The organism is Flavobacterium sp. J49 (genome assembly GCF_011742145.1).
Lineage (GTDB): Bacteria > Bacteroidota > Bacteroidia > Flavobacteriales > Flavobacteriaceae > Flavobacterium.
In genome coordinates, this window is record NZ_JAAQQU010000099.1 from 115,343 (window position 1) to 173,013 (window position 57,671).

Consider the following 57,671-nt stretch of genomic DNA (forward strand, 5'->3'; position numbering starts at 1 on the left):
CAGGTAAAAAGGTTCGCTTTAGAATGCTTTTTAAGATTGGCAATCAATGACAATAAAGCAAAAGCACCCGTTACATAGAGTACTAAAATAAACTTCTCGGCTAATTCTTCGTGTTCGTGAATGATTTTCTTACCAACACTTGGCATGTCTTCTACTAATTCTTCTGCGCCTTCACCCGTAGACATGGCCACAAAGCCAAAAACAGCCGAAACCATCAGTAATACAAAAGCAGTGTTCTTTACCGAATTGTTTTTAAAAACAATCCCTGCAATTAAAATTCCCAATCCAAAAATCGTCCCAATGATAGGAAAATGGTTGACTAAAAGGTGTAAATGAGCGTCGTTCATAGTTTAAGTAATTTAGTTTGTATCAAAAATAGCATTAATAAACAGTGTTTGGTATGATAATTATCAGGTCTATAATTATTTAGGGAAACCCAAAATAACTTTGGTGCCTTTGTTTTCTTCGCTTTCGATTTGCAAGTCGATTTGCAACAGCAGTGATAATCTTTTTACGATGGATAATCCCAATCCGGTGCCTTTTATTTCGGGATGTTCGTTTGATTTTGAGCGATAGAATTGGTCGAATATCTTTTGCAAATCCTCTTCGGCTATGCCAATACCGTGGTCTGAAACTGAACACAGCAATTCGTTATCGGTTTCAATAATGTCAAAATTGATTGTATCATTAGGCTTCGAATACTTCACTGCATTGGTAAGAATGTTGTTTACAATAATACACAGCAAATAGGCATCAGTATTGACATAGTAATCCTTGTCAAAATGAGCGATGCATTTGAGTTTCTTTTCCCCAATGATGGTGGCGTTTCTGGAAATAACATCAAGAAAAATCGTATTGAGCGATACTTTTTCAATTTTGAGCGTTTGTTTTTGGTTCTCAAAACGTGCTAATAACAGCAGCTCATCAACTAAATGATTTAAGCGATTCACTTCGCTTACACAGAAATCAATTTTTTCCTTATACTCTTCAGGATTACGGGGTTTACGAACCAATACTTCTAAAGTACCTTTAATTACTGCCAATGGCGTTCTGAGTTCATGCGAGGCATCTGAAGTAAATTGTTTTTCGCGTTCTATGGCATTTTCTACCCTATCGAGCAGGTTGTTAATGGTTTGTGACAGGATATACAATTCATCACGGTTTTGAGGCAAAGGAATTCTCGATTTCAGGTTGTCTTTGGTAATGATATTAGAAGTTTCTATGATCGCACTTATCGGTTTAATGCTTCGGCCGGCAATGAATCGAGCGATGAGGAATAATATGATTAAGATGATGGGATAAGCCACTAACATGATGATAAACAAGTTATGCAATACCATAGCCGAATCTTCTAAGGACATGGCCACAATAAGATATCCTATTATTTTAGTGCCTTGGTAAAGCGGGACTTGAATTTGACGGACGGCGATGTTTTCAATTTTGGTATCAAACAATTCATTGACCGGTGCATTGGCTTTATAAGTGAGCTGCTTTTGTTTCAAATTGGGAGATTTTTCTACCATAGCACCCAATTCATCCACAAACTGAATAAAAGCCGGGCTGACTTCTACTTTATTGAACTGACTGGTTTTCCACTCTTCTTCTTCGATTAAGAGTACACAGTTTTCTATGACTTCGATTTCTTTTAAATGCTTGGCGACTTCAGTTTTGATTTCGTTATTGACTCTGATATAAACACTAAATCTAACGATAGAATAAATTACAAAGAACACCACCAAAATCAATAAGGCGGTGGTAATTATATAATTGGAAGCGATTCTGTTTTTAAAAGAAAACTGTTGCATTTTATAATTCGTCATTAGCAATATACCCTACGCCGCGTATGGTTTTGATATAGTCTTCGTCGACTTTTAGGTTGAGTTTTTTTCGGATAGCGTTCATGAACACATCGATTACGCCGGTATCGTATTCAAAATGAATGTCCCAAACGTCTTGAATGATTTGGGTTCTGGAACAAACCGTTCCTTTGTTTTTAACCAAATAATGCAATAAATCAAACTCTTTTTGGGTGAGTGACACTTCTTTTTTATCGACTGTTACCTGGTGTTTTTGCAAGTTGATTTCCACCGGACCTAAAGTTAAGATTTCATTTTCAGGTTGGTCGCGCAGCTGTACTTTGATGCGTTCTACTAGTTCGTCAAAGCTAAAGGGTTTTTTGATGTAATCATTGGCGCCTGCTTTGAGTCCTTCAACGGTTTCCTGCACGGTATCTTTGGCCGTGAGGAATATAATCGGCACTTTGGTGTTTTGGACTCTGATGGCTTTGCATATTTCAAGACCGGTCATTTTGGGCAACATCCAATCCAATAGCACTAAATCAAACTTGGTGTTTTGAAAAAGCTCTAGTCCTGCTTTTCCGTTGTTGGCCGCCGACACTTGGTAGCCTTCTTCTTCTAAGCCTTGTTTGAGGAACTGTACTATGCCGTCTTCATCCTCTACTATTAGAATGTGTTTCATGTCCTTGGGTTTGTAGTGCTAATGTACTGCTTTTTATGTTTTGGCGATAGTGAAGTTTTTGTTTTTAAGGGAAAATTAATTTGGAAACCGTTTGATTGATTACAAAGTGAAGCCCATAATTTCTATTGCTGTGTTTTTGCACTCTCCCTGCACTTTGATTGGGCTTTGATAGGGAGTAGTAGTTTTTTAAAAAGCTTTGACATGGCTTACCATAACTTATCTATGGCTTTACTATGGCTTTACTATGGCTTATCTATAACGTATACATGACGTTACTATGACGTTACTATGACGTAGTAGCTACATGAATATTAGTATTTATAAGAAAATTATGTTAATAACTTCACTATAATTCCCTATTGATGGGGATTGATTGGTGGTGTGGAATTTTGTAAGTTTGATATTAATCTACTGGTAAGAGTTATACTTATTGGAGAGTTACCAGTAATAGCCAAACACATCCTGCAAAAAATGAAACATTCGAAGCTGATATTAATATTATTTTATTGTTCATTTATTTCAGCTCAAAAAACTATTCCTAGTTTGAGGACAACAGATTCTGTTACAGAGATAAAAGTTGTTGCTCTAAAAGAATCGAAAGGGATAATTTTCCCTGCTGAATATGCAAAAAAACTTTTCATAGAAGATTCAACAGATACTGTTATAGGCTTCTTTACTCCAGACGAGAAAACAATTAAGCTTATAGACGAAGAACTACCAAAAAAATATTATTCAACAATTCAGAAGTTTAATAACCAGTGGGAAAAGGCAATGGATGATAAAGAGCGTTTTAAAGAACAAAAGTTAGCGCTAAAAAAGGAAGCGAATAATGTTAGTAAATATTATAAACAGTTTTTTGGGTACATTAATGACCGGAAAGAGAAAATCATAGTAATACAACTGTTAGATTTTAGTGAAGACCCATCAGAAGTAAAAAAACTAGTGACAAAAGAATTTATAATTGGATTTCATGGCTGGTTTGAAACAAATGTATCACGTTTGAGGTTTCATGTGGAATCCAAAAAATTCACTGTTAATGAAGATTTATAAGCTACTACTGGTAACAGCGGTTTCGCGCAATTGTTGGTTTTTATTTTTACGCGTTCACGAAAAACTTTTATCTTTAACAGAAAATAATTAGTTCGCTGGCTTCACAACTGCCGCGAAGCCGCGGAACGTTAGCTGCAAATTTTAATAAGTGCTAAAAAGTAAATACTTTAAAAATGAAAAAAACGATTTTTTTATTCATCTTTTTATTTTGTTTGACCAATTGTGCTCCGAAAAAAGATATTGCGCAAAATGCAAATTTTAAATATGTTGATGGCAATAAAAAAATAGAGTTTGAAATACTAACCGGTAACAATTATTTGAAAGTAAATGTTCCAACGTTAACTAAATTTAAGTTTCAGAATATTGAACCGAAAAATGTTACTCTCGCTGGTCGCACAATTCGTGCTTTAAGTTTTGAGAATAATGAAATAATTGTCGAAATGTCTCCTGAAAAAAAGGATTTGGAAAATGGCAATCTTGTAATCAGACTGACTTATAAGATTAATAAAGAATTTAAAAAGTTCGTACTAAATGTTCCTGTAAAGGAATGATACAAAAACCTGCAGCTAACAGCAGTTTGCAACAACTGCGCGCTTGGGTTTATTAAAAAATAATATCAAAAAAAGAAAAATGAACATAATATTAATCATTCTCTTTGTCTTTGCCATTCTCATTAAAATCTTTCCGCCTAAGAAGCCCAACTTTTATTATGGCTATCAATTAGGAAGTGCTAAAAAGAGTCCGGAACATTGGAAACTGGCCAACCAAAATGCCGCAAACTATTTGATTTTACTGTACTCTTTTTTACTGTTGTTATCAGCAATACTTCATTACTTGCAATACGACGCCGGTTTAATAGTTTTATCTATTTTGATTATCGGACAAATTTTTATTTACTATTCAATTGAAAGAAAGTTAAAAACACCATTATGAAAAAAACTCTTTTATTAGCCCTTGGCCTACTTAGTATTTCCTGTGTTGAAACTAAAAACGAATTTAAAGGATTAGGCGCTTTAAGTATTGGTACTGAATTCTCTTCATTGCCTATGGCGTCTTCTTTTACTAAGGTGATGGATGATGAATTCAACATCAATCGTTTTGAGCTTTCAAAGGAGATTGGTTCGGTTTCTGATTTGAATGTGACTACTGAAAACGGGAAAATATCCGAGGTAAAATTCTCGAGTAATGAAGCCACAAACACGGCCGAACTGGAAGAAATGTTTAAAACTTTGAGAGAAGAAAAAATAGACCAAAGCAAGTTAATCGGTGTTGAAGAAGGCATCGCAATAAAAACCTATCAAACAGAGGATAAGACCATTTTTGTATCGGTCATACAATACCCAAACAGACTGCTTAAAAACGGTCAACCCTATAGTGAGTACAGCTACATTCACAAAGATGCCGCAGCCAGAAATCACCAATTGACTTTGAAAAGTATGGGTAAAAAGTAATCCCTGTTTAAAACCAATTAAATTCAGCACATGGAAAACAAATCTAAAAAGAACGGTTCCATCTGTATGATCTTCGGCGGATTACTGGTATTCGGCAATTATATGCTAAAGTTTGAAGTCCAAAAAGACAATGCCAATCATATCATCATCATGGTATGTGCTGCAGTGATTGTCGCTATAGGAGTCGTATCGCTTACGAATATTGCCAAAAAGCAAAACCCTAACTCCTAACCCTTACTTGTCCATTACACCAATAAAGATAATGAGATACTTCTTTCGTCAGTATTACAAATACTCGTAGAAATCTTCTCATCCCTACAACGGAGGGAACATATAAATAAAATCCAACAAAATGAGATACTTCCTTCGTCAGTATGACAAATACACTCGGAAACCTTGTCATCCCGACAACGGAGGGAACACATAACAACTAAAGCAATAAAACTTAAGTAAAATGAACAACACAATGATTGAATATAATGAGGGTTATCATTCTTATTATGTCTACATCATTACCAATAAATACCGCTCAACCTATTACATTGGAATGACCAACAATCTTGGTGTGAGATTAAAACAGCACAAAGAGAATATTGAAAAAGGTATTAAAACCTTTGCTTCTAAATACAATATTGAGCATTTAGTCTATTATGAAAAATTTACTTGGGTGCAACAAGCTATTGCAAGAGAAAAAGAAATAAAAGGTTGGAGAAGAGATAAGAAACTCGAATTGATTAGAGTTTTCAATCCTCAATTTGAGTTTTTGAATGATCGGTTTAAAAATCAGTAATACTCTTATTTCGACAACGGAGGAAACGGAGCATATTTTCTCAATAAATATAATGAGATACTTCCTTCGTCAGTATGACAAATACTCGTAGAAATCTTGTCATGCCTGCAACGAATGGAACACATTACGCCAATAAATATAATGTGATACTTCCTTCGTCAGTATGACAAAGAGAACCAAAACCTCTGTGAAACAAAACCCCAATTCCTAACCCCTACACCCTACTTGTCCATTACAAACTTAAAGCCCATCGAAACGATATCGGCGCTTAAAGTATCACTGCGTTGGTAGTGGTTGAAACGGAAATCGATATTCTTTAAGCCAAACTTCCAGATGTGGGCTTTGGTAAAAATATCAAGGTAAGTAGCTCCTACTCCATACTGGCTGGCGTTGAACGTAGATAAATCATAATCTGATGTATAATACTTTTCAGTAGACACATGCGTTTCAAACGGGGCAAAATACTTCGATTCTGTTTGGGTGTAATAACGATACATTGGGTAAATGGAGAAGTGATCATTTAACTTAATCGGCACTTCTATATTGGCTGTATGCGCTTGAATGCCCCAATCATCGGTATAAAAACGGTAGTAAGTGCGCAGTTTAAATGTTTCGTTGATATAGTAATTTAATCGAGCGCCTATCGGCAGTTTGAAACGCGTATCCGGCAAACGCTCTATGTCATCGGCCAAGCGATAAACACCCAAATTTTCAGGTGTTTCATATACCGGTATGTATTGGCTTTGCCCAATATAATAATTGGACTTATCGGCAAAATAGATGCGGTGATAAGGCGTTGACAATAATCCTTGCTGTTGTAACACGTCAAAGAAAAGGGAAGCCTGTAGTTTTTTGGTCAATATTTGAGAAAAGGTAAACGACAACGAATAAGAATTTCGATTCACCGATTTGATATCTTCAAACTGAGAAGGCAAATAGCCGGTAGTTGACACTCCGTTTTGGTCATAAACCGTCACGCCACTGAAATAGCCGTTGTTTAAGAAACCATTGCCATAGCGGTCATATTCGTGCAACTCTGTTGGTAAGATTGGTCTCCATTGGTCGAGATAAACATTGGCTTTCAAACTTAACTCGGTGTTTTTTTCGTTGAACAATTGGGCAATACCGCCGCCAAAACCTATAGAAGTATAATCATATTCATTGGAAAACGACACATCGGCATTCCAAATAAAGTTTCTGCTGTCGGAGCTATGACTGTAATTGATGGTTATACTCGTCAACGCATCTTGAGCCGAAGCGCCCGAAGAAGCCAACCAAGGCGTACCATAAGGCGAACCGGCTTTGTCATCATCATCGTCATCGTCATCACCGCCCGAAGCACCACTCCCGTTAAAAGGATTGATGTTACTGGAAGAAGCCGAAGTATAAGCCGATAAACCGGCATCAACAGTTAGAATATCATCGGCATTCATGGGAATGCTTACCACGATATTCGAAGCCAAGTCGGTCAGTTTTTCCGAACCCATTCCGCCCGAAACAGCAGAGTGAACTCCGTCTTGTTTGTAATAACTGATTAAGAAATCAACTTCGGTAGCGTCGAGAACTCGTTTTTTAAAAACAGCGGTACTGTCTTTTTCCTGAGCAAAAGAAGAATAACCGCTTAATAAGGCAAATAGGAAAATGTATTTTTTCATTTTATTTTTTAATTACAACCACAACCTCCGCCTGTTTTACCACCATTGGCACCTGCAGCCGCTTCCCGGTAAACCTGAAAAGTTACTTCATAGCGCTCGGCAGTTTTGGCCGATAATTTCATTTCGGTGTCGTTGATATATTCTTTTTCATATTCTTTTACCACTGTGCAAGAAGACATGAAAACAATCATTGCTAATAATCCAAATACTTTAGTCATGTTGGTATTTTTTTATATCGATATTTTTTGAGGTCGTTATTTTACCTTCTTCATCCACCATAATGCAACCTACGCCGGGTAATTGGTTGACCAAGTTCATTCCGGCGTCTTTGCCCATTACGAATACACCTGTGGCTAAGGCATCGGCCAGTTCGGTGGTTTTGGCAAATACACTTACACTGATTAAACCCGTGGCCGGATAACCGGTACGAGTATCGATGATATGTGAATAGCGTTTGCCGTTGAAGGTGACATATTTTTCATAACTGCCAGAAGTTTCTACCGCAGTATCTTCGAGCGGGAATGTGGCAAATATTTTGTTTTTGTTCATGGGATTTTTAATTCCCACTTTCCATTGTTCTCCGTTAGGCTGTTTGCCCCAAGTACTGATATCACCAGAAACATTCACCAATCCGGCGACACAACCTTTAGAAAATAATAAGGCTTTGATTTTATCGGCGATATACCCTTGACCAATACCGCCCATACCAAGCTTCATCCCTTCGAGTTTTAAGAAAACAGTTTGTTTTTCTGTATCGATAACAATATTCTCATACCCTACTCTTTCTACCGATTTTTTGATGGCTTCCGGCGAAGGCATTTCTTTCATGCTGCCGTCAAATTTCCATATTTTATCCATAGAGGCATAACTAATGTCAAAAGCACCATCGGTAAGTTTTGAGATTTTTATGGAGCGCTCAATCAATTCGATTAATTCTGTGGGCACTTTAACCGCTTGCTTTCCGGCATTTTGATTGATTTGTGATAATGGTGTGGTGGGAATCCAATCGGAAATTAAATTCTCAATGCGTTTGACTTCGGCTATAGCCATGTCTTCATATTGATTGGCTTGCACTGTGTCTTTGGCCACCACCGTTATTTCAAACGGACTGCCCAGCAAACTCACTTTTCGTTTGTGAATCAGTTGGGCATTGGCACCCAAACCTACGGCAAGAAATACTATTAAGAGGAATCGATTCATGTTATTTAATCAGGGCTTGTAATTCGGCTATGTATTTTTCGGCGGTTTGGTTTTCATACCCTTTTCTGGCAATTACTTTTCCGGTTTTGTCTAAAACCACTACAAAAGGAAAGAATCCTTCCTTGTTGTATTTTTCGGCCAAAGCCAAATTGGCGTTTTTGAGTTCTTCGGGTAATACATTGGCTTTCTTTTTAGGAAAATCAGCACGCAATAACACTAAATTGCCCTCGGCATAAGTTTTAAACTCGGCTGATTGCCATACGTTTTTGTCTAATTTGATACAAGGTGCGCACCAATCGGAACCGGAAAACACTAATAAGATGTTTTTGTTTTCTTTGGCGGCAGTGGCTTTGGCTTCTTCGAAATTATTAGTCCAGTTTTGAGCAAAACCATTGGCCGTTAATAATACAAAAGCAATTAAAAAAAGGCGTTTCATGATTGATTTTTTATGTAAAGAAAGTTAGGATTCATTTACCCTACCTCAATGAGTAAAATTATCTTTTTATTGTTCTTTTTTAACAAGAACTTTTTTCTTAAGCTAATTTTAATTTAGGGTTTTTAGGTGTTGTCTTGTTATAAAACCAACTGTAATTAAATTCGTCAATCCTCTATGAATTATTTCAAAAAGCACTCTCCAATTATTAGCCTATTGTTCTTGTTTCTCATTACCAATGTTATCCTTCGTTTGGTTTTGCTTTTCCAAACCATCACCCAGTCGAGTTTTAGTTTTTCTGAAATCATTAAAATCTTTGGTTTTGGATTAATTTCCGACACCTTGGTGTTTGTAATAGGCAGTGCTTTTTTGTGGCTTTATTTGTTGTTTTTATCCAATAAAAAGTATGACCAACCTTGGGGCTATTTTATCTTTGGCGGATTGGTTTTGCTGCTGTTATATGTTTCCTTTTTTAATACAATACTTAATGAATACGGTGGTTCATTACCCGAAATTGCCATCAGCTTTATCGCTTTAAAAACCTTATTGTTCGGATTGTTATTGTTTTTACCTAAATACCGAAAACCATTAAGATTGATCCTATTCTCAATAGCCATTTTCATCTTTGTTTTGGTAATTGTTCAAAATGCCGTTAGTGAGTTTTTCTTTTGGAATGAATTTGGCGTGCGTTACAACTTTATCGCCGTTGATTATTTGGTTTACACCAATACTGTCATCGGTAATATCATGGAGTCTTATCCGGTGATTCCTTTATTTACGGTGGTTGGGTTAATGACTCTGGCAATTACTTATAGCATTGTAAAACGTTCCCAACCGTTTTTGCATCGCTTGCCTACTTTTAGAGATAAAATCCTCGGATTCGGGATTTATGCCTTGCTATTAATGCTGTCATTGTTTGCTGTTCCGATAATAGCCCAACAAGAAAACAACACCAATGTTTATGTCAATGAGTTGGAAGCTAACGGAATGTACAAATTCTACACGGCTTTTAGAAATAACGAATTGGCTTTTGATAAGTTTTACAAAACTATATCCAACGACGAAGCCTTTGCTTTGCTGCAAAAACAATTGGCCGGAATAAAAGACGAAAGCACATTGCGAACCGTGTCAAGTGATTCGACCGAACTTCACAAGAATGTGGTGCTGATTACCGTTGAAAGTCTGAGCGAAGATTTTATGACCGAATACGGCAATGAAAAACACCTTACGCCTTTCCTGGATACTTTGGCTGAAAAGAGTTTACAATTCACCAATCTTTATGCAGTAGGCAACAGAACCGTTCGTGGATTGGAAGCCGTTACGTTATGCTTGCCACCAAGTGCAGCGGAAAGCGTAGTAAAAAGAGCCGACAACAAAAACAAATATTCTACCGGAAACGTTTTCAAACAAAAGGGATATAGCGTAAAGTATTTGTATGGCGGCGATGCTTTCTTTGACAATATGGGAGACTTCTTTGGCGGAAACGGCTATGATATTATTGATAAAAACAGCTTTTTGCCCGAAGAGATTACGTTTGCCAATATTTGGGGCGTTTGTGATGAAGATATGTACCAAAAGGCAATCAAAGAGATGAATCGAGAAGCCCAACAAAACAAGCCTTTCTTTAACCACATCATGACGGTGAGCAACCATCGTCCGTTTACTTATCCTGAAGGAAAAATAGATATTTCGGGAATGGCTAAGTCGAGAGATGGCGGTGTGAAATATACTGATTATGCTTTGGCACAATTCTTCAAAATGGCCGAAAAACAATCTTGGTTTAAGAACACCGTGTTTGTCATCTTAGCAGATCATTGTGCCTCGAGCTCGGGAAAAACCGAATTGCCATTAGAAAAATACCGCATTCCTGCTATGGTCTATGCACCGGGATTTATAACACCCAAACATGTCAATACTTTGATGTCGCAAATTGATGTAATGCCAACATTGTTTGGTTTACTTCACTTTGATTACAACAGTAAATTTTACGGACAAGATGTATTTGATAAAAACTACCATCCAAGGGCTTTTGTGGCTACTTATCAAGATTTAGGCTTGATTAAAGACAATGTACTCACAGTGATTTCACCCGTTAAAAAAGTAAAACAATTTCAGTTAATCCCACAAATCAAGCCACGGATAAAACAGGAATTCCAAACACACTTTGAAGAAAAACCAATGACTGCTTTGAGAGAAGATTTGGTGAAGGAAACGATTGCGTACTATCAAAGTTCCGCCTATTTATTAAAGCATAAGAAACTAAACCAATAGGATAAAAAAAAGTCCCTCGAAAGAGAGACTTTTATATTATTTACAAGCTTCGAGCGCTTCTGCAAAGGACAGGATACTTTCGAGGTTGTTTTTGAATTCCTTTTTGTCAACCCTTTCTAAGAGTGACGGACAGCCTTTGGCCATTTCTTCAAAACGTTTTTTGGGTCCGAGCATCCAACCGGCAGAGGCATTTGACTTGCCTTCGGAATCATTTGCCATTTTAATAATTACCTCACCGTTGAAATATTGGTAAACACTGATTTTTTTGCCTACAAACATTTCTTTGGCAAACTTTTTAGTCGCTGAAGCCATGTTCATACCGCCATTATCAACCGATACACGGAAAGCTACTGTAGCGTATTCTTCTCCATTACTCAAAATCAAACGAGAAACCTCATTGGCTTTGAAATTTCTTTCAGAAAATTTACCTTGAAAATCTTTAACGGTTACGGTAACAGCTTCACTTAAATTCATCGATCTGCTTTTGTGCATGTAACCGGCAATCGTGTCTTTTTTAATGGTAAGCATGTAAGCCAAGATGTAGTTTTGATCGGTTTCTATGCTGTAAGGCGCATTGTTTACCGGCGCACTCGACGTATTGTTAGAATAAACCGGTTGCTTTTCTTCAAAGACAAAGTTTTTGGTTTCAACCGCAAAATGGCGATTGGTAATTTGATTGGCTTTGAAAAGAGTAAGCATTTCGTTGTTGGCTTTCAACATCGATTCTCCATCAAATTTATCATAATCATTGGCAATCAGTTTTTGACAATACTCATTTGATTTAGCGGGTTTGTCAAGTAAACTGTAGATTTTAGCCAAGTTAAAATAAGCACTGTATCTGATTTTACGGTGTGCTTTTTCATCTTGATTGTATTTGTTTGGTAATGATTCGAAGTAAGCAATAGCGTCTTTTACTTCGGTTTCAATATCGGCGGTTGGTTCGGCAAAGTTCATTCTTTCGAAAGCATTTTTCACAGTCAAATACGCGTTGTATTCCGCCAATTGTTCCGGGTGTTTTTTATTGGCCAAAATCCATAACTTATCCGTACCTGATTTAACCGGATAACCGAATTCATCGTTTAATTCGTTATTCATCGTATTGACCACCTCATTGGTGAAGTTGTTTCGGATCAAATTGTAAATCCCGTATTGAAAACTCTCCGCTTGTGAATAGCTCTCATATTCCTGACTCTTCGCAGTTTTTTGGGCGGTAAAGTTGATTATTTTGTTCACTTTTCCGTCATTGCTCACCACTTTGGCGTTTCCGTCTTGCGAATAAGAATATTCAACGGTGTAGTAGTATTTGTTGGTCACTCTACCATTTTTGTCTTTAGAAGAGCTGGTTCTTGAAGTGATGTCTTTTTTAGTAATTGCCGGATTTTGCAATACAACTTCAATACTTAAATAACCGTTCTTTTCTTTTTTCTCAAATCCCGAAATGGTAACTTGGTTTTCAATAAAGAATTTTGATTTGCTGTATTGCAGATTACGGTCAATATTAGTCACAAAAGAATACGTACGGTTCTTCTTTTCTAAAATGGGTTTGGCCGGCAAAGCCACATAAGAATAATTAATGTCAAACGGATCTAAGTCTGTGGATTGCGAAACCGCAGTTAAACCGCATAGCATAAAAAATGCTAAAAGTATTTTTTTCATGATTGTTTTAATTTTTGTCAAATATAGGCGAATTTTAATTCATTGAACCTGTTTGTTTAACGGAACTTGAATGGATATTTTAGACCCTTTGTTTTGACTTACATTTTTAATTCAATACTTTTACAGTAGTAATATTTAGCAATAGAACAAGAATCTAACTAAAAATTAAACCTATTGATTATGAGAATTTTTATGCCAATTGTTTTTGTAATACTTTTTATATTGTATGTTTTATATTTGGCCATCATCAAAAAAGAGCTTAAACAAAATTTGAGTAAAGTAGTTTATCCGGGCTTGTTTTTTATAGTGGTTTGGGCATTACTCTATTTTGTTTTCCTTTAGCAAACTTCAAATGTTCTTTTATAGAAACTGTTTTTGCAATACATTTATCACTCAAAAAAAACTTTACCATCATGACTAAGCGAATTTCCGTTTCCCTTCTTTTTTTATTTTTAACCACCACTTCTTTCGCCCAAAACGATTATGCCAAATTAGACAGTTTGTTTACGCTCTTGGAAAGCAATAACAAATTCATGGGAAGTGTTGCCATTAGTGAAGGCGGAAAAATACTTTACAGCAAATCTGTCGGAGTAACCGATATCTACACCAGAAAAAGAGCTACAGCCGCAACCAAGTACAGAATAGGCTCTATTTCCAAAATGTTTACCGCAGCCATGATTTTTAAAGCGGTGGAGGAAAAGAAATTATCATTGGAACAAACCATTGATTCTTATTTTCCATCGGTTCCCAATGCGAATAAAATAACCGTTTCTAACCTGTTAAACCACCGAAGCGGGATTTACAATATCACCAACAGCGGTGATTATTGGACCTATTACACCCAACCCAAAACCGAAGCTGAAATGGTAGCTATTATCGCCAAGACCAAAAGCGATTTTGAACCTGACAGCAAAGCCGACTACAGCAATTCTAATTATATTTTATTGAGTTATATTTTAGAAAAGGTTTACAAAAAAGCATACGGGGAAATCTTGACCGAAAAAATTACCAAACCGTTGAATTTAAAAAACACCTATTTGGGTAACCGAATCAGTTTAGGGAAAAATGAATGTTATTCGTTTTCGTATAAAGAAGAATGGGTAACCGAAAAAGAAACCGATCCCTCTATTCCCATTGGCGCCGGAGCGGTGGTTTCAAATCCTACCGACTTAACTTTATTCATCGAAAACTTATTTGCCGGAAAAATAATTTCTAAAAAAAGTTTAGAACAAATGACTGTCATCAAAGACAATTATGGCATGGGTATTTTTCAAGTGCCGTATGATAAAAGAAAAGGCTTTGGTCATACCGGAGGTATTGATGGTTTCAGTTCGGCACTTTATTACTTTCCCGACAGCAACGTTTCTGTGGCTTTGACCTCAAATGGCAGCAATTATGAAAACAATGATATCATGATCGCTTTGTTAAACACCTATTATGCTTTGCCTTTTGAACTGCCGGTCTTCAAAACTCTTTCGCTTACAGAAGAAGAATTGGATAAATACCTGGGAAATTATGCCAGTGAGGAATTGGCAATGACCATTAAAGTAACCCGAAAAGCAGATAAACTCTTCGCTCAAGCCACCGGACAAGGGGAATTCCCATTAGACGCGGTTAGTGCAGATACTTTTCAATTCTTAGTAGCCGGAATCAAAATAAAATTTGCTTTAGCCGACAAACAAATGACCTTACTCCAAGGTGGTAAAAGTTATCTTTTTAGAAAAATTTAAGTTGGCAACAATAGTCTGAACCGGAATTATAATTACATTTAATCTATGTTTAGACACCAAGGCAAAGCCCGGACTTTTTTGCACAACCTGCGACTGGCAGCTTTATTGTCGTTGGTTGCCGGTATTGTAAATATCACCGGTGTTTTGGCTTTAAAAACGCTTACCACAAACGTTACCGGACATTTTGCCTACTTTGCCGAAGAGATTATGCGCAAGGATTATTCAATTGCGATTACTTTTTTGGTCTTTACCTTATGCTTTTTATTGGGTTCGTTTACCGCAAATACTATCGTAGAAATTGTTTTGCAAAAGAAACCCAGATTGGCTCATGTGGTTCCCATTGCTTTAGAGATTGTAATACTTACGGGTGTGGCTTTGTTTTTTGGAACTTCAACTATCTATGAGGTTCACGGAAAAATCGAAGCTTTTCTGTTGCTTTTGGCCATGGGTATTCAAAATTCATTAGTAACCAAAGTATCGCAGTCGACCGTGAGAACAACTCATTTGACAGGTTTATTTACCGATTTGGGAATTGAACTGTCTCAATTGTTCTTTTACAAAAAACCCGAACAGCAGACCAAACTTAAAACCAACATTTACCTGAGATTATCCATCATTTCATTTTTCTTTATCGGTTGTGTTTTGGGTGGATTTGCTTATGGTTATCTCAAAATTAAAACCTTGCTGATCGCTTCATTTGTATTGATAATTGCCTTGTTTTACGATTATCTCCGACTGAAGTTTTTTACTATAACCCGAAAGACACACTAATTTTCTATGTTGCTATTTAACCGAACCTATTTTCTGCTCACTCTGCTTTTATTTGTTACCGAAGTCTGTATTGCTTTATTTGTTCACGATAACTTTGTTAGGCCTTATATAGGCGATGTTTTGGTCGTAATCCTGATTTACTGTTTTGTAAAATCGTTTCTGAAAGTATCCGTAACCAAAGCAGCCATTGCTGTTCTGCTGTTTGCTTTTACTGTTGAAACGCTGCAATATTTAGCCATTGTGGAAAAATTAGGATTGGAAAACAACAAAATAGCCAAAATCGTAATCGGTACTTCTTTTTCTTGGGAAGATATTTTGGCTTATATTATCGGTATTGTGATGGTGATGGTTTCCGAAAGATTTATTTCGAAGCAACAAACCCTATAATAGGCCGTTGTACTTGCGGATAAACCATTCGGCAGCGAGCGATAACGCTAATAAAACGAGTAACCAAACCCAGTCTACCAAAGGCGATTTCTTAGTGATGGTTTTCTGAATGGCTTTGTAGCTTTCGTCTTCCGACAATTGCTTGATTAATCCATCTATTTGACTTGCTAAATAAGCTTTCCCTTGGGTTTGGGTAGCCAATTGATTCAACTTATTCCAATCCGGATTGACGAATTGTTTCTCAATATCAAAATCTAACACTTCAAAACCACTGGAATAGGAAGAATTGGAGTTCAGTTCTTTAACAGTAAACTTATAATTCCCCGCTACTAGTCCATCCAGATTTACTTGGAAAGCATTCGTAGTTCTGAGTAAGTCGTAGTTTTTGACTTGTTTGGTTTTGGTATTGGTCACCGAAATCGTCAATCTTGCCCTTTCGTCTAGTTCGTAGTTTTTATTGAAATATTGTGCAGTAATTTCAATGCCTTCACCCGAATTGTAGAAGCGCTCGTGGTTAACGACCAAAGATTTTCGGGCATTGTTAGAAGCCAAATACTGTATGGTTTTGTCTAAGAAAATGTCAAAGTCAATAAAGTCTTTTTTGGCCAAAAAGTAATCGGCGCGCCATTTCCAAATATTTTCCCCGAATAAATAAGCCGAGCGTTTGCCTTGCTCTTCATTGAAAGTCAACAAAGGCTGATTGGTGGCGATATTGCGAATGGTGGATGATAATAAGGTGTTTGTATTTCCTTTGGCAGTAATGGTTCCGAATGGATTTTCCAACGGTGGAAATTGCTCGAAACCGATATTATCCAAAGCAAACAAATTAAATTGGCTGTCAAACGAAGCCAAATAATCTTCTTTTTGCGAACTCATTTTAAAGCTAAACTGGCTTTGATTTTGGTTCAAAAAATTGAAATCAGTGTCATTCCCTGTGATAATCCACGTATTGATTTTGGCATTGGCATTTTTTTCAAAAACCGCTTTGAAAGCCACAGTGGGTTGGTAAAAAATTAAAATATTATAGTTCTCTAAACTACTGACTTGGTTAGGTTTAAGAATGGTTACTTTTCGTTGGGCATTAGTTTCAATACTGCGTTTTATGGCACCCAAATCAGGATGCGACATGTCTGAAATTAAGGCGACTTCGGTCTTTTGATCGATAACTTCAACCGCAAAATTCTTGGTATTGTTATAAGTGTTTTTTTCCGTCTCTTTCGAAGAAATAGTGGCTTTCAAAATCTGCAATCCAACGCTGTTTGCCGGTAGTAAAACATTGAGTGTAGCTGACTTTTTGCTTGGTGAAAAAGCCACGGTTTGCTCATTTAAAACCGAGTTACCCTGAGTAATCTTAAATGAAGCATTGATGCTTTTGGTCCCCGAATAATTCAGGAAAACTTCCACAGGATATTGGTTTTTGTGGAAAGCGTATTTATTAACGTTCAGCTGTGTTACTCTCAAATCCAAATAAGTAGTCGTATCGCCTACCACTAGAGGATAGACTTTATTATTGGGATTAAATCCAAAAACATAATCTTCACCCGATGTTTGGTTTCCGTCAGAGATTAGAACCGTGGGAAACGTTTGGTTTTTATAGATGTTCTTCAGGTTTTTGGCCACAACATCAATATTCGATTGTGTGCCTTTAAAATCTATCGTATCCGATGGCAAAAAGTCTGCATCAAACTGATATGTCTGCACTTCAAACTTATCGTTTAAAGCACCATTATCTTTTAGTTTCTCAAACAATTCCAGCGCTTGCTTATCCGACTTCAAATCGGCCATCGAAGCCGAATTGTCAATCACTATAGGCAAAGGCGTTTTAACCGTTTCCACCGTTTTGCGCGTAATGATTGGATTTATCAACAATAGCAACAAGCCAAAGACTGAAAAGAAACGCAAAAAAGCCAAAAGCAACGTCACTTTCGACTTGCTTTTGGCCTTATATAAATATTGGTAAAATGACACAGCAAACGCTATTCCGAATGAAAGTAATATCAATAAAATAGTATTTGTCGTCATTTAAGTGTCTCGATTAGAATCCCTAATTCGTAATTCGTAATTGCTAATTAAGTAAGCATTCCTCCGCAAACATTCAATACTTGTCCGCTAACGTAAGCACTCATATCCGAAGCGAAGAATAAACAAGCATTCGCAACATCTTCCGGAGTTCCACCGCGTTTTAACGGAATAGAATCTCTCCAACCTTGTACTACATCATCGTTTAATTTGGCGGTCATTTCGGTTTCAATGAATCCCGGCGCAATCGCGTTGCAACGGATATTTCTCGACCCTAATTCTAAGGCTACCGATTTGGTAAATCCAATCATACCGGCTTTTGACGCGGCATAGTTGGCCTGACCTGCATTACCTTTAACACCAACGACAGAACTCATGTTTACAATAGAACCTTTGCGGTTTTTTAACATGATTTTCTGAACGGCTTTGGTCATATTGAAAACTGATTTCAAATTGATTTCGATTACTTTATCAAAATCCTCTTCGGTCATACGCATTAAAAGGTTGTCTTTGGTGATTCCGGCATTGTTGATTAATACGTCAACGTTTCCGAAATCGGCCATAACATCGTCTACTAATTTTTGCGCTTCGTTAAAATCGGCTGCGTTTGATTTGTATCCTTTGGCTTTGATGCCTAAAGCAGTTAATTCGTTTTCCAATGCCAAAGCACTTTCGGCAGAAGAACTATAAGTAAAAGCCACATTGGCTCCGTGTTGGGCAAAAACTTTAGCGATACCGCTTCCGATTCCTCTACTTGCGCCGGTGATGATGGCTACTTTTCCTTCTAGTAATTTCATATGCTTAATTATTTCGTTTAAAAATTCTGTTACAAATATAAACTAATAAAAATCTTTAAAAAACAAGTTGTAAAAAAACCCGAATAGTTTTTGATATTCGGGTTTGTATATTTCAAAATCCTATGTATTAATTCTTGACAAACTTACTATTGAAGATTCCTTTGTCAGAGACAATTTTTATGATATAAGTTCCTTTTGAAAGTCGGGAAATATCTATAGCTGAATCATTTGATACCGCTTTAATCTGTTGAACCGATTGTCCTAATAAATTATAAACTGTGACCTCTTTTACCAAAATATCGTTTTTAACTTTAAGATTTAAAACATCGTGAACCGGATTAGGGTACAAAGCAAAATAATCCGAAAAAGATAAACTAGGAGTATCTAAAACTACGGTAGAATAGAATTCGTCTATGATAAATGAATTGTTATTTGGCGTTTCATCAATTACTGAAGATGAAACTGTAGCTTCATAATGAAGCATATCGCCTTCATTTAAAGTGGTACCGAAATTCATATAAAATATTATTTCAATGGTTCTTGACTCAAAAGGTTTCAAATCTGAAAAATCCCAGTTCAATAGGTTTGTCGATGCAGCTGCTGTTGGAACAGAAGACAGATAATCTTGTTGGTTATCATTAAAAGTCAAACTAACATTTCCTGATTGTGTATTTGTACCAACGTTTTTATAGGTTAATAAATAATAATACTGATAGGCATTTGATGCTACATTTGTTCTTATCAATGTAACTTCCAAATCTGGATGCGAACCATTTGGAGTGACACAAAAGTTTTGGACTAATGGTGTTGTTGTGCTCGTAAGCGATAGTGTTTGGGAACTTGGTGACACCGAGAAATATGTTGTATTTGCCAATTGCGGCGTGATGGTTATTGTCGTAGACTGAGAAGCTGTATTGAATACTCCGCTGTTATTAGAATAAATATTTGCGGTGTTAGTACCATCTGAAAATGTAAACTGTAATCCAGGAAAAATAATATCTGTATTATCGCATCCGTCGGTCAATTCATCATATCTTGTTAATCCCGCAACACCATAGACCGGGTTTCCGGGAACAAAAGAACAAAAGGTGTTTGCAAAACAATTATTATAACCATATTCGGTAATTTTATTTTGTATATCCGACATTTGCATTTCATCGGCACAAACATACTGCAGATTTGGATTCGCCGAAAAATCAACCGATGATTCCACAAAATTATTCCTAAGCCCTAATTGGATTAAATTATTGTTGGAACAATTTAAATTGTAAAGATTGGTAACATTACTGGCATCCAGGTTTGTTAATAAATTATTTTGACAATAAAGGGAGTGAATATTGTTCGCATTGCCAAGTGTCAATTGGGTTAACTGATTATCAAAACATTGCAAAAGAGACATTGCAGTCATTCCTGTTACGTCTAAACTTGTTAATTGATTTCCCTGGCAGCTAAACCATTGCACTTGAGAAAGACCAGCAACATTCAATGAAGTAATATGATTGTAAGCCAGTGCTAAATTTGTAAGTTGTGTCAATGAAGTTAAATCAAGATTAGGGATATTGTTTCCGTAGATTTGGAGTTCGCTTAGGTTGGCAAAATTCTCAATACCAACAAGGCTGGTGATGTTGGCATTGTAAAGCCATAATTTGGTCACCATCTGGGCTTCTGAAACCTGAATCTCACCATCATTATTAGTATCTATTTTCACAAAAAGGTTGCCCGGTATAGATGCAGTACCACTGGCAATTTGCAAACCCGGTGCAGCTGCTAATAATCTTGCTTTAAAATTAGCATCAGGGAAGTTGATTATCTGTGCCTTGCAGAAACATGCAACCATAAAAAAAACGAAAGTGAAAGTAATTTTTTTCATTTGTATGGAATCTGAACATAAATGTAAGCAATTTCATTAATATAAAAAAATGTTTTCATTTTTTAAACCTTTTCCTTTTTATTAAGTCATAGCACTCAACTAACCAACCAAAACCAATTTTATGTTTAAAAAAATCGCCGCCGTTGTGGTCGTTGCCCTCTCCTATTCTTGTGGTAGCGACGAATCTTCCGAATATGTAGAAATTGACCCTTATGCCAATATAACCGCAACATTTGGAAGTAATATCAATCCTAATAACTTGGCCAATTACGCCAATCAAACCATTCCCAATTACATCACTAAAGACAATACCGCCGGAAATCTGATTACGAACAAAGGCGCTACTTTGGGTCGGGTTTTGTTTTATGACAAAAATTTGTCTTCTAACAATACCATCTCTTGTTCGAGTTGTCACCAACAGGCCAATGCTTTTGGTGATACCAGTATTGCCAGTACCGGTGTAAATGGTACGACAGGCCGACATTCCATGCGTTTAATCAATACCCGTTTTGCCAATGAAGTACGATTCTTTTGGGATGAACGCGCTCTAAACCTGGAAACCCAAACGACGATGCCTATCAAAGACCACGGCGAAATGGGTTTTAGCGGTACCAACGGAGACGAGGCCTTTAGTGGTTTGATTACCAAGCTTAGCAATATTGGTTATTACAAGGAGTTGTTCCAATTTGTTTATGGCAGCGAAGAAATTACCGAAAACAAAATCCAATTGGCTTTGGCGCAATTCATCAGAAGCATACAATCATTTGACAGCAAGTATGATATTGGCAGAGCGCAAGCCGCTAACGAAGGACAACCATTTGTGAATTTTACACCACAAGAAAACCAAGGTAAAAACTTATTCCTATCGCCTCCTGTTTTTGATGCTACGGGTAATAGAACCGCAGGCGGATTAGGTTGTGCCGGTTGCCATGCCGCTCCTGAGTTTGATATCAATCCGAATACCGGAAACAATGGTATTATTGGTACCATTAACGGAACCGGAATCGACATTACCAATACCAGAGCACCGAGTTTAAGAGACTTGTTAAAACCGGATGGAACGCCTAACGGTCCCATGATGCATACCGGAGTAATTACGACATTACAAGCTGCGATTGGTCATTATGGCACCATAAATTTAGCACCTGGCAACACTAATTTAGACCCAAGGTTACGTCCAAATGGTTTTGGACAGCAACTGCATTTAACCGCACCCGAAGTCAATGCCGTGATGGCGTTTCTTAGAACCTTATCCGGAAATAATGTGTACACCGACCCGAAATGGTCCAATCCGTTTCCGAATTAATATAACATTTATTGTAGAGACGCGATGCATCGCGTCTCTACAATTGTTTTTCTAGCCCACTACCCTCAATTAAGTTTTTTAGCAAGGCTTCTTCTGCTTGTAATACTTGCAGTTGTAACTTAAGTTTCATCAATTCTTTTGGACCGTTTTTATCAAGGCTCTTTTGGACTTTTTCTTTTAAAATTGATATAGCTCCGGGATGCAGTGCTTCTTCATTAACCTGTTTTTTTAAATAATCAATCAGTTGGAGTAGTTTTAATGCCGATTGACAAGCTTCTTCCATTTTGGGTAACTTTCTAATGATACCCAACTGATAATATTCACAGTCCTTTAAAGCTTTTTGGAGAAATACTTCTTTTTCTTCCTCTAGCTTTGGAAAATCCTTTGCTTCAGGTGCTTTGGCAGTAGCCATGAAAAATTCTATTGCTGTTAATCTTTTTGAAGCGATACTTGGTAATTCTCTTGATTCCAACTCATATAGTGCCAATTGCAAACGTTTAGTCTTTAATAGCATTGCCATTTCTTCTTGAGTCAGATTTAATTCATTTCTGAGGTAGGCTCTTTTTTTTTCCATTTGTAACAAGTTTATGTGTAACAATCATAATTGTTACATGTTTTTTTGTTACATATAGAGAACAAATAAGGTGCCAAAGCAAAAAAGCCCCGATTTCTCGAGGCTTTTCATTTATATATAAAGTTGCGGAATCAATTATCCCATCACTTCTTTTACTTTTTTACCAATCTCAGCAGGAGAATCTACTACGTGGATACCACATTCTCTCATGATTCGTTTTTTGGCTTCCGCTGTATCATCAGAACCACCAACAATAGCACCGGCATGCCCCATTGTTCTACCTTTTGGTGCGGTTTCCCCTGCGATAAAACCAACTACCGGTTTGCGGTTACCGTCGGCTTTAATCCAATGAGCAGCATCCGCTTCTAATTGGCCTCCGATTTCACCTATCATGATGATACACTCGGTTTCAGGATCGTTCATTAATAATTCTACGGCTTCTTTAGTGGTTGTTCCAATAATTGGATCTCCACCAATTCCGATAGCGGTTGTAATCCCTAATCCTTGTTTTACTACTTGGTCTGCCGCTTCATAAGTTAAAGTACCTGATTTAGATACAATCCCTACTTTTCCTTTTTTGAATACAAAACCCGGCATGATTCCCACTTTGGCTTCTTCAGGTGTAATTACACCCGGACAGTTCGGACCTACCAAACGACAGTCTTTTCCTTTTACAAAATTGTACGCTTTAATCATATCAGCCACCGGAATACCTTCAGTAATAGCAATGATTACTTTGATTCCCGCATCGGCAGCTTCCATAATAGCATCAGCGGCAAAAGCAGGCGGTACAAAAATGATAGAGGTATCGGCTCCGGCTTGTTCTACAGCATCTTTAACGGTATTAAAAACCGGACGGTCTAAATGGGTTGAACCACCTTTTCCCGGTGTTACACCACCAACTACATTGGTGCCGTATTCAATCATTTGAGAAGCGTGAAAGGTTCCTTCACTTCCGGTAAATCCTTGTACTATTATTTTTGAATTTTTATTAACTAAAACGCTCATGTTTGTGTTTGTTTATTTGTGTTTATTTTATGTGTTGCAAAAGTATGAAATAGTATTCAGTGTTCAGTATTCAGTATTCAGATTTTTGTAAAATTACTATAGTTGTCACTTTAAAATGAATAATATTCGTATTAAAGATTGTAATATAAATATGTTTAATCTTTAATAACTTTTTGAACATGACTAACCCCATCTTCAGTAATTATCTTTAAAAAATATATTCCTTTTTTGAAACTTGAAATATTGATTTCATTTGTATATTGATATGAGTCAAGTGTTTTTCCTGTAATGTCCATAAAAATAATCTCCTTTGCAAACTCACTTATATTTAAAATACCGACTGAAGGATTAGGATATACCACAATTTTAGGTTTTTGAGTATTCACTATAGGTTTAACTTGCAGAGATGGACTAATCTCTAAAACGCAAACTAAAAGTTCACCTCCAGCATGTATTATTTTGTCTTGAAACCATACATAAAGGTGGTTGCCACAAAGGGTATTATCATTAGATATAATAATTTGCCAAGTTTGTCCACCATCTTCAGTTTTATATACATCTTTAGTGTTGGTATTGATGCCATAAGCGTTTAATTCATCAAAGAAATAAAATCTTTGCGGAAAGTTAATATTGACATAATTCCATGTTAGCCCTCCATCTTCAGTATAAACCCAAGAGCCGGTTCCAAGATTCCTAACATATATTTTATTTGGATTAACAATTTGAATTTCAGCTACTTTTCCATATATAAATGAAGTTACTTCATTCCAAGTTGTTCCGCCATCAACAGTTTTCCACATCATACCGGAATAAGTAGAAGTGCCAACTGCTGCAAAACCAATTTGTTCATTAGCAAATTTAACTTCTCCCACTTGAATCATGTTTGTAAATTGAGACCAAGTAGTTCCGCTTCGCTTAATCAAACCATCATTTATTGGCGCACCCGGATTAGTCCCTACAAAGAAATCACCATTATCCTTTAGCCAACATTTGGTATATGCTGATGAAGAAGGTTGAATTGGAGTTGGACTGGTCCAATTTTGTCCAAAATTGGTGGTTGTGGCATAACCTGTTGGTCCTACTACAAGTCCATTCCCATTTTGTTTCATACTAATTGATTTATAGAGGGAATTGGAACCTAACGCTTTACGCTGCCAGCTATTTCCTCTATTAGAAGTATAATAAATTGAACTCTGGGTAGGCCCTGAACCAACCATGACTCCTTCGTTATTGTTCATAAACTGGATGTCATTAGTAGGCATGTATCCTAAAATAGGGTCATAAAAAATAGACCAAGCAGTTCCCGAAGGATTGTTGGCTTTATAAATAGTTCCTCCGTCTCCCGCAACTATAATATCATTCCCTCTGAAGGTCACCGCATACATACGGCTTATTCCGGTATTACCGCCGGGAACCGTTATGGTTTGAACCGGAGACCAAGTAGCTCCTAAATCGGTAGACATGGTAAAAGCCCTACTGTTACCCACCATGTACAAATTACCATTATGTAAACGAATATCATAAGCAAGTCCTACTTCAGTATCTGTAAGAGACCATGTAACCCCTTGGTCAATAGTTCTGTATACTTCTCCTAATGAGCCTACAGCAAAACCTATATTCTCGTTTACAAAAAGCAACTCATTTAGCGTATAAGAACTGGCTTGCAATTGGGTCATACTCCATGTTATTCCTTGGTCGGTAGTTTTTAATACTTTTCCGTTACTTGTGATAACAAATCCTATTTGATCGTTTACAAAATGAATATCAGTAATATCAATTCCGGATGCCATCAGAGTAGATGAAATTGTTATACTGGTCCATGTTTGGCCACCATCAAGTGTTTTTTGAATAAATCGTCGATAACCTGCTATAAAGCCTACATTGTTATTAAGAAAAAAAATTCTTCTGTGGGTAACTGTACTACCATAATTTACATTTGAAAAAGTTTGCCATCCATCAGTTGTTTTTATTAAACCGCCGAAAGTATTAATGAGATATCCCGTATTATTATCCAGCATAAACAAATCAGATGGTGTGTTTGAAGAATTTAGAAACATGGACCAAGTAACGCCATCTGTGGTCTTATACAGTCTAACAGGAAGTTCCGCAAGAACATAAGTTGTTCCGTTTGGGGTGGTTTCCATATCGCGAATGGCATTAGTGGTGTTAAATGGTGTAACCGTTTTCCATTGCTGAGCACTAGAGTAAAAAAAAGAGAGACAAGTAAGTATTAATACTATTTTTTTCATGGGATTTTTTTATAAACAACTATAGTTGACTCATCTGATAGCCGCGGTATAATTTATCGTCTTTGACTTCCCACACGACCATGAAGTGCGCCAACATCATTTCCTCTCTGGGATTTTCAATCGTTTTCACGTAATGAGCATAACGAACAGCAACCGTATTACCGTTGGCAACGATATGAGAAATTCTTGATTTGGAACGAACATAAGCTTTACTCAATTCCATACTCAAATCAACGATTTGACTTTTGTGAAGTTTCAAAAAACCTTTGGTACTATGCCATTCCAAAACAACATCAGGATGCAGTAAAGCTTTCACTTTATCAGCGTCTAACAATACATCCGATTTGTAAAATTCTTGAACGATAGCTTTAGCGCTCATATCTATTTTAGTTTATTTAAAATTTCAGGTATTTTCTTGATATAGGCAAATTGCTTCATCTTTTCACGAGCCTCATCTATTGGCGTTCCCGAATAGGTTTTTCCGCCTTCGATTGATTTGCTTACGCCGGTTTGACCTAAGACTACCGCTTTGGCACCAATAGTTATACCACTGGTGGTTCCCACTTGTCCCCAAAGCGTCACTTCATCTTCAATGACTACACAGCCGGCAATTCCGGTTTGGGCCGCAATCAAACATTTTTTTCCAATAATGGTATCGTGACCCACGTGAACTTGATTGTCAATTTTAGTACCGGCACCTATGGTAGTATCTCCCGTAACGCCTTTGTCAATGGTACACAAGGCACCTATCCCAACGTTATCTTCAATAATTACTCTTCCACCCGAAAGCAATTGGTCAAAACCTTCCGGACGTTTTTTATAATAAAAGGCGTCGGCGCCCAAAATGGTTCCCGAATGAATAATGACATTATCGCCAATCACAGTATTATCATACACTATGACGTTGGCATGCAACAAACAGTTTGTACCGATGGTTACATTGTGACCAATAAAACAATTGGGTTGAATCACTGTTCCCTCGCCTATTTTGGCAGAAGCCGAAACACTGGCATTGGCTGCTACAAAAGGGCGGAAATGCTTGGTCAACTTATTAAAATCTCTGAAAGGATCATCGGAAATCAACAACGCTTTGCCTTGCGGACAATCGACTTCTTTGTTGATTAAAACAATAGTCGCCGCCGATTGTAGCGCTTTGTCATAATACTTAGGATGGTCAACAAAAACAATATCACCCGGTTCAACCACGTGAATTTCGTTCATGCCATGAACCCCAAAATCATCGGCGCCAACATAGTGACAGTCGATGATTTCAGCGATTTCTTTTAGCGTATGTATTCTTGGGAACTTCATATTTTTAGTGTTCAGTGTTTAGTCTTAAGTGTTCAGTTTTTCTGCTAACTGACCACTGAATACTGACCACTATTCCTTTACTCTTTCCATATAAGAACCGGTAGCGGTATCAATCTTGATTTTATCTCCTTCATTAATGAATAAAGGAACGTTTACCGAAGCTCCGGTTTCCACTTTCGCAGGTTTGGTAGCATTGGTAGCGGTATTTCCTTTTACACCCGGTTCGGCATAAGTTACTTCTAAAACGATAGAAGCCGGCATATCAACCGATAAAGGCAAATCGGTTTCTGTATTGATTTGAACCATTACGCTAGTCCCTTCTTTTAATAAATCCGGTGCGTCAAGGATGTTTTTATCCAAAGTGATTTGCTCATAAGTTTCCGTATTCATAAAATGAAACTGATTCCCTTCCGCATATAAATATTGGAAATTTTGCGTTTCCACTCTAACCGTATCAATCTTATGTCCGGCCGAAAAAGTATTGTCTAATACCTTACCGTTGGTTAACGATTTCAATTTGGTTCTAACGAAAGCCGGACCTTTACCCGGTTTTACGTGAAGGAATTCGATGATTTTATAAATATCGTGATTGAACTTAATGCATAATCCGTTTCTAATATCTGATGTCGATGCCATTGTAATGTGTATTTGTTAATGCGTTTATTTGTTTATTTGTTTTTAATAAGATCCTGAATAACCTTTCATGATTCCTCTTGATGAATTTCGGATAAAATCCAAAATCTCGTCGCGTTCCGGTGTGGCTTCCATTTCTCCTTCAATGATAGCCATGGCTTGAGAAGTGTTATAGTTTTTTTGGTACAATATTCTGTAAATATCTTGTATCTCTCTGATTTTTTCAGAAGTAAAACCTCTTCTTCTTAAGCCTACCGAGTTGATTCCAACATAAGAAAGCGGTTCTTTCGCAGCTTTGGTATATGGTGGAACGTCTTTACGTACTAATGAACCTCCGGAAATCATAGCATGATCACCAATGTGAATGAATTGATGAATCGCTGCCAAACCACCAATGATGGCATAGTTCCCCACGATTACGTGTCCGGCCAAAGCCACGCCATTTACGATAATGGCATTATCACCGATATGACAATCGTGAGCAATATGGGCAGTTGCCATGACCAAACAGTTTTTTCCGATTACCGTTTGCCCCGAAGCAATAGTTCCGCGGTTGATGGTCACACATTCTCTAATGGTTGAATTGTCGCCAATGATGGCCAGCGAATCTTCTCCGCCAAATTTTAAATCTTGTGGTACAGCGGCAATGACGGCACCGGGAAAGATATTACAGTTTTTCCCAATACGAGCGCCTTCCATGATAGTCACATTGGAACCTATCCAAGTACCTTCCCCAATAATCACATTATTGTGAATGGTGGTAAAAGGTTCGATAACAACATTCTTAGCGATTTTGGCACCAGGATGTACATAAGCTAACGGTTGATTCATATATTTATGTTTTTGTTGTTTGTGGTATATCGTTTTTCAACCATAAACCATAAACTGTACACTTATAATTAATTATTGTTTTTTAGCTATTTGCGCCATTAATTCGGCTTCAGCCACTAACTTTCCGTTAGCATAAGCTTTGGCTTGCATGTGGCAAATTCCTCTTCTGATTGGGGTAATCAAATCGCATTTGAATATCAAAGTATCACCCGGAAGTACTTTGTGTTTAAACTTCACATTGTCGATTTTCATAAAGAAGGTCAAGTAATTTTCAGGATCGGGAACGGTACTTAACACTAAGATTCCCCCGGTTTGTGCCATGGCCTCAACGATGATAACTCCTGGCATAACCGGTGCTTCCGGGAAATGGCCTACGAAGAAACTTTCGTTCATCGTTACATTTTTCAAACCAACCACATGACTATCTGACATTTCGATGATTCGGTCAACGAATAAAAATGGCGGACGGTGTGGCAAAGTATTCATGATTTGATGAATATCCATCAATGGTTCAGCATTTAAGTCATAAACCGGTACTTGATTCTTTTGTTCGATTTTGATGATTTTAGACAACTTTTTGGCAAATTGTGTATTGACAAAATGGCCCGGTTTGTTGGCAATTACTTTACCTTTAATTCGGGTTCCGATTAAGGCTAAGTCCCCAATAACATCCAGTAGTTTGTGGCGCGCGGCTTCATTAGGATAATGCAACGTCAGGTTGTCCAAAATCCCGTTTGGTTTTACGGAAATATTGTCTTTTCCGAAAGCCACCTTCAGGTTGTTCATGGTTTTCTCGGAAATCTCTTTGTCAACATAAACAATAGCATTGTTTAAATCGCCTCCTTTGATTAGTCCGTTGTCCAACAAAGTTTCCAATTCGTGTAGGAAACTGAAGGTTCTTGCATCTGAAATCTCGGCTTTAAAATCGGCTATATTTTTCAAAGTGGCATTTTGTGTGCCTAATACTTTGGTACCAAAATCAACCATAGTGGTAACTTGATAATCCTCTGACGGCATTACCAAAATTTCACTTCCGGTAGTTTCATCGGTAAAAGAAATTACTTCTTTTACGATATAATAATTTCTTTCAGCGTCTTGTTCTACAACGCCGGCTTTTTCAATAGCTTCTACAAAAAACTTTGAAGAACCATCCATAATTGGCGGCTCTGACTCGTTTAGTTCAATGATTACATTGTCAACATCACAACCTACAAAAGCGGCAAGTACGTGCTCAGAGGTTTGAATTTTCACTCCTAATTTCTCCAGATTGGTTCCTCTTTGTGTATTCACCACATAATTGGCATCCGCTTCTATAACTGGGCTTCCCTCCAAATCAACTCTGACAAAGGTGTAGCCATTGTTAACCGGTGCGGGTTTAAAAGTCATCTTTACTTCTTTTCCTGTGTGTAGACCAACTCCGGTCAAGGAAACTTCGTTTTGGATGGTTTTCTGTTTAACCATTGGTATGCTTATTTATTAGTTTGTTATTTATTTTTCTTCAATTCTTCTAGGTCGGCTACTATCTTCGGCAAGTTTCTGAAATGCACATACGACTTGCTGTAGTCTCCATAATTAAAAGCCGGAGAACCTTGAATGGTTTCACCGTCAGTTATATTTTTTCCTATTCCTGATTGGGCTTGAACACGAACATTATTGCCAATGGTCAAATGACCGGCAATGCCTACTTGTCCTCCAATCATACAATTACTGCCAATTTTGGTCGAACCTGCCACACCGGTTTGAGCAGCAATTACTGTGTTCTCTCCTATTTCAACATTGTGGGCAATTTGAATGTGATTGTCGAGTTTTACCCCTTTTCGGATAATTGTGGAACCCAAAGTAGCTCTGTCAATAGTAGTACAAGCTCCAATGTCTACAAAATCTTCTAAAATGGCGTTGCCAATTTGCGGTATCTTACTGTAAGAACCGTCTTCGGTGGGCGCAAAACCAAATCCGTCTGACCCAATAATAGCGCCGGAATGAATGGTACAATTGGTCCCAATAACCGTTTCAGAATATACTCTGACACCGGCAAAAAGAATGGTATTGTCGCCTATGATTACATTGTCACCAACAAACGTATTCGGGTATATTTTCACATTGTTGCCAATCACTGTATTTCTACCGATATAGCTAAAACTACCCAAGTATAAATTTTCTCCGTACGTAACATTTTCCGAAATCACTGAAGGCTGCTCGATACCGGATTTCATCAGCTTTACCTGATTGTAATACTCCAGTAATTTTGAAAAAGATTGGTAAGCATCTTCCACTTTTATCAAAGTGGTTTTGATTTCACTTTCAGGTTCAAAGGTCGAATTGACAATAGTAATGGTAGCCTCAGTGGAGTAAATATAATTGAGGTATTTCGGGTTGGCTAAAAAAGTCAAAGAGCCTTTAGTGCCTTCTTCAATTTTTGACAATTTGAATACTTCGGCATCCGGGTTTCCAACGACTTCGCCATCTAATAATCCTGCTATTTGAGCTGCTGTAAATTTCATCTTATGCTATTTTGTTTTTTATAGGTATAAGATGGAACTCACTTGGAGCAATTCTAAATGAATGTATCAAGATATAGGTAGTTCGTTTCATCGACACAAAAGTATAAAAAAAAATTTAATGTTAAATCTCAGCCAGGAGTTTCGGATAACAGATAAAATACTTGGTTACCGGTTTGGATAACGCTTTCAAGTTCAACTGGTCCGATGCCTCTACAACATCTTCTATCGTTCGGTCTTTCTTCAAAATGCGAATTGGTTCCGCTTCTTTGCTGTAGGCCTGATTTTTAATCTTTCCTTTAAAGATAAAATATTTGGCTTCCTGAATGGTGATGTTGTGTTCTTTGGCAAAGCGAGTCGACATTTCCTGAAGGACTTCCACCGGAAATTTTTCGCTGTTGAGTTTGATTTTCGACAAGTCTCTGTTGATGATCATTTTACTCAAACTACTCAAGATAAAATCTTCGTGAAACTGCCAAATTTTCAAAGCGCTAATAACATCAAAATCATCTAATTGCGCAAAAGTATTTAAATCATGCGTTGAAAAATTCTCCAACGTAACTTTGCGCTCCATAAAGTACTTTAATGGCTTGCTGCATTCAACCTCAATGCCTTTTTGCAATAACTCTTTGGCTCTTTGCAAGGTCTTGGTCAAAGTCAATTCGGCGACCAAACTGGTTTTGTGTAAATAGGCTTGCCAATACATTAATCGGCGTGCCATTAAGAATTTTTCTATCGAATAAATCCCTTTTTCTTCCATAACCAAAACATCATCCACCACATTCATCATTTGGATTAAGCGATCAGAATTGATATTGCCTTCTGCCACGCCTGAATAGAAACTATCTCGTTTTAAGTAATCCATGCGATCCATGTCTAACTGACTTGAGATTAACTGCAACATGAATTTTCTATGGTATTCGCCTTTAAAAACTTGGATGGCCAAACTCAATTGCCCGCCAAATTCCTCATTTAACTTGTTCATAAACAACAACGAAATCGCTTCGTGGTTGACTTCCTCCACGATGCTGTGTTCCATGGCATGCGAAAAAGGTCCGTGTCCAATGTCGTGTAAAAGAATGGCAATTAACAAGGCATTTTCTTCCTCTTTTGAAATTGAAACCTCCTTAAAACGAAGGACTTCCACCGCTTGTTGCATCATGTGCATGGCGCCCAATGCATGGTGAAATCGCGTGTGATGCGCTCCCGGATAAACCAAATAAGACAAACCCATTTGGGAAATACGACGCAAACGCTGAAAATAAGGATGCTGAATTAAATCATACACCAACGAGTTAGGAATGGTAATAAACCCATAAATCGGATCGTTGAATATTTTTAGTTTGTTGGTTTGGCTCACAGCGTAATCAATTTTAGTAAAGATATAAATTTAGACCAAGGCTTTAAAATAGTTCAATAACAGTTTATTGTTTTCTCGCGTTGGGGTAAAAACTTCTAATAACGTAGGTTGGTCGTTGTTGTTGTACAATTGTTTCAAACCTTTGGTTAAACTCTCTTCATCGCTTGCCGTGAGATAGTTCAATTGGTACATTTTGGCCAAATGCTCTGCCGTCAAACAGTGTGATGTTTCAAAATAAGTATTGAAAGTCTCGGTTTCCTGATGACCGGGAAGAATCCTGAAAATTCCGCCGCCACCATTATTGATCAATATAATTTTAAAATTCTTCGGAATATAATTGTTCCAAAGCGCATTACTGTCATATAAAAAACTAACATCTCCGGTAATCAAAACGGTTTGTTTTCCGCTACCTACAGCTGCTCCAATGGCCGTTGAAGTACTACCGTCAATACCGCTCGTTCCTCGGTTGCAAAAAACCTGTATCGATGCATCGATATCAAATAACTGGGCATATCGAATAGCAGCACTATTACTGATTTGCAGTTGTATATTTTGGGGCAAAGCCGATAAAATACTTTCAAAAGCCTTTAAATCGGAGAATTTTACTTTGGCCAAATAATCGCTGTGCTTGACTTTTCGGTCTTGGTGTATGGTTTCAAAAGTCGATTTGTAATTGCTTTTGACTTCATTTAAATGTGGCATAAACTGCGAAAAGAACTGATTCGGACTAACCTCAAAATGTTTGGTTAGTATACCAAACGTATTGTAAGCTCTTAGTTCGTCAATGTGCCAATGGTGGTTTGGCTTGTATTTTCTCAGGAATGCTTTTACCCTTTTGGATACTATCATGCCTCCAAAAGTGAGGAGTATTCGGGGTTGTAATTCTTTGAATTCTTTATCAGTAAATGGCGTTATGAGCGTGTCGATGTTATTGATAAAACTCGGATGATGCAAGTTCGAAGTCGTTTCTGTCAGCACAACAACCGAAGGAAAAGCAGCCAATTGGTCAATCCACTTTTGCTCAATCGAATTGGGTGCACACTCGCCTACCAAGACCAAAATTTTCTCAGTGTGGTTCCACAAGGTTGAAAAAGCAATGATATCCTCAAGGCTTACGGTTTGATGAGGATTGTTTAAGCCGGTTACATTAACATCCACCAGCAATTTGTCTGTTGTTTGATACAATGGCTCTTCAAAAGGAACATTGATGTGTACCGGACCTTTATGCACTATGGCTACGTTGATGGCTTCGTTGATGTGTACATCGTTTTCTTCAGAAGCTTCTTCCATCAAATTGGCATTGTACAGCGAATGGTTACTAAAAACATTTTCCTGACGAATGGTTTGACCGTCACCAATATCAATTTTGTCAAAAGGGCGATCGGCTGATATGACGATAAACGGGATTTGGCTGTAAAAAGCTTCTGCAAAAGCTGGATAATAGTTCAATAATGCAGAGCCTGAAGTACAAACAACAGCAACCGGTTTTTGCTTTTGTTGGGCAATACCCAAGGCAAAGAAAGCGGCGCAACGTTCGTCTGCAATACTATAACAACGAAAATCAGGATTATTGGTAAATCCGATAGTCAACGGTGCGTTTCTGGAACCGGGTGAAATAATAATATCGTGAACTCCTTTGGCATTACAAATCTCAATAATGCTTTGTGCCAACGGTATTTTGGGATAAATCATTGTTGTTTTTTATGGATTACAAAGGTACAAAGTTGTGTAGGTTTTTCAATACTTTTGAATAGTTTTATTACATTTGAATTCACTTTTACCCCATGGAAATCAAGATTAGACCTTATCGAAAAGAAGATGCGCAAACTATAGTAGCCATCATCAATTACAACATTTTACATTCAACCGCTTTATACGATTATCAACCGCGGACTTTAGAACAGCAAGAAGCGATTTTTGAAGACAAACTAAAAAAAGGTTTTCCGGTGATTGTTGCCGCTATTGATGAAGAGGTAGTTGGTTTTGGTTACTACAGCGAGTTTCGTTTTAGAGAAGCCTATCGTTTTACTGTCGAGCATTCCGTTTATGTTGATAATGATTATCATGGCAAAGGCATCGGTAAATTGATTATGGAAAATTTGATTCATTTGGCCAAAAACCAAAAACTGCACACCATGATAGCCGTGATTGACTCAGAAAACCAAAGCAGCGTTACTTTTCATGAGCAATTTGGTTTTAAAACAGTGGCAGTACTCAAAGAAACCGGTTTTAAATTCGACCGCTGGTTGCATTCTCAGATCATGCAATTGATGTTAGAATAATTTTAAAAACTAATTTATGAAGAGACAACTCATTAGTTCAGGCTCCACTTTTGAAACAGAAATCGGTTATTCTCGTGCTGTAGTTCAAGGCGATTGGGTTTTTGTATCCGGAACCACCGGTTTTGATTATGAAACAATGACCATTTCGGAATCGATTGAAGCGCAAACAGAACAATGTTTGAAAAATATTGTTTCTGCTTTAGCAAAAGCCGATGCACAAATAACCGATGTAGTTAGGGTACTTTATATCGTGCCTAATGCGGAAGAATTTAAGCTGTGTTGGCCAATACTAAGAAAGTATTTTGGCGAAAGCAAACCTGCTGCCACTATGATTTCTGCAGGCTTAGCCGATACTCGAATGAAAATTGAGATTGAAGTCACTGCTTTAAAACAAAAAAACCGATGAGGGTTTCATCAGTTTTTTTTAAAAGTCAGGGGTATTTGTCAGGCAATTTCGATGCCGTTTTCTTCTAATATGGAAAGCAAATAATTGCTTTGGTTCGCGTTATATTTCTCTACACCGCTTTGGTACCATTTCTGAATGACATCAATTTGGTAACCGGTATATCCGTCAGAATCGATATCCATTCCCAACATTCCGGCTAAAAGAAAATCTTCCAGTACTTTGTTGGTGACTATTAATTGGGGTATTCCGTAAGCTACTTTTCCATTTAGTCTTTCGTACTCTAATCTTCCTTGTTCGAAGCCAAATTTATAGGCTTCATTTTTATTTTCAGAAATTGTAATGTAAGGATTGTGGCCGTTTGCATAACCTTCCAAATAATCCTCTCTATATACCGGGTTAAAAATATTCTTCATATAATTATCATTGTGGTAGTTGATATTGAATTCAAAGCTAGCAACAATAGTTTAACAATGAATTAAAAATCGTTGAAAGGATAAAAAACTCTTTAAACCACGAGCTCAGTGATGTTTGTCGATTATTTTAAAGCAAAAAACCTGATAAAGGGCTTCATCAGGTTTTACATTGCAGATACAATTATTTTACTTTTCATTGATCCAACCCACTATAGCGGCGTCGGTTGGCAATACTCTTGGTGATAATACTTTGACCAATTCACCTTGTTCATTAATTAAGTATTTTTGGAAGTTCCATTCTACTTCGCTGTCTTGCAAACCGTTTTTGCTTTTTTGGGTCAGAAACTGATAAACTTCACTTTTGTCTTCCCCTTTTACAGAAACTTTGCTCATCATTGGAAACGTTACTCCGTAATTCATTTCACAAAATTTGGCAATTTGTTCATTACTTCCGGGTTCTTGTGCTCCAAAGTTATTGGCCGGAAACCCAACAATTACAAAATTTTTGTCTTTGTATTTTTTATAAATGGCTTCTAAGTCTTTGTATTGTGGGGTTAGTCCACACTCCGAAGCTGTATTGACAATTAGTATTTTTTTTCCTTTTAATGAGGCAAAATCAAATTCCTCACCATATAAATCTTTTACCTTGAATTGGTAAATGGTTTGTGCTTTAATTACTGTGTTCATCTCTTTGTTATTTTCTGTGGTATTTGTAACCGGTTTTGATTGCGCATTGTTTTGGCAACTCCAAAGTAGCAATACGCCGCAACTCAGTAGCATTAGTTTTTTCATCTTAATATTTTTTTATAAAATTAGTCATTATTCAATAGTTTGCTGTTATACAATTGCTAAAGTTTTTGTTAAATAAAAAAGCCCAATGATTCTTCAATCATCGAGCTTTCAAACATGACAAAAATTAATTTCTGCCACAAAACAAAAACCTAAACAAAATCTCATAGCAGATTTTCCCTTATTTCTATTTACGGAACCAACGCTATCTTGGTTTTCTGATTGCCTTATTTTAAGTGCTCTGTTAAAATTATTATGAAATCTTACTTAAAGTTTCTTTATTTTTACGTTTATAAAAAAAATTAGGTATGACACAAGAAGAATTATTACCCTTGCTCCTGAGGAAGGAGGAAAAAGCTTTTACAATACTCTACGACATGTATTCTAAAAGTCTTTTCAGTATTATCACCAATTTGATTAAGGATCGCGAAGAAGCCGAGGATGTGCTTCAGGAAGTATTTGTCAAAATTTGGAAAAACATCGAAACTTACAATCAAAGTAAAGGGAGATTGTATACTTGGATGCTCAATATTGCTAGAAATACTTCTATTGACAAGCTGCGCTCTAAAGGTTTTAACAATAGCCAAAAAAACCTGTCTTCTGATAATTTCGTACATCTGTTGGATGACAGTAACAAACTAACCAATAGTATTGATACCATCGGGATTTTAGATTTTGTTAAAAAACTAAAACCAAAGTGTATCCAAATTATCGACCTGCTTTTTTTTAAAGGCTATACCCAACAAGAAGCTTCTGAAGAATTAGAAATCCCCTTGGGAACTGTAAAAACCCAAAATAGAATGTGTATGAACGACCTACGTAAATTTTTGAATGTATAATGGAAACTAAAGACTATATAGAATCAGGCATATTAGAACTCTATGTTTATGGTTTACTTACCGAATCAGAAAACGATGAAGTAAACGCTATGGCCAATAAAAACCCCGAAGTTAAAGCCGAAATCCACTCGATTGAAAAAGCTATTATCAATCTTTCGAGTAGCTTCTCTCCTTTTATTTCGCACAGCCAATTTGAAAAAATCAAAGCCCAACTCGAACTGAAACACGGAAGAGTGGTCGACTTCAAATCGAGAAATAATACTGCCACTTATATTGGTTGGGCCGCTTCAGTAGCATTACTAATCGGTATCGGATTTCAATATTCAAAATTGAATGAAAGCAACCAACAGATTGAAACCATTAAGGTAGAGAAAAATAAATTACAGGAAACGGTTGTTGGTTTAGAATTGAAAAACAAAGAAACCACTACTGTTTTGAATGTGATTAGAGATACCAAAACATCAGTGATTCAATTGGGCGGACAAGCCATTGACCCTAACGCCTCGGCCAAAGTATATTGGAACAAAGAACAACAAGTGGTTTATGTAGACGCTTCGGGCTTACCGGAACCTCCGGAAGGCATGGTGTATCAAGTTTGGGCTTTAAAACTCGAACCATTAACCCCAACAAGCGTTGGTTTGTTAGAAAACTTTACCGCAGACAATTCCTTATTTAAAGTGGACAATAATGCCGGAGCTGAAGCTTTCGGAATCACTTTGGAACCTGCCGGCGGAAGCAAATCGCCAACACTTGAGAAATTGTATACTTTAGGGAAAGTATAATTTAAATTAGCAATCATAAAAAAGTCCCGATATTCTCGGGACTTTTTTATTGAATTCAAATGAATTTATTTTTTTAAATACTTTCTGTATTTGAAATAAGACAATGCAGCCAAAACAATAATAAAGGCAACAGAATAATAAACAAAGGATGGGGTAACCACTTTATCACCGCTGGCATAAGAATGCAATCCGGTGAGGTAGAAATTCACTCCAAAATAAGTCATCATAATCGAATAGAATGCAAATACTGACATGACGTTGTAAACCCATTTGTTGCGCAACGCCGGAACAAATCGGGCGTGAATTACAAAGGCGTAAATCATAATACTGATTAAAGCCCAAGTTTCTTTCGGATCCCAACCCCAATATCTTCCCCAACTCTCATTAGCCCATTGACCGCCTAAAAAGTTACCAATGGTCAGCATCACTAAACCTATAGTCAATGCCATTTCGTTGATATAGGTGATTTCTTTGATGTTGAGTTCCATTTTGGCTTTGTTGTTTTTATTGATAAACAACATCAACAACAGCGATACTATCCCTAAAACCATGGCCAAAGTAAACGGACCGTAACTGGCCACGATAACCGCAACGTGTATCATCAACCAGTACGAATTCAACACCGGTTGTAAATTGGCTATTGCCGGATCCATCCAGTTCCAATGGGCAATCATCAAGATCATCGAGGCTACAAAGGTTCCCGAAGCCACGGTTAATTTCGATTTTCGGTCAAAGGCCAAAGTAAAGAACATCGTTGCCCAAGCCACATAAATCATACTTTCATAAGCATCACTCCAAGGTGCATGTCCTGAAATGTACCAACGGGCAATCAAACCAAGCGTATGAATTCCGAATAATAAACCTATAAAAAGATGAAACCCATTGACTGTAAATTTTAAAATCTTACTGTCAAAAAAGATATTGACGATTACTAAAACCAACATCAAACAGCCGGTCAGCATGTACAACCAAAACAAGTTTTTAAACACATCGTATTTGTTATACAGGATTTCCGAATCAATCTTGTCATCGGAAGGTCGAACCGCTTTTCCATATACTTTTTGATAATCTTCCATGCCCACTAAGAAGGTATTGGCACGAGTGTAATCATCTGTTTCGGTAGCTTTCATCAAGGCATCCAGATAAACCGGCAAAGCGCCTTTGATGGTATCCAATGCGTTTCCGGTGGTGTGATTGATTTCCAGGAACGAAACCCATTTATTGTTGGGATCATTCGGCACCGGAAATATTTTCAATATTTTTCCGCTCAATGCGGTATTCAGAAGATTTACTTTCTTATCGGTTTCAATAAAATCTTTTTCAAACTGACTCGGAATTGTGGCTTTGTAAGCTTTCTCTAAATAAGGAGACAATTTATAGTTCCAATCTTTGTCAAAAAAGGAATGGAAAGAAGCATATTTATCTTCGGGTTTGATACCTATTATTTTTCGAATACTGTCGTTTCCTTTCTTGATGTAAATCAGCGGTGTTTCAAACCAAACCGTCGGAAACTGCGTCATTGAAATAAAAACCTGGTCAGAGTTCATGCCTTTGTAAGTATCACTTTTACTCACTTTGCGCAACAATTCAGAAGAAAAGGTGTTAATGGGTTTCATTCTTCCGCCATCATCCTGAATTACCAAACGACCAAATTGAGCTGCGTGCTTTTCAGAAACTTTGTATTTGTTGAGAATGGAATCTATCTGCTTTTGTGTAGGCATTGCATTTTTGTGACTGCCGTGTTCTTGGGCCAAGCCATTCAAAGAGCACAACAAAACCAAAACAGTAGTCAGCTTGGCTTTCTTGCGTTTCACATTTTCCAGTTTTCGCTTCAAGTCGTCAAAACGGGTGTTTTTTACAAACAATATGGCCATCATACTGAAAAACAATAAAAAGTATCCGATGTAAGTGATGGTTGTACCCCAAAAATCATGGTTAACAGAAAGTACGGTTCCTTTTTCATCCGGATCAAAATTGGCTTGAAAAAATCGGAATCCTTTGTAATCCAAGATATGATTCATGTAAATATGCGCATCAAATTTATCTGTCGAATCTAAAACCGTTACTTTGCTTTCAAAAGAAGAATATCTTTTCTCCGTTCCGGGATATTTTGCAGCGATGAAATCATTTAGTTTTAAGCTAAAAGGCAACTCATATATTTTGCTACCGTAACTCAAAGTGAACTCTAATTGCCCCAATTTAAAAGATGTAGGTTCGCCTTGTTTGCCCTTTGCCCCAACCAGTGTTACTACTTTTTCTTTGCCGCCGGTTTTGACTTTAATAGTAAGCGCATCTTCGCCCGTTTTGTTTTTAAAATCGCCGCTTGATTCAAACGACTTCACTCCTTTTTTAGGCAATTCGGGGATTACAAATTGGGTTCCTCCCATATTGTATAGTGAGCGATACATTAAAGGTTCAACCACGTCTTTGGTAACTTTGCCTTGCATTTTATCGGCCATTCTCATAAACTGACCGTCAAAAGGTGACGTAATAGTATTGGCTTTGGAATCGATATTTATGGCGCCTTTGGTAGGTTTGTCTAAAGCAAAGAGAACATTGTGGATGTTTTGCACTTCTCCGGCTTTGAGCATGTGCTCGTGACGTGTTCCGTCACCCGATTCGACTAATTTCAAATAAGTATCGCCATTTGGATCTGCTTTGATGGTTTCTTTGGCATCAAAAACAAAATTTTGGTATTCAATTTCAAACGGAATTTCGGCAAATTTTTCATTCACCGAAAAATGATTATCGGTTATAGGAGAAAGCAACAATGGCTTTTCAAACATACGTCGCATCATTTCACCATTGTACATTCCGTCAACATGAGCTGTTAAATAGCAACGATCAGAATACACTTGTTTGGAACTTTCGCCTTCACGAATGGGCATCATGCCTTCATAACTGATATAACGCGTAATAAAAGCACCGGCAATGATGAAAATAAAAGACAAATGCAGCAATAGTGTGGCCCACTTTTCTTTTTTGTACAGTTGGTAGCGTTTGATATTTCCGATGAAATTGATCATAAAAAACAACATAATGGCTTCAAACCACCAAGCATTGTAAATTAAAATTCGGGCTGTATCGGTGTTGTATTCGCTTTCAATAAACGTTCCGGCTGCCATTGCTGCGGCAAAACCCAAAAACAAAACAGCCATTAATCGTGTGGAGAATAAAAAAGAGTATAATTTTTTTTCCATGAGTTGGAATTATTTTTTAAAAAAGTGCTACAAAAATAGGGTAAATAAATAGATATATAGTTCAATTAATTACTGTTTTAATACATTTTTAAGACTTGTGTATTTCTTTGATTTAAAATAAAAAATGAAATTAATTTTTGATAATTTAGCCACATGATTCAAGTGACTATTATTGGTTCAGGAAATGTTGCCCGTCATCTCATCAAAGCGTTTAGTGAAAAGGCTGAAATTGAGTTGGTTCAAGTATTTTCAAGAAAGCCTCATGCGGTTGCCAACATTGTAAATACTACACAAATAATATCTGAATACAACCAACTCCAACCGGTTGATTTAATCATAATTGCTGTCAGCGACGATGCTATTGCTACTGTTTCGAATCAAATTCCTTTCCAAAATCAATTGGTAGTGCATACTTCCGGAAGTGTGAATATTGACACCTTAAATGCCAGAAACCGCAAAGGTGTTTTTTATCCGTTACAAACGTTTTCTAAATCAAAAACTGTCGATTTTAAAATCATTCCGATTTGCCTGGAAGCCCAAAATGAAAGTGATTACAAAACACTTGAAACCGTTGCGGAATCAATCTCTAATGTGATTTACCCTGTCAACTCTGAACAAAGAAAAGCCCTGCACGTAGCGGCTGTTTTTGTCTCGAATTTTGTCAATCATTTGTACCAAATGGGCAATGAAATTTGCATCGAAAACCATTTGTCTTTCGATATTTTAAAACCTTTGATTCAAGAAACGGCTCACAAAATTTTGACGCTTTCGCCAAAAGAAGCGCAAACCGGTCCGGCCAAACGAAACGATACCCAAACCATCAATGCACATCTGTCCTTTTTAAAAGAGGAAAACCAAAAAGAAATCTATAAATTGCTAACCAAATCTATAATCGATCATGGAAAAAAGTTATAAAGAAATCATGAATGATATCACTACATTTATTTTGGATGTTGACGGCGTTTTAACCGACAGTTCGGTTCATGTGACACCAACCGGTGAAATGCTCCGAATTATGAATATCAGAGATGGTTTTGCCATGAAAGCAGCGGTAGAAAGTGGTTATAATGTCTGTATCATTTCGGGCGGAAACAATGAAGGAGTTCGTATTCGTTTGAGAAATTTGGGCATCACCGATATTCATTTGGCTTCGCCGGATAAAGTGGCTACTTTCAAAGAATACACGGAATTGTACAACATCAAACCCGAACAAGTTTTATACATGGGCGATGACATTCCCGATTTTCACGTGATGCAATTGGTAGGTTTACCAACGTGTCCGCAAGATGCCAGTCCGGAAATCAAAGCGATTTCCAAATACATTTCGCATAAAAATGGCGGCAAAGGTGCAGTTCGTGAAGTGATTGAACAAGTCATGAAAGCCCAAGGCAAATGGCATATGTACTACAACGGAAAGCATGATTGATAACAGATTGAAGAAGTAAGAACCCGGATTTCAGATTTATATAAAACCAAACAGCATGAACTTTTTAAAACTAATACGATACCAAAACCTGCTCCTGCTCGCTTTTATGCAGTTGATTTTCCGATACGGATTTCTGAAGCACGAAGCTATTTATTTGTTTTTAAATGATTTTCAATACGGTTTATTGGTTTTGTCTACTATGATGATTGCCGGAGCCGGTTATATCATCAATGATGTTATGGACCAGGAAACCGACAGTGAAAATAAACCTTTTAAAATGGTCATTGGTAAAGGCATATCGGAAGCCATGGCCTATAATATTTATTTTGCCTTGAATGTTACCGGTGTAGGGATTGGATTTTATTTGTCAAATACCATACAAAAACCAACGTTTGCGGGGATTTTTATCATCATCGTCACCTTGTTGTATTTGTATGCCACAACCTTTAAAAGAATGCTGTTGATTGGAAATCTAATCGTTGCCTTTCTATTAGCCATTAGCATTTTAATCATAGGTGTATACGATTTATTGCCGCTTACTTTTGAGAGCAATCAAAAAGAAATGGGCGTGTATTTTTCATTGCTTTTAGACTATGCCTTATTTGCCTTCCTTATTAATTTCATTCGTGAAATTGTTAAAGACATGGAAGATGTAAATGGAGATTACAATCAAGGAATGAATACTTTACCTATTGCACTTGGTATTGGCAGAACGGCCAAAGTAGTTTTCGGTCTCGGGATTACAGTCACACTCATTTTACTTTGGTACATCAACACTTATTTGATGGAAAACCAATTGTATTATGCTGTGATTTACGCCTTACTGTTTGTGGTTGGCCCAATGATTTTCTTTGTGATTAGAATTTGGAATGCCAAGTCTAAAAAGAATTTCCATTTGTTAAGTTCGGTGTTAAAATGGATTATCTTCTTCGGAATAATGTCTATTTTAGTAATCAATTTGAACATCAAAAACAATGCTTAATAAAAACTACAAAATCGTCTTAGCTTCCGGTTCGCCCAGAAGACAGCAGTTTTTAAAAGAGTTAGCCATCGATTTTGAAATCAGATTAAAAGAAATTGAAGAAATTTATCCCGAAAATTTGCAAGGTGTTGAGATTACTAATTATCTGGCCATCTTAAAAGCCAATGCATTTGAAGGAGCAATAGCCGAGAATGAGATTTTAATCACCAGTGATACCATTGTTTGGTTCGAAAATAAAGCCTTGGGCAAACCCAAAGATTATGATGACGCATTTCAAATGTTGCAATCCATGTCGGGTAAAATGCATGAAGTAATTACCTCAGTTTGTTTCAAAACTACCGCTAAAACTGAAACTATTTTTGAAGTGACCAAAGTGACTTTCAACAGGCTTAGCGATGAGTCCATCCGATATTATTTAGACCATTATAAACCTTTTGACAAAGCCGGTGCCTACGGAATTCAGGAATGGATTGGATTAATCGGCATTGCTAAAATAGAAGGTTCATATACCAATGTTGTGGGAATGCCAACCGATAAAGTCTATGCATATCTAACTAATTTATAAAATCATGAACTTTTTTGATTACTATCTGAAGGAACAAATTGCTACCGGCTTGGTAATTATCATTGTGATTCTTTTGCGAATCATTGTAACCAAAGCGGTAAAAAGGTATTCAAGATCGCATACCGGGATTGAAAAAAGAACGAACTTAGTCATCAAATACATTCACTTGTTGATAAACATTTTAGCCGTCATTTCACTAATTGTGATTTGGGGTGTACAAAAAAATGACATTCTCATTACCTTGTCTTCTATTGCTACCGTTGTTGGTGTGGCCATGTTTGCACAATGGTCAATCCTAAGCAATATCACTTCCGGAATTATTTTATTCTTTTCGTTTCCCTTTAAAATTGGAGACGTCATCAAAGTACACGACAAAGATTTTCCGTTTGAAGGCGAAATTATAGACATCAATGCTTTCCACACTGATTTAATTACCAAAGACGGCGAACTCATGGTTTACCCTAACAACTTACTACTGCAAAAGGGAATTTCCATAGTCAAACCCAAGTTTGAGGACAAAGAATTCACCGATTAGATTTTAATTTTATAAATCTTACCAAAAATCTTATAACATACTTAGCATACAATCACCCTAATTTTGAAATATAAATTCAAAGAACAGGGAAATTTGTTTTCCTTTTAAGTTGAATCTTATTGATTCAACAGTTTGAAAGAAAAATAAATTTTATTTAAAACTAAGTATTATGAAAACAAGAAAGTTATTTTTTTTATTGGTAACGCTGTTAGCGTTTGCGGTAAGTAGTAAAGCTCAAGTTTCAGTTAACGTTAATGTAGGTACACCTCCGGTTTGGGCACCGGCCGCTCCGGTGGAAGTTCACTATTATTATCTTCCGGACATTGAAGTATACTATGATGTGCCGGCCAGAAGATATATCTACTTAAGAAATGGTCGTTGGCATCGTTCTGCTGCATTACCGGCCTATTACAGAGGTTATGACTTATACAAAGGCAGAACCGTTTATTTAACCGATTACAAAGGCAACAGACCTTACGCCCATTATAAAACCCACAAAGTAAAATACAAAGGCAACGGTAACTGGAAAAACAAGGCATATTATAAAAACTCACCCGGTAATGGAAATGGGAAATTCAGAGGTCAACCCGGAAAAGGTAACGGAAAAGGCAATGGAAAAGGAAAACATTAATCAAACACTTTACTGCAAAGGGCAAGGATTATTTTTTGCTCTTTGTTTATTTAACTTAACAAATTTTATTTAAACCGCTTATTATCAATATTTTAATATAGTACATTTCTTAACTTTTACATAAAATATTGCAATTCAACGTAAAAAATTACATTTAATAGATAAATTATGAATATCTTTGGCTTGATTTAAATCAGTTGATTGATATTTTTTGTTAACCCCAAATTTACAAAATCATGAAAACACTTAAAGTAATGCTAGCGCTTGTTTTAGTTTTGACTTTCAGCAGCTCTCATGCTCAGAATACTAAAGCCGAAAAAGAAAATCTACCTATAGATAAGAAAACCAATTGCTATATCCGATATTACTATTTCCCCAACCTACAAGCCTATTTCGACAATCTTGAGATGGTATATTACTACAAGGAAAACGGCGTTTGGAAAACAGCACCCGAATTACCAAAAAATTATGGAGGTTATTCTCTATACAACAAAGCCAGAGTAACCATCACCGATTATGATGATGATCAGCCATACAATTTGTTACAAATCCACAAAAAATTGTACCCTTACAATTCCAAAGGACGCTTTATCAATCAAACAGCATCATCTGAATAGCAGCTCATTTCTTTACATTTGTTAAAAACTAATTAAATAAAACGCTGCTTTTTATTTAATGTTTATATTTGAAGCTATTGCTATTAAAGTCATACCAATGCAAAAGCTTTACTCTCTATCTACTATTTTTTTATTCCTTTTAACACAGTTTATTTGGGCACAACAACCCGCCAAGCCCAATGCTGTAGAAATTTACAATCAAATTCAAAAACTGAATTTTCTGGGCTCTGTGCTTTACATAGCCGCACATCCTGATGATGAAAACACCCGTTTGATTTCGTATTTGTCTAATGATAAAAAAGCCAGAACCGGCTATTTATCGTTAACTCGTGGTGATGGCGGTCAAAATCTTATTGGTCCCGAACTAAGAGAATTATTGGGCGTTATCAGAACACAGGAATTGATTGAAGCTCGAAAAATTGATGGCGGAAAACAATTCTTCACCAGAGCCAATGATTTTGGTTTTTCTAAAAACCCCGACGAAACCTTAAAAATATGGAATAAAGACCAAGTTTTAAGCGATGTGATTTGGGCCATTCGTAAATTCCAACCCGATGTTATTATCAATCGATTTGACCATCGTTCACCGGGTACCACACACGGACATCATACCTCTTCAGCCATGCTCAGTATAGAGGCATTTGATTTGGTTAATGATGCCAATCAATATCCTGAACAATTACAATATGTTTCAACTTGGCAACCCAAAAGACTGTTTTTCAATACTTCTTGGTGGTTTTACGGAAGTCGGGAAAAATTTGAAGCCGCCGACAAAACCAATTTAATTAATCTTAAAATCGGCACTTATTACCAATCGATAGGCAAATCCAATCAAGAAATTGCTGCTTTGAGTCGCAGTCGCCATCAATCGCAAGGTTTTGGTTCCACCGGAAGCCGTGGTGAAGAAGACGAATATTTAGAATTTCTTAAAGGAGAAATGCCTAAAGACAAAACCAATTTATTCGAAGGAATCGATACCACATGGAATCGCGTAAAAGGCGGAAAGGAAATTGGCGATATATTAACTGCTGTGGAGAAAAACTTCGACTTTAAAAATCCTTCGGCCAGCATTCCTGAATTGGTGAAATCTTTTGCTTTGATTGAAGCATTAGAAGACAAGCATTGGAAAACCATCAAGTCAGAAGAAATTAAAGAAATCATAGCCGCTTGCGCCGGTTTATATTTAGAAGCCGTAGCCGATGCGCAGGAAGTAACCCCGGGAAGTCCATTAAAAATTAAAATTGAAGCCATCAACCGCAGCAATATAGCCATCAACTTAGAAGGTATTGGAACAGTACCGGTTTATGCAGCTGACCAAAAAGACAATATTCCTTTAAAAAATAACATTCCTTATACTGTAACTAATACTTTGCAACTGCCAAATGATTTTGAGTATACCAATGCGTATTGGTTAAACGAAAAAGGAACTGTTGGAATGTATCTAGTAGACAATCAAGAAAATATTGGCATTCCCGATGTATTGCGCCGAGTGAAAGTTGGTTTTTGGATTGGAATTAACAATGTGACGATTCCTTTCGAACGCAATGTGGTTTACAAATACAATGATGATGTTAAAGGTGAAGTGTACCAACCTCTGGATATTGTTCCGGCAGCAACATCTTCAATTGCTGAGAAAGTTTACATCTTTAATAATGACCGAAGCAAAACGATTACAGTAAAAGTTAAAGCAGGAAAAGACAATGTTTCAGGCCATGTTAAATTAGCGATTCCTCAGGATTGGGGAGTATCACCGGCAGAAGTTCCGTTTACTATTGACAAAAAAGGACAGGAAATACTGGCCATATTCTCCGTTTCTCCCTCAAAAGAAGCGAGTGAAATCAACATTAAAAGTATCGTTACCGTTGACGGCCAAACTTTCGACAAAGAAAAAATCGACATCAACTATGCTCATATTTATAAGCAAATGGTTTTGAAACCGGCTGAAGCGAGAGGAATTCGTTTAAAAATAAAAACGAAAAACGAAAAAATCGCTTATATCATGGGTGCCGGAGATGAAATACCAAAGAGTTTGGCCCAAATGGGTTACGAAGTGACCATTTTAAAACCCGAAGAAATCGCTGCTGAAAAACTGACTGAATTCGACGTGGTTATGACCGGAATCAGAGCTTATAATGTGGTGAATGCTTTGGCTTACAAGCAAAAAATATTATTAGACTTTGTACAGAATGGCAAAACTATGATTGTACAATACAATACTTTGGACGATTTAGTAACCAAAGAAATGGCCCCTTTTACTTTGAAATTGTCCCGAGACCGAGTAACCGAAGAAGATGCCGAAGTACGCTTTTTAGCGCCAAACCATCAAGTTCTAAATTACCCTAACAAAATTACCTCCGAAGATTTCAAAGGCTGGAAACAAGAGCAAGGCTTGTATTATCCTAGTGAATGGGATCCCAACTTCACTCCTATCCTTTCGGCTAACGATAAAGGCGAAAAACCTAAAAACGGTGCTTTATTGGTTGCCAAATACGGCAAAGGAAATTACATCTATACCGGACTGAGTTTCTTCAGAGAATTGCCCGAAGGCGTTCCAGGAGCGTTCAGACTTTTGGCAAACTTATTAGCAATTGGAAAATAAAATGGAACAGGAAAAAAAATCAGTTTGGAAGAATAGCTATACTTGGGTTTTGGTCGCCAATGCCATTTATATAATCATCTTCTTTTTACTAATGCAATTATTCTTCTGATATGCAACAACTCGACTGGATCGTTTTATCGGTTACGCTACTTTTTATAGTTTCTTATGGCGTTTATAAAACCAAGGGAAGTGCCAATGTAGAAGAATACATTTTGGGCAACAAAGAAACGCCTTGGTGGACGGTTGGTTTGTCAGTAATGGCAACCCAAGCCAGCGCTATTACTTTCCTCTCTACGCCGGGTCAGGCCTATCATGACGGAATGGGGTTTGTACAGTTTTATTTTGGTTTACCTATTGCCATGGTGGTCATTTCGATGACTTTTATCCCTATTTACCACCGACTGAAAGTTTTTACTGCCTACGAATACTTAGAACAGCGTTTCGATTTAAAAACCCGTTCTTTTACAGCGATTTTATTTTTAATCCAACGCGGACTAGGAACCGGTTTGACCATTTATGCACCGGCGATTATTCTATCTTCAATCTTGGGTTGGAATTTGACTTTGCTCAACATTATCATCGGAATCTTAGTGATCATCTACACCTTTGCCGGTGGTACCAAAGCCGTAAACGTTACCCAAAAGCAACAGATGTTTATTATCATGAGCGGAATGTTTATTACGTTCTTCCTCATTCTTCATTTGTTGCCCAATGACATGACATTCTCCAATGCCATGCATATTGCAGGTGCCAATGACAAAATGAACATACTCGATTTTTCTGTGGATCCCGAAAACCGTTACACCTTTTGGAGCGGCATCACCGGAGGTTTTTTCTTGATGCTGTCTTACTTTGGTACTGACCAATCACAAGTGGGACGCTATTTATCCGGGAAATCAGATCGAGAAAGTCAAATGGGTTTAATCATGAACGGTTTTTTGAAAGTACCGATGCAGTTCTTTATTTTATTGACCGGTGTCATGGTTTTCGTGTTTTTCCAATTCAATCCCGTGCCATTGCATTTCAACCCTGTAAATAAAACTGCCGTTGAAAAATCTGTTTATGCCAAGGAATACCAATCGCTCGAAAAACAGTTGACCCAACTCTCTGAAGAGAAAAAAGAATTCAACTTATTGTACATTGATCATTTGAATCAGAATTACGACAATCCTATACTCCGTCAAAAACTGATTTCTCTATCTGGTAAAGAAAAAGACTTGCATGACCAAGCCAAAGAAATCATCGCCAAAGTCGACAGCAAAGCTGAAACCAACGACAAAGATTATGTGTTCATCTATTTTATTTTAAACTACTTGCCTTCGGGTTTGATTGGGCTTTTGTTGGCAGTAATTCTGTCGGCAGCCATGTCGTCTTCGGCTTCGGGATTAACGGCTTTGGCTTCTACCACGGCCATTGATATTTACAAACGAAACATCAAAGGAGAAAAATCCGAAAAACATTTTGTGAATGCCACCAAGTATTTTACTTTACTTTGGGGAGTGATTGCCATTTTATTTGCCTGTGTAGGAACACTTTTTGAGAATTTAATTCAGTTGGTAAACATCGTTGGCTCTATATTCTACGGTACTGTTTTGGGCGTTTTCTTGGTTGGATTCTATATCAAATATGTCAAGGCCAATGCCATTTTCTACAGCGCAGTCATCAGCCAAACCACTATATTCTTTATCTATTATTACGCCATACATATCTATCCTAACGGACAAGAAAAATTAGGGTATTTGTGGTTGAATTTCATTGGAGCATCATTAACCGTTGTGCTATCAATACTAATGCAATTAGGCGCAAAAGGTAAACAAAAAGTATTATCATAAAAAAAAACCACAAACTCCAGTAAGGAATTTGTGGTTTGTTATTTGGATAGGGTAAACTATTTTTTACTCCATTCTCTGATGCTGTCATTATTCATTTTAACGTAGTCACCATTGTTGGCTTTTTCAGCTCCTGCTAATGATAATCTAGCGGTTTCAATTGCTCCCGATTTATTGCCCATTTTAGCTTGGATTAAAGACTTTAATCTTAAGTGCCAAAAAGGAGCGTCTTCACCGGCTTTTGCCATACTTACCGCTTTGTTTACATATTCTAAAGCCTTGTTCAAATCACCTTCTGATTGGTATAAATACTGTGCTGAAGAAAAATAATCTCCAGCGGTTGGACCGGCTAATACTTTATTAATACTGGCCATCGCTGCTTTTTGTGTCGGTACTTCAAATTTAATAGAGGCCATTGTTTTCTCCCATGAAATGTCAAGCGTTGCGCTGTCATTAGTTAGGTTATTAATAGCAATAGTAAAAGTCTCTACATTATTTCCCAAAGAAATTGGATCAACGTTTGTTTTGTAAGCTACTTTGTTTTCATCCCAATTTTCAGGTGTTCCCCAATTTTCTGTATCGGTATAAAAAATAATTTCCCACATGTCTGCTTTTGGCGTGGTGAAAATAGCGTATTTCCCTTTCTTTAATGTAGTGCCTTTAATTACAACATCTTCACTAAACGTAATCATCGAATTCTGATTAGCTCCGGTTCTCCATAATTTACCAAATGGCACTAAATCACCAAAAACAGGTCTGCCTTTAGCACTCGGACGAGAATATTCAATGGTAACATCCGTTAATCCAACTACTTGATTTAAAGTTGATTTCGGACTAGGCGCAGGTGTTTTGACTTGAGCTTCAATCGTAAAATTGGCAATAATCATAGCCAATACAAAAATAATTTTTCTCATAATGTTGATTTTAGTTTGCTCAAAATTACAAATTGTTAGGCTTTCAAATGTTAATATAAACTTAAATGAAAATATTATTGTTTAATCTTTTTGCTTATATATTAAACAAATTTGTACTTTTACAATAAAATTGAAATGAAACTTTATACATTGCACACCAAACAAAAGCTGCCAATCACCATTGAACAGGCTTGGGCTTTCTTCTCAGATCCAAAAAATTTGAAGACCATAACACCTGATTACATGGGATTTAAAACCCTTTCAGGAGATGATCGACCTATGTTTGCCGGACAAATCATTCAATACATTGTAACTCCTGTTTTGGGAATTCCGATGAAATGGGTAACGGAAATTACCCATGTAATTGACCGAGAATATTTTGTGGATGAGCAACGTTTTGGCCCGTATGCGCTTTGGCACCACAAACACTTTCTAAAAGAAATTCCGGGTGGTGTAGAAATGGAAGACATTGTAGATTACAAAGTTCCTATGGGCATTTTGGGGCAAATGGTGCATCCGTTTTTAGTAAAACCCAAACTGAAAGAAATATTTGATTACCGCAGGCAAAAATTAATTGACCTTTTTGGAGAATTTAAAGAAGCATAATATGAAAAATATACTACTAATAGGCGGCTCTTATGGTATTGGTTTGGCCATAGCCAAAGAACTGCAATTCGAAAATAAAGTATTTATTGCCTCAAGAACACATGAAACCATTGCTGATATGAATGTGACTCACATTCTGTTTGATGCCACTACTGATACTTTAGACACTTCCAAGTTACCTGAGGTAATTCACGGCTTGGTTTATTGTCCGGGAAGCATTAACCTGCGACCTTTTCGCGGTTTGAAACCTGAGTCTTTTGAAAGCGATTTACAAATCAATTTTATCAGTTTGGTCAAAGTGATACAGTCTGTTTTACCCAATTTAACTGCTTCAGAACAATCGAGTATTGTTTTATTCAGCTCAGTAGCCGCAAGTATGGGCATGCCTTTTCATACCAGTGTGGCTGCCGCCAAAGGCGCTATTGAAGGTTTTGCCAAAGCTTTAGCGGCCGAATATGCCCCGAAAATCAGAGTCAATGTCATTGCTCCATCTTTAACCGATACGCCATTGGCCGTGAAGTTTTTGAACAATGACGAAAAAAGAGAAAAATCAGCACAACGACATCCACTGAAACGCGTTGGTACTTCAGAAGATATGGCACAAATGGCCGGGTTTCTGTTAGGCGACAAAAGCAGTTGGATATCCGGACAAATATTCCATGTAGATGGCGGAATGTCTACTTTATTGGTGAATGCCTAAATTTATACTATGAACATCTTTTGGTTTAGACGCGATTTGCGATTAGAGGACAATGCCGGACTCTTTCACGCTTTAAAAAGTGGTGAGGAGGTATTGCCTATTTTTATTTTTGATGAAAATATACTTTCGCAGTTACCGGAAGATGATGCTCGGGTGACTTTCATTCACCAACAATTGACCAAAATTCAACATCAACTCAAAAAATTAGGTAAATCTTTGGCTGTTTTTTACGGTGATCCGTTTGAAGTCTATAACAAAATACTCACTGAAAACGAAATTAAAACCGTTTACACCAACCACGATTATGAACCCTACGCACGCAAACGCGACTTGGAATTGTACCATTTGTTCAAGGAATACAAGATCGAATTTAAAACCAGCAAAGACCAAGTAATATTTGAAAAAAGCGAAGTGGTCAAAGAAGACGGAACGCCTTATGTGGTTTATACTCCTTATTCTAATAAGTGGAAAGAACACTTTAAGAAGACACGGTTAGTACATTACAATTCAGAAGATTATTTAGAAAAAATAGCCCTTCACTCCTATCCGTTTTTAAGTTTGGCAGCCATAGGTTTTGTTGAGTCCACTATCCAAGTTACACCTTATGACATTTCAGACAATCTGATTGATAACTACGAAGCCACACGTAATTTTCCGGCGATGAATAAGACTTCATATCTTGGCATCTATCTTCGTTTTGGCGCGGTTTCTATCCGAAAAATGGTGAGCAAAGCTTTAGAAAGTAAAAACGAAACTTTTCTTAAGGAACTCATTTGGCGCGAGTTTTTTATGCAAATCCTTTGGCATTTTCCGCATACGGTAAACCAAAGTTTTAAAGCCAAATATGATGGAATACAATGGGACAATAACGAAGTTTTGTTCCGGAAATGGTGCGAGGGCAAAACCGGTTATCCTTTTGTTGATGCCGGCATGCGAGAATTAAATACCACTGGCCACATGCACAACCGGGTGCGCATGATAGTCGCCAGTTTTTTATGCAAACATTTGTTAATCGATTGGCGTTGGGGTGAAACTTATTTTGCTCAAAAACTATTAGACTACGAACAAGCCAGCAATGTGGGCAATTGGCAATGGGCTGCCGGAAGCGGTGTAGATGCGGCGCCTTATTTCAGAATATTTAACCCAACAGAGCAAATCAAGAAGTTTGACAAAGACTTAGCTTATATTAAAAAGTGGATTCCTGAGTTAAATTCATTAGACTATCCCCAACCGATTGTAGATCATAAAGAAGCCCGAGAAAAATGTCTAACTGTATATAAACAAGCCGTAGGCTAATGAACATTGTATGGTTTAAAAGAGATTTTCGATTGCACGATAACGAGGCGCTGTACCGAGCTTTACAGTCTTCGGGCAAAGTGTTGTTGCTTTACATATTCGAACCGTCATTACGCAACGATATCCATTACAGCCAAAGGCATTTTGATTTTATCAAACAATCTTTAGAAGAACTCCAAAAAGAACTGCTTCCCTTTCACACCCAAATTTTGATTGTTGAAGAAGAAGCTACTGCTGTTTTCAAGAAGCTCATCAACATGATTCCCATAAGCGGAATTTATTCTCACCAAGAAACCGGAATCAAACGCACCTTTGATCGGGATTTGGATGTTGCCGAATTGTTCAGAGAACACGGAATACCATGGTACGAATATGTTACCAATGGTGTTATTCGCGGACTCCAAAATCGTAAAAACTGGAAAGAAGATTGGTATGATTTGATGGCCAAACCTGTTTTTCGTTTTGAAGCCGACAGTCGAAGTTTTATCAAATACCGCGAACTGGAAGAGATTGAGAAATATTTTTCGGTGCCGAGTCTAAAAACAAATCCAAACACACCGTTCCAAAAAGGAGGAACAACTACCGGACTTCGTTACCTCAATTCATTTTTACAAGACAGAGTTGAAAATTACAGTCGGCACATTTCTAAACCGGAATCGGCTCGAAAAGGTTGCAGCCGACTTTCTCCTTACATTGCTTGGGGAAATCTTTCTATTCGACAAGTGTATCAAGCGGCGATGCAAAGAGCACAAAGCGGAAAGTACAAACGTCAGATTGCCAATTTTGCATCACGTCTACGTTGGCAAGCCCACTTCATTCAAAAATTTGAAATGGAATGCGAGATGGAATTTGTAGCCGTAAACAAAGGTTATCGAAATCTTCACCAAACGGTAAAACCGGTTTGGCACCAAGCCTGGACAGAAGGCAAAACCGGTGTCCCTATCGTAGATGCATGTATGCGATGCCTCAACACTACCGGTTATTTAAATTTCCGAATGCGGGCTTTGGTGGTGTCGTTTTACACCCACCATTTGTTTCAGCCTTGGCAAAATTGCAGTCCGCATTTGGCCCAACAGTTCCTGGATTTTGAACCCGGAATTCATTATCCGCAGATACAAATGCAAGCCGGGGTTACAGGAATCAATACTTTACGCGTTTACAATCCGGTAAAAAATTCATTGGAACATGATGAAGAAGGAACATTTATCAAAAAATGGGTACCCGAATTGACGTCTTTACCGATTCCATTTGTGCATGAACCTTGGAAACTGACTCCTATCGAACAAGTCTTTCACCAATTTACGCCGGGTCTTGATTATCCGCTACCACTTGTTAACTTAGAAGAAGCCCGTAAAAAGTCGTCCGATTTCTTTTGGGGCATGCGCAAAAAGGAAGAAGTAAAGCGCGACAGCAAACGCGTTTTGGAAAAACACACACTACAAGAGAGGACAAATCAAAGCACCTGATTAAGTCGGACAAACCAAATTGATTGAAAATTAATAGTTTAACCGGGATTTAATCACTACCTTTCCCAATAACTTAAAATTAGTTTTATGAAAAATGTGGGTATTGGATTAAGTATGTTATCAATGGTATTGTTAATGGCTTGCGATAAGAAAGAAGAAAAAACAACCGAAGTGATAGAAACAAACACTATCGAAAAAGAAACAGTCATTGTAAAAGACACTGTTAAAGAAAAAGACGGCACTTCAGTAAAAATAAGCGGTGACGGTGTAGATGTTGACAGCAAAGACGTTGATGTTGAAATCAAAAAGTAAAATACTTTCAGTGATAAAAAGTAAAAGCCGGTGTGAGCCGGCTTTTTTTATGTCTTAACAACAAGATTACTCGTTTACCAAGGTATTTAAGGCTTTGGTCCAAATGGCATACCCTTTGGCATTCATGTGCAAATTATCATGGATAAAAATATCTTTCATGGGCTCGCCATTTTCCAACATCTTGTCCCAGATATTGACAAAAACAGCTTTGTGATCTTCTTTCAAATAGTCACTGATTAAAGCATTGGCAGCCATCATTCGGTCTTTCATAGCCCATCTCAAAACACAAGGTTTTAATGACACGAACACTATCGGTGTATTCGGAAATTGTTTTCTTAAAGTAGTGTGCAGGGTTTTAAAGCGTTCAAAAACGATTTCTGGAGTTACTTTCTCAGAGCTGGCAATGTCATTTTCTCCACAATAGATGAATATCTTTTTGGGCTTGTATTTCAACACTACATCATTTTGCCAATAAATCAAATCTTCCAAGGTAGCGCCGCCAAAGGCACGGTTGACGATAGTTTCATTGTGAAAATCTTCCTTGAGTGTTTTCCACATTCTAAAAGAGGAACTGCCTATAAAAAGCAGCATACCGTCTTTGGGTTGCTGAATACTGTCTTGTGTTCTAAAGGCTTTTATCTCATCCCAATAAGGCTTTTGCTGGGCAGAAACTTGAAAGGAAATGAATAATATGACTAGGACTAAAAATTGTTTTTTCATTGTTTAAAGTTACTGATTTTTTATGTTTCTTATCTGCTCGAAACTCAATTCATTAAAATGAGTGATAACCTTATCGGCTTTAGAATAATCCTGCATTTTGGAGTGGAAACTATCATACCCTACGCAATAAATTCCGGCTGCTTTAGCAGCTAAAACGCCATTGGTACTGTCTTCAATAACGATACAGTTTTCTACCGGAGTTTGGGCTAAAAATGCCGCATGCTGAAATATAGCCGGATGTGGTTTCGACTTAGGGAAATCCTCTCCGGAGACTTTATGGGTGAAATATTGGTCTAAATTAAACCGATTGAAAATACGGTTAATGGTGACGGTTGCTGAGGATGAAGCCAAAACCAACTGCATGCCGTTGTGGTGCAGGTCTTTGATCAAATCTTCTACACCGTCTAGCAGGTACAAGTCTTCTTTGTTGTCGAAAGCATCGTTGAATAAGTTGCGTTTGGTTTGTACCAAAGTCTCTACCTCTTGCTCTAAATTGAATTCCGCTTTCAAACGCTCAAAGATATTCTTGGTAGAATTTCCGGTGAACGAAGCGTACATTTCAGGAGAAATATCGATGCCCAATTGTTTGAATTGCTGGTTATAGGCATAATGGTGTACCGGTTCAGTATCTACAATTACGCCATCCATGTCGAAAATTACTGTTTGTATCATATTTTAGTAGCTGAGTGCCTGATTTGCTGACACTGTAAGATTAGGAGTTTTTGGAGGATTGAATTAAAAAATAAAATACCGGACCAAAGACCATAGCAAAGACCAACAATAAAAACCAACGCCCGAAGACATCCGGCCAATCTAAAGCTATTTGAATCGTTTTGTAGTCTATCACAAAGAATACCAAAAGCAGCATCACTTTCAACATACGCAACATCTTAGTCATGCTGGTGTATTGCTTTTCGGCATTGTCTTCGGTTATGGTAGCCATATAATTCATCTTGTGGGGAAATCTGACAACGATAGTTAAAAATACATAGATAAAAGTACCTATCAGCGGTAACATAATAATGGACCACTTAGGACCATAACCATCAGGTTTTCCTCCACCGCCAAAATGCGTAGGGATAATATCGGGCAACTGATTATAATGGAATAAATTAAAAAGCCAAAAAGCCAGGCATACTAAAAGACCGAAAACTTCAACCACTTTGTCAGTAGTAGTCAACGGAATTTTGATTATAGGTCTTGGTAATTCAGACATGAAGTTATTTTTGTTTTTTTAGCAAATGTTTTACCACTGTTTCTGCGGCGTGCAACCCAAAAAGGCAGGGCATCCAACTGTTGGTACCGTAAAAGGATTTTTTATAGTTCTTACCGTCTGTGAGTTTTATGCTGGTTTCATCGGGAACTTCAGTTGAAAAAACGGCTTTGATGCCTTTGGATATCTTGGCTTCTTTTAAACGTTTGCGCATGTTCTTG

Annotated in this window: 59 protein-coding genes (2 of these 59 running past the window's edge); 29 read left to right on the forward strand and 30 right to left on the reverse strand. The window is 37.2% G+C overall.

All coding sequences use genetic code 11. The annotated features are described in order from the left end of the window. The 3 genes from HA632_RS04785 to HA632_RS04795 form a co-directional block, all read right to left on the reverse strand. Nucleotides 1-347, reverse strand: the 5' portion of a protein-coding gene (locus tag HA632_RS04785) for a DUF2231 domain-containing protein (RefSeq protein ID WP_176306072.1). Its footprint begins 151 nt before the window's first position; only the first 347 of its 498 coding nucleotides appear in the window; its start codon is at nt 345-347; its stop codon lies off the left edge, out of view. 75 nt (nt 348-422) lie between these two features. Next, on the reverse strand, nt 423-1,820 hold the full coding sequence (locus HA632_RS04790; protein WP_228778753.1) for a cell wall metabolism sensor histidine kinase WalK: 1,398 nt from the start codon (nt 1,818-1,820) through the stop codon (nt 423-425). Next, nucleotides 1,807-2,478 (reverse strand): response regulator transcription factor, encoded by a 672-nt coding sequence (locus HA632_RS04795; protein WP_176306073.1) that lies wholly within the window; start codon nt 2,476-2,478, stop codon nt 1,807-1,809. The genes HA632_RS04790 and HA632_RS04795 overlap by 14 nt, the downstream gene beginning before the upstream one ends. 471 nt (nt 2,479-2,949) lie before the next feature. Here HA632_RS04795 and HA632_RS04800 point away from each other — a divergent pair, with 471 nt between their 5' ends. The 6 genes from HA632_RS04800 (at nt 2,950) to HA632_RS04825 (ending at nt 5,769) form a co-directional block, all read left to right on the forward strand. Then, a complete protein-coding gene (locus HA632_RS04800; protein WP_176306074.1) occupies nt 2,950-3,528 on the forward strand; it encodes a hypothetical protein in 579 nt (192 codons plus the stop codon). A gap of 173 nt (nt 3,529-3,701) precedes the next feature. After that, nucleotides 3,702-4,079, forward strand: coding sequence for a hypothetical protein (locus tag HA632_RS04805; protein ID WP_176306075.1), 378 nt, complete (start codon nt 3,702-3,704; stop codon nt 4,077-4,079). A 79-nt stretch (nt 4,080-4,158) separates the two neighbouring features. Then, nucleotides 4,159-4,461 (forward strand): SdpI family protein, encoded by a 303-nt coding sequence (locus HA632_RS04810; RefSeq protein WP_176306076.1) that lies wholly within the window; start codon nt 4,159-4,161, stop codon nt 4,459-4,461. Next, a complete protein-coding gene (locus HA632_RS04815) occupies nt 4,458-4,979 on the forward strand; it encodes a hypothetical protein (protein WP_176306077.1) in 522 nt (173 codons plus the stop codon). Before HA632_RS04810 ends, HA632_RS04815 begins: the two co-directional genes overlap by 4 nt. 30 nt (nt 4,980-5,009) lie before the next feature. Further along, the gene (locus tag HA632_RS04820) at nt 5,010-5,210 is read left to right on the forward strand and encodes a hypothetical protein (RefSeq protein WP_176306078.1); all 201 of its coding nucleotides are present in this window, start codon (nt 5,010-5,012) and stop codon (nt 5,208-5,210) included. Between the two features lie 223 nt (nt 5,211-5,433). Continuing rightward, nucleotides 5,434-5,769: a GIY-YIG nuclease family protein gene (locus tag HA632_RS04825; protein WP_176306079.1), complete on the forward strand. Its 336-nt coding sequence runs from the start codon at nt 5,434-5,436 to the stop codon at nt 5,767-5,769. A gap of 221 nt (nt 5,770-5,990) precedes the next feature. Here HA632_RS04825 and HA632_RS04830 read toward each other — a convergent pair whose 3' ends face one another. From HA632_RS04830 to HA632_RS04845, 4 genes are read right to left on the reverse strand one after another with little or no spacing between them, the layout of a single operon-like run. After that, nucleotides 5,991-7,424 (reverse strand): DUF3570 domain-containing protein, encoded by a 1,434-nt coding sequence (locus HA632_RS04830; RefSeq protein ID WP_176306080.1) that lies wholly within the window; start codon nt 7,422-7,424, stop codon nt 5,991-5,993. 8 nt (nt 7,425-7,432) lie between these two features. Next, nucleotides 7,433-7,642 carry a DUF4266 domain-containing protein gene (locus HA632_RS04835; RefSeq protein ID WP_176306081.1) on the reverse strand — a complete coding sequence of 70 codons (210 nt, stop codon included), beginning with the start codon at nt 7,640-7,642 and terminating at the stop codon, nt 7,433-7,435. Beyond that, a complete protein-coding gene (locus HA632_RS04840) occupies nt 7,635-8,624 on the reverse strand; it encodes an FAD:protein FMN transferase (RefSeq protein ID WP_176306082.1) in 990 nt (329 codons plus the stop codon). Before HA632_RS04840 ends, HA632_RS04835 begins: the two co-directional genes overlap by 8 nt. 1 nt (nt 8,625) lies before the next feature. Beyond that, nucleotides 8,626-9,060: a thioredoxin family protein gene (locus tag HA632_RS04845; protein WP_176306083.1), complete on the reverse strand. Its 435-nt coding sequence runs from the start codon at nt 9,058-9,060 to the stop codon at nt 8,626-8,628. A gap of 174 nt (nt 9,061-9,234) precedes the next feature. On the opposite strand from HA632_RS04845, the gene HA632_RS04850 reads away from it, so the two are divergent. Then, nucleotides 9,235-11,328 (forward strand): LTA synthase family protein, encoded by a 2,094-nt coding sequence (locus HA632_RS04850; RefSeq protein ID WP_176306084.1) that lies wholly within the window; start codon nt 9,235-9,237, stop codon nt 11,326-11,328. A 36-nt stretch (nt 11,329-11,364) separates the two neighbouring features. On the opposite strand, the gene HA632_RS04855 is transcribed toward HA632_RS04850, so the two are convergent. After that, entirely contained in the window at nt 11,365-12,984 is a 1,620-nt protein-coding gene (locus HA632_RS04855) for a hypothetical protein (protein WP_176306085.1), read from the reverse strand. 413 nt (nt 12,985-13,397) lie between these two features. Here HA632_RS04855 and HA632_RS04865 point away from each other — a divergent pair, with 413 nt between their 5' ends. From HA632_RS04865 to HA632_RS04875, 3 genes are read left to right on the forward strand one after another with little or no spacing between them, the layout of a single operon-like run. Next, nucleotides 13,398-14,714: a serine hydrolase gene (locus HA632_RS04865; protein WP_176306086.1), complete on the forward strand. Its 1,317-nt coding sequence runs from the start codon at nt 13,398-13,400 to the stop codon at nt 14,712-14,714. Nucleotides 14,715-14,759: 45 nt separating this feature from the next. Continuing rightward, nucleotides 14,760-15,485, forward strand: coding sequence for a YoaK family protein (locus HA632_RS04870; RefSeq protein ID WP_176306087.1), 726 nt, complete (start codon nt 14,760-14,762; stop codon nt 15,483-15,485). A 6-nt stretch (nt 15,486-15,491) separates the two neighbouring features. Next, nucleotides 15,492-15,872 carry a DUF2809 domain-containing protein gene (locus tag HA632_RS04875; protein ID WP_176306088.1) on the forward strand — a complete coding sequence of 127 codons (381 nt, stop codon included), beginning with the start codon at nt 15,492-15,494 and terminating at the stop codon, nt 15,870-15,872. On the opposite strand, the gene HA632_RS04880 is transcribed toward HA632_RS04875, so the two are convergent. The 3 genes from HA632_RS04880 to HA632_RS04890 all read right to left on the reverse strand — a co-directional run bounded on the left by HA632_RS04880 (nt 15,867) and on the right by HA632_RS04890 (nt 20,558). Beyond that, nucleotides 15,867-17,894 carry a hypothetical protein gene (locus tag HA632_RS04880; protein ID WP_176306089.1) on the reverse strand — a complete coding sequence of 676 codons (2,028 nt, stop codon included), beginning with the start codon at nt 17,892-17,894 and terminating at the stop codon, nt 15,867-15,869. The two genes, HA632_RS04875 and HA632_RS04880, sit on opposite strands and share 6 nt — an antisense overlap. A 47-nt stretch (nt 17,895-17,941) precedes the next feature. Next, nucleotides 17,942-18,688, reverse strand: a complete 747-nt coding sequence (gene fabG, locus HA632_RS04885; protein WP_176306090.1) for a 3-oxoacyl-[acyl-carrier-protein] reductase — start codon at nt 18,686-18,688, stop codon at nt 17,942-17,944. A 127-nt stretch (nt 18,689-18,815) separates the two neighbouring features. Further along, the gene (locus tag HA632_RS04890; protein ID WP_176306091.1) at nt 18,816-20,558 is read right to left on the reverse strand and encodes a T9SS type A sorting domain-containing protein; all 1,743 of its coding nucleotides are present in this window, start codon (nt 20,556-20,558) and stop codon (nt 18,816-18,818) included. 121 nt (nt 20,559-20,679) lie between these two features. Here HA632_RS04890 and HA632_RS04895 point away from each other — a divergent pair, with 121 nt between their 5' ends. Further along, on the forward strand, nt 20,680-21,864 hold the full coding sequence (locus HA632_RS04895; RefSeq protein ID WP_176306092.1) for a cytochrome-c peroxidase: 1,185 nt from the start codon (nt 20,680-20,682) through the stop codon (nt 21,862-21,864). A gap of 37 nt (nt 21,865-21,901) precedes the next feature. On the opposite strand, the gene HA632_RS04900 is transcribed toward HA632_RS04895, so the two are convergent. The 11 genes from HA632_RS04900 to menD all read right to left on the reverse strand — a co-directional run bounded on the left by HA632_RS04900 (nt 21,902) and on the right by menD (nt 34,020). Continuing rightward, complete coding sequence (locus HA632_RS04900; protein ID WP_176306093.1) at nt 21,902-22,438, reverse strand: hypothetical protein; 537 nt, start codon at nt 22,436-22,438, stop codon at nt 21,902-21,904. Nucleotides 22,439-22,573: 135 nt separating this feature from the next. Beyond that, complete coding sequence (gene sucD / locus HA632_RS04905) at nt 22,574-23,446, reverse strand: succinate--CoA ligase subunit alpha (protein ID WP_176306094.1); 873 nt, start codon at nt 23,444-23,446, stop codon at nt 22,574-22,576. 155 nt (nt 23,447-23,601) lie between these two features. Next, a complete protein-coding gene (locus HA632_RS04910) occupies nt 23,602-25,695 on the reverse strand; it encodes a YCF48-related protein (RefSeq protein ID WP_176306095.1) in 2,094 nt (697 codons plus the stop codon). A 19-nt stretch (nt 25,696-25,714) separates the two neighbouring features. After that, entirely contained in the window at nt 25,715-26,074 is a 360-nt protein-coding gene (locus HA632_RS04915; RefSeq protein ID WP_176306096.1) for a nuclear transport factor 2 family protein, read from the reverse strand. Between the two features lie 2 nt (nt 26,075-26,076). Beyond that, complete coding sequence (locus tag HA632_RS04920; RefSeq protein ID WP_176306097.1) at nt 26,077-27,006, reverse strand: UDP-3-O-(3-hydroxymyristoyl)glucosamine N-acyltransferase; 930 nt, start codon at nt 27,004-27,006, stop codon at nt 26,077-26,079. Between the two features lie 69 nt (nt 27,007-27,075). Continuing rightward, complete coding sequence (efp, locus tag HA632_RS04925) at nt 27,076-27,642, reverse strand: elongation factor P (RefSeq protein ID WP_176306098.1); 567 nt, start codon at nt 27,640-27,642, stop codon at nt 27,076-27,078. A gap of 42 nt (nt 27,643-27,684) precedes the next feature. Continuing rightward, the gene (gene lpxA, locus HA632_RS04930; protein WP_176306099.1) at nt 27,685-28,470 is read right to left on the reverse strand and encodes an acyl-ACP--UDP-N-acetylglucosamine O-acyltransferase; all 786 of its coding nucleotides are present in this window, start codon (nt 28,468-28,470) and stop codon (nt 27,685-27,687) included. 72 nt (nt 28,471-28,542) lie between these two features. Then, complete coding sequence (locus HA632_RS04935) at nt 28,543-29,931, reverse strand: bifunctional UDP-3-O-[3-hydroxymyristoyl] N-acetylglucosamine deacetylase/3-hydroxyacyl-ACP dehydratase (RefSeq protein WP_176306100.1); 1,389 nt, start codon at nt 29,929-29,931, stop codon at nt 28,543-28,545. A gap of 23 nt (nt 29,932-29,954) precedes the next feature. Next, nucleotides 29,955-30,971 carry a UDP-3-O-(3-hydroxymyristoyl)glucosamine N-acyltransferase gene (gene lpxD, locus HA632_RS04940; RefSeq protein WP_176306101.1) on the reverse strand — a complete coding sequence of 339 codons (1,017 nt, stop codon included), beginning with the start codon at nt 30,969-30,971 and terminating at the stop codon, nt 29,955-29,957. Nucleotides 30,972-31,092: 121 nt separating this feature from the next. After that, nucleotides 31,093-32,328: an HD domain-containing protein gene (locus HA632_RS04945; RefSeq protein ID WP_176306102.1), complete on the reverse strand. Its 1,236-nt coding sequence runs from the start codon at nt 32,326-32,328 to the stop codon at nt 31,093-31,095. A 30-nt stretch (nt 32,329-32,358) separates the two neighbouring features. Continuing rightward, nucleotides 32,359-34,020 (reverse strand): 2-succinyl-5-enolpyruvyl-6-hydroxy-3-cyclohexene-1-carboxylic-acid synthase, encoded by a 1,662-nt coding sequence (gene menD, locus HA632_RS04950; RefSeq protein ID WP_176306103.1) that lies wholly within the window; start codon nt 34,018-34,020, stop codon nt 32,359-32,361. 92 nt (nt 34,021-34,112) lie between these two features. Here menD and HA632_RS04955 point away from each other — a divergent pair, with 92 nt between their 5' ends. Continuing rightward, on the forward strand, nt 34,113-34,610 hold the full coding sequence (locus HA632_RS04955) for a GNAT family N-acetyltransferase (protein WP_176306104.1): 498 nt from the start codon (nt 34,113-34,115) through the stop codon (nt 34,608-34,610). A 16-nt stretch (nt 34,611-34,626) separates the two neighbouring features. Beyond that, nucleotides 34,627-35,016 carry a RidA family protein gene (locus HA632_RS04960; protein ID WP_176306105.1) on the forward strand — a complete coding sequence of 130 codons (390 nt, stop codon included), beginning with the start codon at nt 34,627-34,629 and terminating at the stop codon, nt 35,014-35,016. Between the two features lie 38 nt (nt 35,017-35,054). Here the strand turns inward: HA632_RS04960 and HA632_RS04965 are convergent, their stop codons facing one another. Both HA632_RS04965 and HA632_RS04970 read right to left on the reverse strand, forming a co-directional pair. After that, a complete protein-coding gene (locus HA632_RS04965) occupies nt 35,055-35,429 on the reverse strand; it encodes a hypothetical protein (protein ID WP_176306106.1) in 375 nt (124 codons plus the stop codon). A 186-nt stretch (nt 35,430-35,615) separates the two neighbouring features. Beyond that, on the reverse strand, nt 35,616-36,221 hold the full coding sequence (locus HA632_RS04970; protein WP_176306107.1) for a glutathione peroxidase: 606 nt from the start codon (nt 36,219-36,221) through the stop codon (nt 35,616-35,618). Between the two features lie 305 nt (nt 36,222-36,526). Here HA632_RS04970 and HA632_RS04975 point away from each other — a divergent pair, with 305 nt between their 5' ends. After that, entirely contained in the window at nt 36,527-37,057 is a 531-nt protein-coding gene (locus HA632_RS04975) for an RNA polymerase sigma factor (protein ID WP_176306108.1), read from the forward strand. Next, nucleotides 37,057-37,839, forward strand: coding sequence for an anti-sigma factor (locus HA632_RS04980; protein ID WP_176306109.1), 783 nt, complete (start codon nt 37,057-37,059; stop codon nt 37,837-37,839). The genes HA632_RS04975 and HA632_RS04980 overlap by 1 nt, the downstream gene beginning before the upstream one ends. A gap of 65 nt (nt 37,840-37,904) precedes the next feature. On the opposite strand, the gene ccsA is transcribed toward HA632_RS04980, so the two are convergent. Next, the gene (ccsA, locus tag HA632_RS04985; protein WP_176306110.1) at nt 37,905-41,039 is read right to left on the reverse strand and encodes a cytochrome c biogenesis protein CcsA; all 3,135 of its coding nucleotides are present in this window, start codon (nt 41,037-41,039) and stop codon (nt 37,905-37,907) included. A gap of 153 nt (nt 41,040-41,192) precedes the next feature. On the opposite strand from ccsA, the gene HA632_RS04990 reads away from it, so the two are divergent. The 9 genes from HA632_RS04990 to HA632_RS05030 all read left to right on the forward strand — a co-directional run bounded on the left by HA632_RS04990 (nt 41,193) and on the right by HA632_RS05030 (nt 50,226). Continuing rightward, complete coding sequence (locus HA632_RS04990) at nt 41,193-41,954, forward strand: Rossmann-like and DUF2520 domain-containing protein (protein ID WP_176306111.1); 762 nt, start codon at nt 41,193-41,195, stop codon at nt 41,952-41,954. Continuing rightward, nucleotides 41,938-42,465, forward strand: coding sequence for an HAD family hydrolase (locus HA632_RS04995; RefSeq protein WP_176306112.1), 528 nt, complete (start codon nt 41,938-41,940; stop codon nt 42,463-42,465). Before HA632_RS04990 ends, HA632_RS04995 begins: the two co-directional genes overlap by 17 nt. A gap of 55 nt (nt 42,466-42,520) precedes the next feature. Beyond that, on the forward strand, nt 42,521-43,447 hold the full coding sequence (locus HA632_RS05000) for a geranylgeranylglycerol-phosphate geranylgeranyltransferase (protein WP_176306113.1): 927 nt from the start codon (nt 42,521-42,523) through the stop codon (nt 43,445-43,447). After that, nucleotides 43,440-44,012, forward strand: a complete 573-nt coding sequence (locus HA632_RS05005; protein ID WP_176306114.1) for a Maf-like protein — start codon at nt 43,440-43,442, stop codon at nt 44,010-44,012. The genes HA632_RS05000 and HA632_RS05005 overlap by 8 nt, the downstream gene beginning before the upstream one ends. A gap of 4 nt (nt 44,013-44,016) precedes the next feature. Beyond that, a complete protein-coding gene (locus tag HA632_RS05010) occupies nt 44,017-44,547 on the forward strand; it encodes a mechanosensitive ion channel domain-containing protein (protein WP_176306115.1) in 531 nt (176 codons plus the stop codon). 169 nt (nt 44,548-44,716) lie between these two features. After that, on the forward strand, nt 44,717-45,178 hold the full coding sequence (locus HA632_RS05015) for a hypothetical protein (RefSeq protein ID WP_176306116.1): 462 nt from the start codon (nt 44,717-44,719) through the stop codon (nt 45,176-45,178). Nucleotides 45,179-45,414: 236 nt separating this feature from the next. Beyond that, nucleotides 45,415-45,795: a hypothetical protein gene (locus HA632_RS05020; RefSeq protein ID WP_176306117.1), complete on the forward strand. Its 381-nt coding sequence runs from the start codon at nt 45,415-45,417 to the stop codon at nt 45,793-45,795. A 97-nt stretch (nt 45,796-45,892) separates the two neighbouring features. Further along, nucleotides 45,893-48,394: a PIG-L family deacetylase gene (locus HA632_RS05025; RefSeq protein ID WP_176306118.1), complete on the forward strand. Its 2,502-nt coding sequence runs from the start codon at nt 45,893-45,895 to the stop codon at nt 48,392-48,394. 110 nt (nt 48,395-48,504) lie between these two features. Beyond that, on the forward strand, nt 48,505-50,226 hold the full coding sequence (locus HA632_RS05030; protein WP_176306119.1) for a sodium:solute symporter: 1,722 nt from the start codon (nt 48,505-48,507) through the stop codon (nt 50,224-50,226). 56 nt (nt 50,227-50,282) lie between these two features. Here HA632_RS05030 and HA632_RS05035 read toward each other — a convergent pair whose 3' ends face one another. After that, nucleotides 50,283-51,137 (reverse strand): DUF2911 domain-containing protein, encoded by an 855-nt coding sequence (locus HA632_RS05035; RefSeq protein ID WP_176306120.1) that lies wholly within the window; start codon nt 51,135-51,137, stop codon nt 50,283-50,285. Between the two features lie 135 nt (nt 51,138-51,272). Here HA632_RS05035 and HA632_RS05040 point away from each other — a divergent pair, with 135 nt between their 5' ends. The 5 genes from HA632_RS05040 to HA632_RS05060 all read left to right on the forward strand — a co-directional run bounded on the left by HA632_RS05040 (nt 51,273) and on the right by HA632_RS05060 (nt 55,517). Continuing rightward, nucleotides 51,273-51,743 carry an SRPBCC family protein gene (locus HA632_RS05040; protein WP_176306121.1) on the forward strand — a complete coding sequence of 157 codons (471 nt, stop codon included), beginning with the start codon at nt 51,273-51,275 and terminating at the stop codon, nt 51,741-51,743. 1 nt (nt 51,744) lies between these two features. Continuing rightward, complete coding sequence (locus HA632_RS05045) at nt 51,745-52,443, forward strand: SDR family NAD(P)-dependent oxidoreductase (RefSeq protein ID WP_176306122.1); 699 nt, start codon at nt 51,745-51,747, stop codon at nt 52,441-52,443. Between the two features lie 9 nt (nt 52,444-52,452). Further along, complete coding sequence (locus tag HA632_RS05050; protein ID WP_176306123.1) at nt 52,453-53,739, forward strand: deoxyribodipyrimidine photo-lyase; 1,287 nt, start codon at nt 52,453-52,455, stop codon at nt 53,737-53,739. Next, nucleotides 53,739-55,205, forward strand: a complete 1,467-nt coding sequence (locus tag HA632_RS05055; protein WP_176306124.1) for a deoxyribodipyrimidine photo-lyase — start codon at nt 53,739-53,741, stop codon at nt 55,203-55,205. The genes HA632_RS05050 and HA632_RS05055 overlap by 1 nt, the downstream gene beginning before the upstream one ends. 87 nt (nt 55,206-55,292) lie before the next feature. Further along, entirely contained in the window at nt 55,293-55,517 is a 225-nt protein-coding gene (locus HA632_RS05060) for a hypothetical protein (RefSeq protein WP_176306125.1), read from the forward strand. Between the two features lie 66 nt (nt 55,518-55,583). Here the strand turns inward: HA632_RS05060 and HA632_RS05065 are convergent, their stop codons facing one another. The 4 genes in view from HA632_RS05065 to HA632_RS05080 are tightly spaced (at most 40 nt apart) and all read right to left on the reverse strand, a layout consistent with a single transcriptional unit that may run on beyond the window. Beyond that, entirely contained in the window at nt 55,584-56,237 is a 654-nt protein-coding gene (locus tag HA632_RS05065; protein ID WP_176306126.1) for a GDSL-type esterase/lipase family protein, read from the reverse strand. A 9-nt stretch (nt 56,238-56,246) separates the two neighbouring features. After that, the gene (locus HA632_RS05070) at nt 56,247-56,909 is read right to left on the reverse strand and encodes an HAD family phosphatase (RefSeq protein ID WP_176306127.1); all 663 of its coding nucleotides are present in this window, start codon (nt 56,907-56,909) and stop codon (nt 56,247-56,249) included. A 40-nt stretch (nt 56,910-56,949) separates the two neighbouring features. Next, a complete protein-coding gene (locus HA632_RS05075; protein ID WP_176306128.1) occupies nt 56,950-57,453 on the reverse strand; it encodes a DUF1648 domain-containing protein in 504 nt (167 codons plus the stop codon). A 4-nt stretch (nt 57,454-57,457) separates the two neighbouring features. After that, nucleotides 57,458-57,671, reverse strand: the 3' end of a protein-coding gene (locus tag HA632_RS05080; protein ID WP_176306129.1) for a ThiF family adenylyltransferase. Its footprint extends 509 nt past the window's final position; 214 of the gene's 723 nt are visible here — the last part of the coding sequence; the start codon falls outside the window, past its right edge; the stop codon is at nt 57,458-57,460.

Bases quoted from the DNA above. Each gene is read 5' to 3' on its own strand.
- HA632_RS04790 (WP_228778753.1), bottom strand. From the start codon at position 1,820: ATGACGAATTATAAAATGCAACAGTTTTCTTTTAAAAACAGAATCGCT.
- HA632_RS04795 (WP_176306073.1), bottom strand. From the start codon at position 2,478: ATGAAACACATTCTAATAGTAGAGGATGAAGACGGCATAGTACAGTTC.
- HA632_RS04800 (WP_176306074.1), top strand. From the start codon at position 2,950: ATGAAACATTCGAAGCTGATATTAATATTATTTTATTGTTCATTTATT.
- HA632_RS04805 (WP_176306075.1), top strand. From the start codon at position 3,702: ATGAAAAAAACGATTTTTTTATTCATCTTTTTATTTTGTTTGACCAAT.
- HA632_RS04810 (WP_176306076.1), top strand. From the start codon at position 4,159: ATGAACATAATATTAATCATTCTCTTTGTCTTTGCCATTCTCATTAAA.
- HA632_RS04815 (WP_176306077.1), top strand. From the start codon at position 4,458: ATGAAAAAAACTCTTTTATTAGCCCTTGGCCTACTTAGTATTTCCTGT.
- HA632_RS04820 (WP_176306078.1), top strand. From the start codon at position 5,010: ATGGAAAACAAATCTAAAAAGAACGGTTCCATCTGTATGATCTTCGGC.
- HA632_RS04825 (WP_176306079.1), top strand. From the start codon at position 5,434: ATGAACAACACAATGATTGAATATAATGAGGGTTATCATTCTTATTAT.
- HA632_RS04830 (WP_176306080.1), bottom strand. From the start codon at position 7,424: ATGAAAAAATACATTTTCCTATTTGCCTTATTAAGCGGTTATTCTTCT.
- HA632_RS04835 (WP_176306081.1), bottom strand. From the start codon at position 7,642: ATGACTAAAGTATTTGGATTATTAGCAATGATTGTTTTCATGTCTTCT.
- HA632_RS04840 (WP_176306082.1), bottom strand. From the start codon at position 8,624: ATGAATCGATTCCTCTTAATAGTATTTCTTGCCGTAGGTTTGGGTGCC.
- HA632_RS04845 (WP_176306083.1), bottom strand. From the start codon at position 9,060: ATGAAACGCCTTTTTTTAATTGCTTTTGTATTATTAACGGCCAATGGT.
- HA632_RS04850 (WP_176306084.1), top strand. From the start codon at position 9,235: ATGAATTATTTCAAAAAGCACTCTCCAATTATTAGCCTATTGTTCTTG.
- HA632_RS04855 (WP_176306085.1), bottom strand. From the start codon at position 12,984: ATGAAAAAAATACTTTTAGCATTTTTTATGCTATGCGGTTTAACTGCG.
- HA632_RS04865 (WP_176306086.1), top strand. From the start codon at position 13,398: ATGACTAAGCGAATTTCCGTTTCCCTTCTTTTTTTATTTTTAACCACC.
- HA632_RS04870 (WP_176306087.1), top strand. From the start codon at position 14,760: ATGTTTAGACACCAAGGCAAAGCCCGGACTTTTTTGCACAACCTGCGA.
- HA632_RS04875 (WP_176306088.1), top strand. From the start codon at position 15,492: ATGTTGCTATTTAACCGAACCTATTTTCTGCTCACTCTGCTTTTATTT.
- HA632_RS04880 (WP_176306089.1), bottom strand. From the start codon at position 17,894: ATGACGACAAATACTATTTTATTGATATTACTTTCATTCGGAATAGCG.
- fabG (WP_176306090.1), bottom strand. From the start codon at position 18,688: ATGAAATTACTAGAAGGAAAAGTAGCCATCATCACCGGCGCAAGTAGA.
- HA632_RS04890 (WP_176306091.1), bottom strand. From the start codon at position 20,558: ATGAAAAAAATTACTTTCACTTTCGTTTTTTTTATGGTTGCATGTTTC.
- HA632_RS04895 (WP_176306092.1), top strand. From the start codon at position 20,680: ATGTTTAAAAAAATCGCCGCCGTTGTGGTCGTTGCCCTCTCCTATTCT.
- HA632_RS04900 (WP_176306093.1), bottom strand. From the start codon at position 22,438: ATGGAAAAAAAAAGAGCCTACCTCAGAAATGAATTAAATCTGACTCAA.
- sucD (WP_176306094.1), bottom strand. From the start codon at position 23,446: ATGAGCGTTTTAGTTAATAAAAATTCAAAAATAATAGTACAAGGATTT.
- HA632_RS04910 (WP_176306095.1), bottom strand. From the start codon at position 25,695: ATGAAAAAAATAGTATTAATACTTACTTGTCTCTCTTTTTTTTACTCT.
- HA632_RS04915 (WP_176306096.1), bottom strand. From the start codon at position 26,074: ATGAGCGCTAAAGCTATCGTTCAAGAATTTTACAAATCGGATGTATTG.
- HA632_RS04920 (WP_176306097.1), bottom strand. From the start codon at position 27,006: ATGAAGTTCCCAAGAATACATACGCTAAAAGAAATCGCTGAAATCATC.
- efp (WP_176306098.1), bottom strand. From the start codon at position 27,642: ATGGCATCGACATCAGATATTAGAAACGGATTATGCATTAAGTTCAAT.
- lpxA (WP_176306099.1), bottom strand. From the start codon at position 28,470: ATGAATCAACCGTTAGCTTATGTACATCCTGGTGCCAAAATCGCTAAG.
- HA632_RS04935 (WP_176306100.1), bottom strand. From the start codon at position 29,931: ATGGTTAAACAGAAAACCATCCAAAACGAAGTTTCCTTGACCGGAGTT.
- lpxD (WP_176306101.1), bottom strand. From the start codon at position 30,971: ATGAAATTTACAGCAGCTCAAATAGCAGGATTATTAGATGGCGAAGTC.
- menD (WP_176306103.1), bottom strand. From the start codon at position 34,020: ATGATTTATCCCAAAATACCGTTGGCACAAAGCATTATTGAGATTTGT.
- HA632_RS04955 (WP_176306104.1), top strand. From the start codon at position 34,113: ATGGAAATCAAGATTAGACCTTATCGAAAAGAAGATGCGCAAACTATA.
- HA632_RS04960 (WP_176306105.1), top strand. From the start codon at position 34,627: ATGAAGAGACAACTCATTAGTTCAGGCTCCACTTTTGAAACAGAAATC.
- HA632_RS04965 (WP_176306106.1), bottom strand. From the start codon at position 35,429: ATGAAGAATATTTTTAACCCGGTATATAGAGAGGATTATTTGGAAGGT.
- HA632_RS04970 (WP_176306107.1), bottom strand. From the start codon at position 36,221: ATGAAAAAACTAATGCTACTGAGTTGCGGCGTATTGCTACTTTGGAGT.
- HA632_RS04975 (WP_176306108.1), top strand. From the start codon at position 36,527: ATGACACAAGAAGAATTATTACCCTTGCTCCTGAGGAAGGAGGAAAAA.
- HA632_RS04980 (WP_176306109.1), top strand. From the start codon at position 37,057: ATGGAAACTAAAGACTATATAGAATCAGGCATATTAGAACTCTATGTT.
- ccsA (WP_176306110.1), bottom strand. From the start codon at position 41,039: ATGGAAAAAAAATTATACTCTTTTTTATTCTCCACACGATTAATGGCT.
- HA632_RS04990 (WP_176306111.1), top strand. From the start codon at position 41,193: ATGATTCAAGTGACTATTATTGGTTCAGGAAATGTTGCCCGTCATCTC.
- HA632_RS04995 (WP_176306112.1), top strand. From the start codon at position 41,938: ATGGAAAAAAGTTATAAAGAAATCATGAATGATATCACTACATTTATT.
- HA632_RS05000 (WP_176306113.1), top strand. From the start codon at position 42,521: ATGAACTTTTTAAAACTAATACGATACCAAAACCTGCTCCTGCTCGCT.
- HA632_RS05005 (WP_176306114.1), top strand. From the start codon at position 43,440: ATGCTTAATAAAAACTACAAAATCGTCTTAGCTTCCGGTTCGCCCAGA.
- HA632_RS05010 (WP_176306115.1), top strand. From the start codon at position 44,017: ATGAACTTTTTTGATTACTATCTGAAGGAACAAATTGCTACCGGCTTG.
- HA632_RS05015 (WP_176306116.1), top strand. From the start codon at position 44,717: ATGAAAACAAGAAAGTTATTTTTTTTATTGGTAACGCTGTTAGCGTTT.
- HA632_RS05020 (WP_176306117.1), top strand. From the start codon at position 45,415: ATGAAAACACTTAAAGTAATGCTAGCGCTTGTTTTAGTTTTGACTTTC.
- HA632_RS05025 (WP_176306118.1), top strand. From the start codon at position 45,893: ATGCAAAAGCTTTACTCTCTATCTACTATTTTTTTATTCCTTTTAACA.
- HA632_RS05030 (WP_176306119.1), top strand. From the start codon at position 48,505: ATGCAACAACTCGACTGGATCGTTTTATCGGTTACGCTACTTTTTATA.
- HA632_RS05035 (WP_176306120.1), bottom strand. From the start codon at position 51,137: ATGAGAAAAATTATTTTTGTATTGGCTATGATTATTGCCAATTTTACG.
- HA632_RS05040 (WP_176306121.1), top strand. From the start codon at position 51,273: ATGAAACTTTATACATTGCACACCAAACAAAAGCTGCCAATCACCATT.
- HA632_RS05045 (WP_176306122.1), top strand. From the start codon at position 51,745: ATGAAAAATATACTACTAATAGGCGGCTCTTATGGTATTGGTTTGGCC.
- HA632_RS05050 (WP_176306123.1), top strand. From the start codon at position 52,453: ATGAACATCTTTTGGTTTAGACGCGATTTGCGATTAGAGGACAATGCC.
- HA632_RS05055 (WP_176306124.1), top strand. From the start codon at position 53,739: ATGAACATTGTATGGTTTAAAAGAGATTTTCGATTGCACGATAACGAG.
- HA632_RS05060 (WP_176306125.1), top strand. From the start codon at position 55,293: ATGAAAAATGTGGGTATTGGATTAAGTATGTTATCAATGGTATTGTTA.
- HA632_RS05065 (WP_176306126.1), bottom strand. From the start codon at position 56,237: ATGAAAAAACAATTTTTAGTCCTAGTCATATTATTCATTTCCTTTCAA.
- HA632_RS05070 (WP_176306127.1), bottom strand. From the start codon at position 56,909: ATGATACAAACAGTAATTTTCGACATGGATGGCGTAATTGTAGATACT.
- HA632_RS05075 (WP_176306128.1), bottom strand. From the start codon at position 57,453: ATGTCTGAATTACCAAGACCTATAATCAAAATTCCGTTGACTACTACT.